The organism is Finegoldia sp. (genome assembly GCF_046991905.1).
Lineage (GTDB): Bacteria > Bacillota > Clostridia > Tissierellales > Peptoniphilaceae > Finegoldia.
On the sequence record NZ_JBKWZF010000004.1, the window covers coordinates 56,546 to 108,446 of the forward strand.

The window sequence follows — 51,901 nt, forward strand, 5'->3', positions numbered from 1 at the left end:
AATGATGATGGAAAGTTTTTGGATTTATCTAAGGGGCTAACTTTGTTGGATTCTTCAAGTGAAGGTTCGGATATGAAAGCTATCAATCCACACACTTGGCTTTCAGTAAAGAATGCTGAAAAAATGTTGAATACTATTTATGAGAAAGTATCCTCGATTGATCCAGAAAACGAAAATTTCTATAAGAAAAATTTAGAAGATTCTACTGCAAAATTTGATTTGTTGGATAAAAAATTCGAGCAAGAACTTTCTAAGGTAAAGAGCAAGGAGAAGTATTTCGTGGTTTCTCATGCTGCATTTAATTATTTGGCAGATGATTATGGTTTGAAACAAGTTGCTGTGACTGGTATTTCTCCAGAGGATGAACCTACTGCAAAACAACTAAAAACTATAGCTGATTTTGTGAAGGATAAGCATATTTCTACAATATTTTTTGAAGGAAAGGCTACACCAAAAGTTGCAGAGACTTTGGCAAAAAATACCAACACGAAAACATCTACTTTGTACACTATGGAAAATCTCGATGAAAATCAAGTTGCCAAGGGATATTTGAAGCTTATGGAAGAAAATCTAAAATCACTTGTGGAAGCTTTTAATGAGTAGTGATGTAATTTCTGTCAGTGATTTATCTTTTGCATACGACAAAAATCTGATTTTAGATAATGTGAATTTTTCCGTAAAAGAAGGAGATTTTGTCGCAATAGTTGGTGAGAATGGCGCTGGTAAGTCTACTTTGATGAATCTTATTTTGCACAATCTCAATAACTACGATGGAGAGATAAAACTTTTTGGTACTGATATAAAAGAGGATAATCATTTCAGAGATTTGGCATATATTTCCCAAAATTCTGTTTTATCGTATAGGAATTTTCCGACTACGATTGAGGAAGCTGTGAAGATTCATTTGTCTTTTTTGAAGAAAAAGACTGATGCAAGTATATATTTAAAACAAGTGGGGCTTTTCGAACACAGGAAAAAAGCATTGGATGAATTGTCTGGTGGACAACTTCAAAGGCTTGGAATTGTTCTGGCACTTATAAAAGATGCGAAGATTATTTTCTTGGACGAGCCTACAAGTGGTATAGACAAGAAGTTTGCAGATGAATTTTTCCAAAACTTGTCAACTCTCAAAAATCAAAACAAAACTGTTGTTGTGATAACTCATCAGCTTGATTTGGCGAAAAAATACATTGATTATGCTATTAAAATCAAAGATAAAAAGTCAATGATAATTAATAATAACGAGATTAGTCTGTGAGGAGAATATGGATATATTTGAATACGAATTTATGCAACGAGCATTCATCGTTGGAGGGTTGATAGCAATAATACTTCCCTGTATGGGACAGGTCGTTCTATTAAAAAGGCTATCGATGATTGGAGATACGCTTTCTCATTCATCACTTGCAGGACTAACTATTGGACTTGCATTGGGATTCAATCCACTGTTGGCGGCAATCATCGCGTGTGTTTTTGCGGGGCTGTCTATTGAAGTTATCAGAAATAGATTGAAATCATATCAGGAAATATCAACGGTTATAATACTTGCAGCATCCATTGGTCTTGCAGGAATATTTTCATCCATGGTGAAAAACACCAACAGCATCTCATCTTATTTGTTTGGATCAATTGTAACCATAAGTGATGAAGAATTTTATTTGGTAATAGCTGTGTCAGCTTTCGTTTTGATTTCTTATAGCCTATTGTACAAAAGCTTGTACTTGAGTATTTTCGATCAGAAAGCTGCTAGCATATTGGGGATTAATATAAAATTTATAAATTTTTGCGTGACATTTTTGTCGGCAATAGCTATATCAATTTCAGCGAAAACAATAGGCTCACTTATAGTGTCATCACTACTTGTATTACCGAGTATTAGCGCTATGCAATACACCAAAACTTACAAGAACACACTAATCGTTTCAATAATATTTTCGGTTATTTTCGTGTATTTGGGTCTTTTCATATCGTATGCATTAAACCTTAGACCGGGATCTGTAATTGTATTGTTATCAGTCGTTTGGTTGATAATTTCATTAATAATAAAGAGAAAATAGGAGTAAAAATGAAAAATAGTAATAAAAAAATAATATTGGCTGTGGTTTTATGCTCAACCATTTTAAGTTCATGTTCACTTTTTTCTAAACCAGAAAAAAAATCAGAGCAAACAAACAAATCTACAAAAAAAGTTGAACAAACAACTGACAGCAACAAACAATCTACAATAAAAAAAGACAAGACGACAGAAGTGTTAATAGATTCAGAAATCAAAAAAGAAGATATCGCAAAAATCGTAAAACACGGAGACCATTGGCATGTGTTCACAAAAGACGGCAGGGAAAAAATCACATACAAAGACCCTAATAAATTACAAAACACATCTAACTTAGAAATGGTCAGCGTTGTTGGTAAAAGTAGACTCAAAGGCCAAAATGTCGTTGCAATCAAAAAACACGGCGATCACTGGCATGTTTATTTACGAAATGGTGGAGAATATCTAACTTACGAAGACCCATCAGCAATGTTTCCACACATAAAAGTAGGAACATATGTAGGAAGTCACAGTGATCACAGAAAACACAATAACAAAAGAATGGATGCTAGAACAATAGCACACGAAAAACAAAAAATAAAACAAACAATTGAAAAAAATGACGAAAGAGTTATCAAAATTTTAAAACACGGAGACCATTATCACATCTACACATCAAAAGGCAATGAATTCGTGTCATACACAGACCCACGAAGCTTGTATCCAAACGCTGAGTATGGACAGTACGTTGGAACTCATGCCAACAGAAAACAAATGATTGAAAAAATCATCCGTGAAGATAGACAAAAACAAAAAAACAAAGAAACTTCTAAGAAAACTCTTGCCAAACAAAATTCAGACAAGCTAATAAAAGATGAAAAGCTTGTAAAAGTAGAAGACAACAAGAAAAAACACAATATAGTTAAAATTCTAAAACACGGAGATCATTGGCACATCTACACAAAAAATGGCGAAGAATTCATAACTTATGAAGATCCATCTTCCAAATATCCGGATGTAGCAGTTGGGATATATACAGGTAGTCACACACAACAACCACAACAACCAAGAAAAGACAACAAAGACAACACACCACAAGAAAATCTGCCTGAAAATCCAACAGACACACAACAAAACAATAAACCAGACAAAAAAGAACAACCAACAGAAAAAACAAGAGAACAAAAAATACAAGAACTAAAAATAACCAAAGTTTTGGGAAAAGATGGAACAGTAAATGAAATTAACAGATTTGACATCGTAAAAATTTTAAAACACGAAGACCACTATCACATTTACGACTCTAACGGAAACGAAGCAATAACATACACCAACCCACAAGACCTTTATCCAAATGCTTATTTTGGAAATTATGAAGGAAGCCACAATAATTCACAAAACAACAATGAATTCAAATGGCCAGAAAATATCACAAAAATCGTAGACCACAAAGATCATTGGCATTTGTATAGGGGAGATGAAGAAGTTGCAGTAGTTAGAGTAAATCCGAAAGATCACTACCCAAATGCAGAATATATCAAAGATTACATCGATGTGGGAAATGTAGAAGTAGAAGACAAAGATGTATTCAATTATGACGACATAAAAGCTAACAAAGTTGAAGGAATCGAAGCAGTATTAAACGACAATCTACGAAACATGACAGGATATGGAAAATTGACTGATGGAATCGCAATCATGGGAACAGAAGACAAACAAGACAACGTATTTTACTGGCTACATGGAGACCACTACCATGCAATAAGCATAAAAGATTTGGTAAAAATGGAAAAATCTGGAGCATTGAAAGGATTCACAGCAAAAGATGTAGTTGCAACATTGAAATACAAGTTCCAACATCCACAAGAAGATTTGACATACAAATCAGACTTGAATATCGAAGAAATAATAGAATTCTTGAAATCTCACTATAAAATAAACGATGATTCAAGAATATTCTCAATAGGACAAGAAACTGTCGACATTTACACTAATGATACAACAAATAGTTTCCACATAAGCCAATTTGAAAAGAAAGACGGAGAAATAATCTTCAAAGGACAACTTCCTCAAATACCAAGTGACGAAGAACTTGAAAAACAAGAAGAAACAGAAGAAGAAATTGGTGAAAAAGAAACAGAAGAAGAAATTGGTGAAAAAGAAACAGCTGAAGCAACAAATAAAAAAACTGTAGAAGATAAAAAAGCAGAAGAAAAACAACCAGAAGAAAAACAACCAGAAAACAAAGAAAACAAAAAACAAAATCCAGAAGAAAAACAAAATCTTCCTACAGAAAATAAAAAAGAAACAACTGAGACAAACTCAGAAAACATCTAAAAAATCGGCTCTTAGTGAGCCGATTTTTCATATAATTTATTTTGCTTCTTCAAATTTGATGTTATATTCAAAATCTGCTGGATTGTAGTAATCAAGAGCTTTTCCTTCTACTTCTGCGTATGGATATCCGAAGTTATTAAGTGGTTTGTCGTCTTGTTTTGGTTCAAGAGTAAGATCGCGACCAGTAGTTAATGCTACACGAAGTGAATCCATTCCACCCCAATAATAATCAGCAAGTTCTTTTGTTTTTTCATCAGATTTGTCTAGTTTTTGTTTCAAAACAGCTTTCAAAACATCGCCTGGATCTGCTTTTACCCAACCTTGACCTTGAAGGTAGAATTCAGACCAGCAGTGTTGACCTTTAGTTTCATCATCAGATGCTTTCTTGCTCATTCTTACACCGAAGATTTCACGTGCAGGAACGCCAGCTGCTCTACATAAAGCTACGAAAACTGAGTGAATATCAGTACATTTACCTTGTGGCATATCCAATAATTTTTCAACTTCACCAGTACCGCAACCTTTTACAGATTCGTCACGGTTCATATTAGCGATAGTCCAATCGTAAATTGCTTTTACTTTGTCCAAATCAGTAGTCTTACCTTCAGTGATTTTGTCAGCAAGTTCTTTAACTTTACCATCAACAGGCATCATGCTGTTTGGTTGTAAGAATTCTTTAAGTTCGTCTTTTTTAGCTTGGTCTTCTTTTTCAGTAAGTTCTCCTCTTTTGATTTCCTTACGTTCAGCATCAAAAGATAGTGAAACCTTACGGTCAGTTGCTTCATTGTCCCATTCAACATAAAGCATCTTGTTACCTAACTTGTCAGTAGTTTGTTGTTGTTTAGCATGAGCTTCATCCAAATCCACCTTAACGTTAGAAATTTTTTGGTATTCTGAATCTTGTGGAATTGGTAACCACAATTTTACAGATTTGCCTTTATCGTATTTTGACAAATCAACATTTGTTGTCAAAGTTCCTTTTCTTTCTGCGAAGTTTTCTTCCTTCTTTTCTTCTTTTTTGATTTCTACCTTATTAGTGTCTTCCTTTGCAGTTTCTTCCTTCTTAGTTTCAGTAGTTTCTTGTGAGTTATTCTTAGCACATGCTGATAAACTAACCACAAATACCAATAAAAGTAAAATCTTTAATGCTTTTTTCAAAAAAACATCCCCCTTTATATATTTTTACATAAAATTAGGCAATATATGAAATATTGCCCAATTAAATATCTTATTTTGCTGCAGAACCTTCGATTTTATATCCTGCATCCATCCAAGCAACTATTCCACCTGGGTGACGATATACATTTGTAAATCCAGCTTCTTTTGCGATAGTTGCGCCGACATCACTTCTAGCACAACCAACAAAACCACAGTATACAACAACAGTTTTGTTTTTGTCATCGCCCAAAGCTTTCAAGAAAGCTTCTTTTTGTTCTGGTTTTAATTCGTCAGCTTTCATAGGCAATTCAGCATTTACAGCGCCAGGAATTCTGTTTTTGTCGAAAGATTTAGCTGGCATAGTATCCACTATAACCATGTCTTTCTTTTGATCAATCCATGAATTCAAATCTTCTGTAGATACAAGTTCATATCCACCTTTGTTGACAGCTTTTACAAGTTTCATACTTGCAGTTTCAATTTTTTGTTCATTACCGTCTTTTGCAGTTCCAGGACCCTTTGCGGCTCCAGGAGCAGCTTTTTGGCAACCAGTTGCCAACACTAAAATCATGGCAAACAATGTCAAAGCTTTAATGAATTTCTTCATTATGTAATCCCTCCTAAAATATTCTATATATTAATTATATCGTAAAATTTGTATTTCATTTATTGAAATAATTTATAAATAGGCTGTTTTTATGCCAAATTTGTGTCATTTTCTATAAATGACGAAAAAATTGTGCGATATATATTTGTTTTTCAAAAAAAACCCTACAATTTATTATGATATACTATAATTAATTCAATATTTTTATTAATTTATCAATCTCCCAAGGAGGGTTTATGTATATTTTAATTGTTGCCATTGTGCTTTTATTGGCGCTTTTGGCTGTAAAATTTTCAGATAAATTCGGTATTATAGTTGCGAAAATTATCCGTAACAACAAACTTGTAATTCCACGTGGAGATACTGTGATTTGTGCAGATGACACTGTTATAATTGGCGGCAAATCTTATTTTGATCCGACAGGTTACGGTTTGGTTGAAATCACAATCAGCGACAAGAACAACTGGAATGGCAAGAAATTAAAGGATATCGACATGATTGATTCTGAACTTGTGGTTATGATTCAATCAAAGAACGGTGAAATCATCGTTCCTACGGGCAATGTTACGCTTAATGTTGGGGATAAGTTGATTATTCTAAAAGAAACGGTAAGATTGTAAATATTTTGTTAATTGTGAACATTTGATATAAACTCTGATATAATAATAAAATAATTACATTTTAAGGAAGGATTTTATGATAGATTTTTTGATTCAAAAATTTGTTAAAAATTACGAGGACACGCAAAGCTTCACTACGCGTAGATCATACGGGAATTTGAGCAGTGCTGTGGGATTGTTCATTAACTTATTTTTGTTTTCTACTAAATTAATAATAGGATTACTCACTAATTCCATAGCGATAATGGCTGATGCTATCAACAATTTATCGGATTGTTTCAGTATTATTCTGATGGTTCTAAGCTTTAGTATGAGCACGAAACCCGCCGATGAAAAACATCCGTACGGTCATTCACGATTGGAGTACATCTTCTCGTCGTTGATTACGATTTTGGTCATTTACATCGGGGTTAAATTGGTTGTCGCATCATTTAAGAAGATTATTCATCCGGAAATCATCACATTCAACATATATTCGTTGATTGTTCTAATAGTAGCGATTGTGGCGAAGTTTTGGCTTAGCAAATTCTACTACAAAATTTCCAAGAAAATCGACTCTGATTTGTTGATGGCAACATCAGTCGATTCAAAAAGCGACTGTATATCCACATCCATCGTACTTATATCTGTCGTAGTATTCAAATTGACGCACCTTAACATCGACGCATACATCGGACTTTTGGGTGGTGTTATCATCATCAAAAACGGATACGAAATGATAACTGACACTGTGGATAAGCTTTTAGGAACAGGTGCATCTAGAAAATTCGAACGTGAAATCACCGATTTCATCACATCTTATGACGGAATTTACGGTGCACACGATTTGAGAGTTCACGATTACGGTCCAGGTCACATCTTCATAACTGTGGATGTCGAAGTGAACAGCTCCGAAGAATTCATCAAACTTCACTCGTTGGCAGACCAAATCGAGAGAGATTTGATAGAAAAAAAGGGCGTGTATTCGACGATTCACATGGATCCGTTGGCAGTAAACAATCCGAAAGTTCAAAACTTGCACGAAATTGTCGAGAAAATCATCACCGATGTTAACGATAAATGGATATTGAACGATTTTAGGATTTGTCCGAAAAAAGAAGGCGACGAGATGATTTTTGACATCAGAGTAGATATAGATGAGAAAATGGAAGATAAGGAAATAGTCGATATTGTGAAAGGCAAAATCCTATCGCAAATCACTGACTACAAGCCAATCATAGCGATTACAAGAGGATATCAAAGAAGAAACTTTTATTAAAATGAAAAACATTAAACGAATTTACGATCAAAACCCACTCAAATTCATACTTGAAGTCTACGCAGTGTATTTGGTGTGGTTTTTTGCAATGGAAAAAATACCAAATAGAAATTATCACATAGTATATTCGAAACTAGACGACTACATTCCTTTTTATAAACCAGCGATACTTATGTACTCGTCGTGGTTTTTGATGCTAGTGATACCATTTGTATATCTATTAAAGAGAAAATCATACGATAATATGTACGACATAATTATCCCGATGTTTTCTGCGATGTTCATATCACTGATAATTTATGTGATATATCCGACAGCCTTGGATATTAGAGTTACAAACATAACTGGAAATGATGTGTGTGCGTGGTTAATCAGACAAATTCAGAAAATTGATGCGCCAAATAACGTGTGTCCAAGCATCCACGTATCGACAACCGTGATAATAGATAACCAGTTTCGAAAAATATTGAAAAATAACAGCAAACTAAAATTACTGTTCATATTGTGGGATGTGGGAATTTGCATAAGCACAATGCTTGTAAAACAACACAGCATCATCGATGTGATGTGCGGAGTTGTCCTCGCACATGTGATACTTTTCATATTCAACACAAAACAAAACACAGCTTATCACTATTAGTGACAGGCTGTGTTTTTTTGGTTTGTAGAATAATTTATTTGTTTGAAACTGGGAAAACAAATGATAATATCATTAAAATCGCAAACGCGAAAATTGATATAACATTGATTATAACATGCAATAATCTGAGATTTTTGTCGGATATTTGATTTCGTAGCGCCAAATTCAAAATAGCGAACGGAATTAAATACAACAAAACAAAGCCTTGTTGACCGAATCCATCAAAAAATATCAGTCCGATTAATACAATAATTTGTGCCAAATAAGACAAAGGTATTAATAATTTCTTCATAAAATACTCTCTAGTCTTTCAATATAGATTCAGTTATTTTCAAAAATCTCTTCCAAATAAGTGCGAATATCACAAAATTCACTAAGGCTTGGACTGAGTTTGGAAGAATTGTAGCGATTGCAGTCTTGTTTCCGTAAAGAGTAACTGATGTGAAGTAATATCCTACAACCATCACCAATTCACAGATGATTCCTGCAGTTAGGACTGTGGATGTTTTTTGATTGTTGATTTTCTTCAAGAATAATCCCATTAAAAGAGCCATCAAACCTTTGACGATGAATGTAAATGGTGCAAACGCCGCATAACCGAGCAATAAATCCGCCAAGCTTGATCCGAATGCTGCGGCAATCATTCCTATAACTGGTCCGAATGCGACAGTGGATAATAATATAATGAAGTCTCCAAGATTAACATAACCCATCGCAGGTGACACTGGGATTTTGATTACCATTGTGAAAAACGTTGTAAGTGCAATGAAAATCGCTGTTGTTGTGATTTTTTTAGTGTTCATTGATTCCTCCTCATGCATGTATATTATAAAACATTTGTGTGGTGGTTAATAGTAACAAAATCTGAAAAAATTATGGTAACAGATTTGATAATAAAATTTGTTTGAAAAAATATTTTTGGAAAAAAATGTAGGAAATTTGAGGTTTTACACATTATTATTCAATTAAATAATAAAAAAACAATGAACAATAAATGTTATCAGTAATTTGTCCAAATAAAACAACTTAATTTGCAAAATGCGTGGATTATTATCTTTATTTTGATGAAAACGATAGAAGTATATTTATGAAATACGAATTTCAAAATTAGTTTGACATTTACTATTTAGTTAAGTAAAATTATGTTATGAGCAAAAAAGCAAATATTTTGCCGTTTTTGCGGATAAAAAAGTAGGAGGGAAATATGAAACCATATTCTAAAAAGTTTTTAGCTGGTGTGTTATTGTTTTCATTGGTATTACCAAGTGCAACGACATTTGCAACTAATCAAACAGATAGCACTACATACGCTAAGCTTCAAGAACAAGGTGTAAAGGCAGACCAAGAAGTCAAAGTTATCGTAGAAACTAATGACAAGGCTGCCATTCAAAAAGAACCAAACGTAAAAAGCGCGAGATTCTCAAAAGCCGTGAAGGCATCTGAAGCAGAAGTAAAGAAAACTTCAGAAAACATCGAAACTAAGTTGAAGAAAGAAAACGTTAAAGTAAACAAGGAAGAAGAATTTTCTGCAGTTATCACAGGTTTCTCAGCTAAGGTAAAAGCAAAAGACATCGACAAGTTGAGAAAACAACCAGGAGTTAAGAAGGTTACAGCTCAAATGAAGGCTGAAAGACCAAAAGGAGGAGCAACTCCAAACCTTGCAACAGCTCCAAATATGATTAAGGCTAATACTTTGTGGGATCAATACAAATTCTCAGGACAAGGAATGTTAATTAGTATTATAGATACTGGCGTCGATCCATCTCACAAGGATATGAAACTATCTCCTGATATCAAATCAAAATACAGTAGCGAAGGCGAAGTAAACAAAGTTATTAAAGAAAATGGCTTAAAAGGTAAATGGTATAACAGAAAAGTTCCTTATGGATACAACTACGCTGATGAATCAGATGAAATCAGAGACTCAGGAATCGGTGGATACCACGGAATGCACGTAGCTGGTATAGTTGCTGCAAATGGTGATGCAGAAAATGAAGGAGTAAGGGGTGTAGCACCAAATGCACAATTATTAGCGATGAAGGTATTCAGTAACGATGCATTAGTATCTACAGTTTACGAAGAAGTATGGTTGAAAGCGATTGACGACTCCATCAAACTTGGTGCAGACGTATTGAACATGAGTTTGGGAATGGGTTCAGGTTACAGTAGAGATGGAATATCTCCTACAAACGAAGCATTCAACAAAGCAAAAGCTGCAGGCGTTGTGTGTGCAGTTGCAATGGGTAATGACCGTGTTACAAACTGGGGCGGAGATGGTAAGACTAACTTAGCTATTAACCCTGATTTTGGTACTACAGGACACCCTGCAGTTGCGGATCCATCATATGCAGTAGCATCAATGGAAAACACAAACCTTAGAGGAAGAAATGTTTTAGTTGAAGGAACAGACATTGCAATCTCAACAGGTACTGCAGAAGGTGCAGACGAAGATACAACTACAGAATACCGTGAATACGTTCATGTTGGATTAGGAAATACAGAAGAACAATACAATGGACAAGATGTAACTGGTAAAATCGTCCTTGCGGAAAGAGGAGAAGGATCCTTTAATGATAAAGCTCAATTAGCAAAAACAAAAGGTGCAGCTGGTATAGTAATTTACAACTCTCCAGAAGGCAATAACTTGTCATTTATGTCTGGAATGGAAAATAAGGAATTTCCTTCAGTATTCATCAGCTATGAAGCTGGACAACAATTGATAAAATTATTAGAAGAAAAACCACAACAAAAAATCAACATCACAAAAGTACAATCTGTTAAGAATGATAAGAGTGGACAAATGAGTGAATTCTCATCTTGGGGAATTACTCCTGATTTGAGATTAAAACCAGACATCGCTGGTGTTGGTGGACAAATCTACTCAACAATTAACGAAGATAAGTACACTATGATGAGTGGTACATCAATGGCAACTCCACAAGTTGCAGGTGCAAGTGCATTAGTAATGCAAAGATTGTACGATGCCCATATGTTGAAGAGAACTGATGATGGTAAACCAGATCCAAAACAAGAATACTTGACAGTATTGGTAATGATGAACACAGCCACTCCTGTAAAAGACACAGAAGTAAAAGGCGCTTCATTGTATACACCAAAACAACAAGGTGCAGGACTTGTGGACCTTGAAAAAGCAGCTACAACTCACGTAACTGTAACAGCTACTGGTGGAAAAGATACAAAAGAAGACGGCAAATTAGAATTAGGCGAAGTTGGAGATCAATTTAATGCAACATTCAAATTAAAGAACTACTCTAAAAATGACATCACATTTACACCAAAATACATCTCATTAAGAGATGAAGTAAAAGATGGAAGATACACTGAACATTCATCAGTTGCAGAAGAAAAAACATTGCCACAAGTTACAGTAAAAGCTAACAGTGAAGAAACTTACACTGCAACGATATCTACAAAAGGAATTGACAAAAACCAATTCGCACAAGGATATGTAATGTTTGATTCCAAAACTAATCCTACACTTTCAGTTCCTTACACTGGATTTAAGGGCGATTGGTCACAACCACAATTCATCGACAACATGCCTGATTTTAGCAATGAAGTAAACTACAAGCCAATAGTATATCCAGATGGTGGAGTATATAAATCAGGATTTATGAGAAGACAAGAAAAAGGTGGATGGAATTACTGGAATGCTTGGAATGTTGATGGCAAACCAACAGTATTCGTAAACTCCAACAAACAAGAAGGAATGAATGCAGAAGTTTCTCCAGTAATCTCAATCATGAGAAACGCTCTTGATGTAAAATACGACATCTTAGATAAAGATGGTAAAACATTGAGAAATTTATTCATCGACCCAATCCTTCTAAAAGTAAATGGATTGTACAAAGGTGGAGACAGCCAACACAGATTCGAATACGTTCCTGGTGGAGCTGCTTGGGACTTCAAAGACAGGAGAGGAAAACCTGTTGATGAAGGACAATACATCTATCAAATTACAGGCCACGTTGATTACAAAGATGCTAAAGAACAAAAATATCAATACAACATAGTATTAGATAACACAGCACCAACATTAACTTACAAATACGACAAAGTAAACAGAGAAATAACTGTAATTGCAAAAGATAACTTAGCAGGTGTATTTAGCGTAGGATATGAAAACACTACAACTGGTAAATGGTATGAACAACAAGTTCGAGAAGATCATAGATACGATGATATTGGAATAGTAAGAGATTACTCTTATACATTCAAAATAGCTGATGGATTTGACTTGTCTAACCTAAGCATTTACGCTTGGGATAATGCAAGAAATGTTATCGGTAATAAGATTGACACAGGCATAACTTCTAACATCGAAATCAAACCTATAGAATTGAAAGTAAACGATCCAATTCCAGGATTAGATGAAATCAAAAAGCACATCGTTGGATTACCAAAAGATGCTGAAGTTAAAATATTAGACAATAAAGATAATATTAAAGCTACTGACAAACCTGGTGAATTTGGAATAGAAGTATCTGTTAAGATTGGCGATATGGAAACATATTACTGGATTCCAATCATCGTAAAATCTGAAGAAAAGAAAGAAGAACAACCAGCAAAACCAGAACCAGAACAACCAAAAGACACTACAGTTTACAACTTACCTGTAATCAAGGTTGAAAATCCTGATTATTATGCAGCATTTGGTAAACACGAAGACAAAGACAACCCTGATGCATACAAGAAGATCCATATAAAAGGTAATGTAACTAAGATTAAACAATTAAATCATTTGACATTAACTATCACAAAAGATGGTAAGAAGGTTGAAGGAACAGAAGTTCAAGAAATCAAATCTAAAAAAGAAGGAGACAGCAATTTCTCATTCGATCACGAATTAGACATCTCTAACTTAGAAGATGGACGTGTTTACGAATTACAAATCAAAGCTGAAGGTGAAAATGTCAGAGGAGATGGCATCCAAGATACTATCATCAGAAGAATCAGAAAAGACTACGTTGCTCCAACAATTGAATACACTGTTGAACACGAAGACGAAAAAGCTCCAACAGCTAAAATCAAAGTAAAAGGTCATGAAAACATGACTTATTTGGAAATGTATCTTGACGGATCAATGCTTTCAAGAATAGACAAGACTTGGGATACTTTCGAACTTAAAAATGGAGTTGACGGAGAATTCGAAATAGAAGTTCCATTGGAAGTTGGCGAAAACAAATTCCAAATCAAAGCAAACGATGATGCAGGAAATGAAACTATCCAAGAAGTTGGAATCAATAGAAAAGATCCTAACGCAAAAGACCCAGTTGATACAAAAGAATTGTTCAATAACTTATTGAAAGCAAATTCAATAGTATCAGTTCCTGAAAAATACGAAGTAACTCAAGAACAAATAGCTGAACTTAACAAATTAATCGAAGAAGCAAGAACTGCTATTTCTGAACAACAACCACAAGACAAGGTTGATGAAGTTAACAAGAAATTGACAGATGCTTTGGCTAAGATTAAAGAAAAAGAAGTTAAGAAAATTGATAAGAAACAACTTATCGGTCAAAAAGATGACGCACAAAACTTGTTGGACAAGAAAGAAGTTAAATTAACTGACGAACAACAAAAAGCATTACAAGATTTAATTAAAAAAGCTGAAGACTTAACTAAGAAAGAAGATGCAACTCAAGAAGAAGTTGACAAATTAGCCAAAGAAATCAAAGACGAAATAGCAAAGATTCAAGAATCTGGTAAACCAGGCAAAGAAGATCCAGCAAAACCAGAACAACCTGGCAAGGTAGATCCAGCAAAACCAGAACAACCTGGCAAGGTAGATCCAGCAAAACCAGGACAACCTGGCAAGGAAAACCCAACAAAACCAGAAAAACCAGGAAAAGAAGATCCAACAAAACCTGGCAAGGAAAACCCAGCTAACCCAGGAACAACAACACCAAGTGTACCTGGAACAACAACACCAGAAACACAAGCTCAAACACCAAAGGCAACAACAAGAGTTGCAGGAGCTGACAGAATCAACACAGCAGTAGAAGTATCCAAGAAATACTACAACACAGCTGACACAGTAATCGTAGCAAACTACGAACAATTCGCAGACAGCTTATCAGCATCAGCATTATCAAAACAATTAAAAGCACCAATCCTATTAGTTAAAAAAGATCAACTAGATTCAGTAGTAGCACAAGAAATCAAGAGACTCGGTGCTAAGAACGTAATCGTAATAGGTGGAGAAAAATCAATCGACAAAACTAAAAACAGCCTATCACAATACAACGTTAGAACAATAGCAGGAGCAAACCGCTACGAAACAAGTGCAAAAATCGCACAAGAAATAATCAAGCTAACAGGAACTAAAAAAGCTGTAATAGCAAGCGGAGAAGTATTCGCAGACGCATTAACAGTAGCGCCACTAGCAAACAAAAACAACATGCCAATACTACTTGTACAACCAAATAACATACCAAAAGCAACACAAGAAGTATTGAAACAAATTGAAGAAGTAATAATTGTAGGTGGAGAAAAGACAATCTCCAAAGAAGTAGAAAACAAACTACCAAACCCTACAAGAATAGCAGGAGCAAACCGTTACGAAACAGCAAAGAAAATCTACGAATACGGCTTCAAAGACAGAAAAGAAGTTAACATAGCAAACGGAACAAACTTTGCAGACAGTCTAGTAATAGGCTCCATTGACTGCCCAATATTATTAGCAGAATCAAATGAAGTACCAGAAGCTACAAAACAAGCTATCAAAGACTCAAAATTTGAAAAAGTTAATGTATTTGGCGGAGAAAACTCAATAAATGAATCAATAGTAAAAGAATTGATTAAATAGAGTTAAAAAGTCGCACGATAATATCGTGCGATTTTTTTTGGCTAAAATTGGGAAAAAACGCTTTTTTTATGATATATTATTAAATAGGAGTAATATTATGAAAATTTTTAAGAAACTACTATTGGTTTTAGTGGTGATAGTTATGATACCTCAAATCACCACTGCATCCGAAATAGATAAAATAGACAATATAATAAACCCAAATAGAGAACAAAATGATAGCATCAGCAAGAAAATCATGCAAAATTTCAAATCAAACCTATCATTTGCAGTAAAACAAGCGATGGATGAGGATAATGCGATTTTAAAAGTTAATGTGCTGGACAAAAAAAGCAAGCCGATACCAAAAGTTGAAATAATCGTAACTGATTTAAAAACAGGAAAATCACGTGAGAATCAAACAGACGAAAAAGGAGAAGCTCAGTTCTATAAGCTTGCACCATCAGAACATTCTGTGAAGGTAGTGTCTGCTCCGTCGGGATATTTCTTCGATGAACAAAAAGTGTTACTTGAAAACAACACCGATAATTCCAAAACCTTGATTGCCAAGACAAGAGAGGACAAGGACAAGAAATACAAAATCACTTACAGAATTACCGACAAATACGGCGTTGCACTCAAAGAAATAGACGTTAAACTCAAATCCAACTCAAAAGAATACCTCTCCAAGACTGATATGTTTGGGTATGCGTATTTTGAAGTGGAAGACATAGGAAAATACGAAGTCTACGTTGAAAAAATGAGCGAATATTTTGAAAAACATGATAATTTCAAAATCAATGACATTGAGATTAATCCAAATTCAGAAGAATCTATTTATAGTTCACAAATAAACGCACAAATCAAAAAAGAGTTTGAATCAGCACTTATAATCAACGTTAAAAAAGCCGACAAACCACAAGAAAAAGTTCTGGTTTCATTAAAAGATAGAAGAACAGATATGTATGCATTCCAGTACACAAATAAAGAAGGAAAAGTAGTATTCGACAATTTGTTTCCAGGAAATTATTTTGTTACTGTAAATAACGAAGATAGATTGACTGAAAATGGCGTCGGAGGCGTTATCTTAAAAGAAGGGCAAGTCCGTGAATTCGATGTAGTGTTGTCACAAAGTGATTTGTCCAAAAAATCACTTGTGGTAGAAAAGAAAGAACACGTCGATGAAAAACTCCCAGAATCGGGAAATAAAGACGAAAGAATGATGGTGTTGTTCTCGGTTGGAATAATAGTATTGGCGTATTTGTATTTAAACAAACAAAAAAGAGAGAATAATAATTAACCTAAAAAAAGACCTTCACAGGTCTTTTTTTGTATGTTGAATTATTTGTTATCTGGTAAATTATCTTCCCAATCAAAAGGCAAAGGAGGGTATTTGAATTTTTTTCTTTCATTGACATCTAATGACTTATATTTGCCATTTAAATTGTATTCTATTGAATACACCATGATTTCTTTATAATGAGTATAAATATAGTTAATTGAGTATCCTTCAGGATCTTTTAATTTAACTTTGTAATCATAAGAACCTTCCAGATAGTCTTTAAAAGATGTTATCTCTTTTATGTTATCTTTTTTTATCCCTTGAACTTCCATGTATTTGTACAACTTTTTGTATCCGTAATGTCTTTGAACGGGAACAGCTATAATCCATTTTATAGCTACAAAAACTACAAGACATATTAGTAGCATTTTGACTATTGAAAACTTTTTCTTTTTCATTTGTAGTACACCTCTCTTTGATATTATTATACCCCAAAACAAAAAAAAGGTGCGAGATTTCACACCTTACTTAATTACATTTAACACTCCCATTGTAGAAAGCATGACGATGATTCCCGCTGTTATTACTCCCAAAGTTATTGGAAGCATGCTTTTTTTGGGAGTTAATCCCAAGAATGATGCCACCAATGCGCCAGTCCAAGCTCCTGTTCCAGGAAGTGGAATCGCCACCAAAATGTAGAGTCCCAGTCTTCCGTACTTGTCGATTGTCTTGCTTTTTTCTTGTGCTTTTTTGTTAATCCAATCCACAAATGGTTTGAAAGTGTCGATTGTATCCAACCATTGTAGGACTTTTTGTGTCAACAAAATCAAAAATGGTATCGGCAAGATGTTTCCGATAACAGACAAGAAGAACGCTAATGCAGGGTTAATGTTGTTCGCCAATGCGTAAATCATCGACCCTCTGATTTCCAAAACAGGAAGCATGGACAATATGAACATGTAAATTATTTTATTCATACAATCTCCTATTTAAACAAATCGTAGTCCAAATCATCGTAGGATTCGATGTATTGGTCCACTTTTTCATCTATTATATCATAATCATTGACAGTGGATTCGTCAGTTATTCCCACGACTTTAAATCCCATTTTGTCGACCGTATCGATGCAGTACAACGCATCTTCAAATACAATCGTGTTATCCACACTTGAGCCCAATTTTTCCAGTGCATTATTCCAGTATTCTTCTTCGTATTTGTGGTAACCTACGGATTTACAAGTTTGCACGAATTCAAAATAATCCAATATCCCTTGCTTTTCAAGAGCAGGAATTGCCAAGTGGTCTTCTGTGGCTGTTGCAACACACATTTTAATTCCCATTGATTTTAGTTTTTCGAGCATATCCACAACACCCGGTTTCAAATCAAATTCGTTCATATATCCATTTCTAATTGTGTAATATATAAAGTTCAAACCATCGTCTGTGGTTTTTTTGATGTCAAAAGTTTCGTGAATATAATCTATGGATGTCAAAAGTGTTTTAGTTTTGATTTTCTTGATAAAATCATCGTCTGGTGTTATTCCCAAATTTTTCATGTAATCTAGTATAACTCTGTTCCATTTGTACATGGAGTTAATCAAAGTTCCATCCATATCAAAAATTGCGTATTTAATCATAAATTCATCCTTTCATTTATATTTAGATTTTAGTATATGGGGTATGTAAAGTCAATTAAAATCCAGTGTTTTTACGTATTTTACAAATATTTTATTTTTATAAAATTGAAAAATTATTGGGAAAACCATATAATATTATTAGTGATACGAGGAGGAATAATATGGAAAATTTTGACAAAAAACTAAACAATTACGCAAGATTAATTATCGAAAAAGGAATCAATGCAAACGATAGACCACTTGTAATTCGTTGTGCAGTTGAAAGAGCTGACTTTGCAAGACTTTTGGTAAAATACGCTTACGAAAAAGGCTGCAGCGAAGTTATCATGGAATGGAATGACGATGAAATCAACAGAATGTACTACGAAAACGCATCAGAGGAAGCATTGAAGGACTTTCCAGATTTTATCGTTGAAAAATCCAAATACTATTTTGAAAAAAAGGCAGGGGTAATATCTGTATCTTGCCAAGATCCTGAAAATTTGAAGGGCGTGGATGCTGACAGAGTTCAAATGAGATCCAAGGTTTCTGCTGAAAAGATGAAGCCAATTCAAAAATACACAATGAACGACATCAACAGCTGGTGTGTTGTAGCAGCTCCAAGTGTTGGCTGGGCGAAGAGAGTATTCCCAGAACTTTCAGAAGAAGAAGCTGTGGAAAAATTGTGGGATCAAATCTTCAAGGCAACTCGTTCTGACACAGAAGATCCTATCAAAGCGTGGGATGAACATTTGGATACAATGAACAAACACGCAGAGTTTATGAACAAGCATCAATTCGTGAAGCTTCACTACACAAATTCATTGGGAACTGATTTGACAATCGAACTTCCAAAAGGACACGTGTGGATAGCTGCACAATCCACAGATAATTACGGAAATGATTTCGTACCAAACATTCCAACAGAAGAAGTGTTCACAGCACCTCACAAAGACAAGGTAAACGGCGTTGTGTACAGCACTAAGCCTTTGAATTACGGTGGCAACACTATCGACAAGATGAGATTTGAATTTAAAGATGGAAAAGTTGTGGATTTCGATGCAGAAGTTGGCAAGGAAACTTTGAAGAATATGTTTGATACTGATGAAAATGGAAAATATTTGGGAGAAGTGGCACTTGTTCCTTATGAATCACCAATTTCCAAATCAAACGTTACATTCATCAAAACATTGTACGACGAAAATGCATCATGTCACCTTGCATTCGGTCAAGCTTATCCAACTTGCGTAGAAGGAGGAGTAGACATGAATGAAGATGAATTGAAGAAAAATGGAATCAACGATTCATTGATTCACGTCGATTTCATGGTTGGTTCTGAAGATATGAGAATCGTTGGAACTACAGCTGATGGCAAAGAAGTAGAAGTATTTAAGGAAGGAAACTGGGCAATCTAATGGATATACTAAAATATTGCAAAAGAGAAGAAGCAGACCCACAATACATGTGGGATTTATCTGCATTATATAAAACAGAAGAAGAATTCGAAAAAGCAGTGAAGACAATTGATTTGATGGCAGATGATTTCAAGAAAAATTACGAAAACAAACTCAAATCAGCAGACATCATCAAAAATGCCATGGACGATTACAGAGACATCGTGGCTAACATCGATCGCATCGCACACTACGCATCACTTGATGTAGAAGCAGACGGCCACAACGAAAAATCCCAAAAAAGAGCCATGGCTACATTTACAAAAATCGCAGACATCGAAAACAAAATGAGCTTTTTTGAAACAGAACTTGTACAAGTTGACGAACAAACACTTGAAGAAGTGAAAAACGACACCAACAACACAAGATACATCGACGATTTGTTGAAGAAAAAAGAACACATCTTATCCAAAGAAGTGGAAAATGCTATAAGCAAATTCTCACAAACATTCAGCTCATTCTACGAAATCTACAACACAACGAAAATTCACGACATTACATTCCCTGATTTCGAAGTAAATGGCAAAAAATACGAAATGACTTACAATTTGTTCGAAGGAGTTTACGACAACGACCCTGACACAGATTTGAGAAGAAAATCATACGAAGTGTTCTACAACGAACTAGCCAAATACAAAAACACAACAGCTATGATTTATCTATCACATTGCCAAGCAGAAAAGGCAGAAAGTGAACTAAGAGGATACGATTCAGTGATAGATTTCTTGTTAGACAGACAAAACATTTCTCGTGAATTGTACGACAGACAACTAGATGTAATCATGCAAGAACTTCCTAAACACATGAGAAAATACGCCCAAATCATTAAAAAAGAATACGATTTGGACAAAGTTACATTCATGGACTTGAAGCTAGATGTGGAAAACTCATTCTCCAAAAACATTTCAGTAGAAGATGCGAGGAATTTGGTCAAAGACGGATTATCAATCCTAGGTGAAGATTATTCCAAAATGCTAGATCGTGCATTTGACGAAAAATGGATTGATTTCGTAAACACATTCGGAAAATCAACAGGAGCATTCTGCGCATCTCCATTCTTGGCACACCCATACGTGTTGATATCTTGGACTGGCAAACTAACAGAAGCCATCGTATTGTCGCACGAATTGGGACATGCAGGACAATCCTACATCTCACAAAAAACACAAAACGTGTTGGACAACGATCCATCAATGTACTTCGTGGAATCACCATCCACAACAAACGAACTCATCATGAGTAGATACTTGCTAGAAAAAGCAACAACTGACCAAGAAAGAAGATATTTGTGCGGACAAATAATCTCCAGAACCTACTTCCACAACTTCGTCACACACTTCATCGAAGGATACTACCAAAGAGAAGTGTACAAATTAATCGATAAGAAAGAAGGATTCACAGCAGATGATTTGTCAAGAATCTTCAAAGAAACACTACAAAAATTCTGGGGAGAAGACGTTGAAATCAACGAAGGATCAGAATTGACATGGATGAGACAACCTCACTACTACATGGGATTGTATCCATACACTTACTCCGCAGGACTAACAATCGGAACACAAGTATCCAAAATGATTGTAGAAGAAGGAAAACCAGCAGCAGACAGATGGCTTAAAGCATTGGCATTAGGCTCCACAGAAGATTCTGTCGGAATTGCAAAAGCTGCAGGAGTAGACATCACAACAGATAAACCACTCAAAGACACCATCGAATACATCGGCAAAGTAATCGATGACATCGAAAAATACGACAAATAATATAAAATTGGCACCGTTTTGGTGCCAATTTACATAGATAAGAGGCAACAAATGTATATACAATTTAATAATATTAAAAAATCATTCGACGGAAATACTGTACTTGACGTTGAGAATTTGCAAATAGAAAAGGGCGAAATAGTTTCAATTATAGGGAAAAATGGATCCGGTAAAAGCACACTAATTAAGATTTTGTGTGGATTATTGTACCAAGACCAAGGAGAATGTATGGTTGATAATATATCCAACAAAAATTCTAAAATCAGAGAACACACCAAACTTGTGCTCGAAAGTGGTGGAGGATATTACGATTATTTAACAGCCACTGAAAACATTATGTATTTTCTCGGACTAAACCACGTTAATTACAATGAAAATGAAGTGAATAATTTGATGGACAAACTCGATTTTACAGAGTTCAAGGACAAAAAAGTCTCCGAATTATCCCAAGGAAATCGTCAAAAACTTTCGCTCATAGTGACACTTCTAACCAATCCAGACATAATTTGCCTAGATGAACCTACCAATGGATTGGACATCAATAGCATGAATATTCTTTTGAATTTCCTACACAAAATAGCAGTTGAAGACCAAAAGACAGTCATCTTCACAAGTCACGACCTATCATTTATGAAAAACATCAACTCCAGATTAATTCTAATAAATGAAGGGAAAATCGTACTGGATAAACCATCAAAACAGTTGTTTGATTCAAAAGACTTACAAAAAGACATCATTGAAATAGAAAACACCAACAGAAATCTACTAGATAATTTGAAGAAAACGAAATACGAATTTACCGACAATTCAATTATACTGTCAGTTTACGATGAAGATGAGAAGGAATTTCTACTGAAAAACTGTGACATAATAAGCATGAGAAAAGAATCTTTAAATGCAGAAGATGTGTACTTCAGGGTGATTTCAAATGTTTAGTAAATTGTTATTGGAATTTAACAGAGATTTCTCAGAAATCAAAAAATACAAATTCAACGTCATATTTGCAAACATCGCAGTGCTTTTGATGGCACTTTTCATCATAGATGGGCTGTTTGTAAAAGAAAAAGAAATCGTGTTTTTGATGATGATATTGTGGTATTATGCTACTTATGCGATTGAATCACCAACGTTTTTGATACAAAACGAAATAACAGACAGAACACTGATATCAATTGTCCAATCAAAAACGGGGATACTATCTGTAGTTTTGTACAGAAATTTAGTGGAATGTTTGATGAATACGATAAAAGTAATAGTGATATTCACACTGATATTTGTATCAGTAGACTTTGATTATTCGAAATTCAACCACATTCCTATAATAATTTTGGTGATGGTTGTGTCTGTATTCATACTTTATCAATTGGGCACTTTCTTATCAAGCTTCACATTATTATATAAAAGACTTGGAAGTTTTGTGGCATTGGCTGAAACATATATGTTGTTTTTCGGAGATATTACCGTAAAAGTCAACAACAAAGCACTTGTACTTATTAATAAAATGATATTCCCATTTAACAACGCTCGTGAAATCTTCACACAATTACAACTGAATAATGTGAGATATGATTTGATAATACAGCTTTTGATACAAGCTGTTGTATTGTCCGTTTTGGTCAAAATTTCATACGACAAAAACATTCAAACAAGCATGAAAAGAGGTAATTTGTATGGGATATAAATACGGAGAATTACGAAAATACATCGACGAAAACAAAAACTATAAAATCGAATATTTCTCAAAGCTAATATCGGATATTATCATGCTTGCGGGCGTTTCTTTTATGCTAAAATCAACGGACAATTGGAACAACGAATCATTCACATATTTTTTGATATGGTATTTGTTGCAAACAGTGTTATTTGAACTCGTTAAATCCATAGAATTTGAAATCAAAAGCGACGGGCTGATTAATATGATTTCATCTAGAACTAGCATTGTAATGATTTATTTCAAAAGAAGCATCGTTTGGTTAGTAAAAGCTGCGATTTTATTTTCGATTGTAATATTTTTATCGGGAAATGGATTGAATGGGATAATACAATTCAAGCCTAATTTAATACTAGCGATAATCTTTTCATTAATTCTAATGTATGGTGTGTTCTTCTTGTTCATGGCACTTACATTAATTTACGAAAGAGTCGCATCATTTACTGGATTTATCACAACAGCGTTTTTGATATTTGGATACAAACTCACAATAACACAAGAAATCAGAAAAATAATTGTGGGAAATCAAGCGGATATGAAGAAAATTGTGTTGAATTTGATACTTTTATATGTTGTGGCGTATCATTTTATGAAAAAAGCAAGAACGAAATTACAGTATAGGGGATTCTAATGAACGAAAAATTTAAAAGATTTATGGTGGTATGGTTTGGGCAATTTGTGTCGATGCTTGGGTCGGGGATTTCATCATTTGGATTATCGTTGTGGATTTTCATGATGACAAAAAGCGCCACGACTTTTGCGATGACATTTTTAGTTCAAATTTTGCCAGGAATTATATTTGCTCCTTTTGCAGGATCGATGGCAGACAGAAAACAACGAAAACATATTATAGTGTTAACCGATTCGCTCGATGCTGTACTTAAAGTTATACTTATGATTTTACTTGCGACGGGAGGTATGAAAGTGTGGATGGTGTATCCATTGACATTCTTGTCGCAAACTTTGGGTACATTTCAAAATCCTGCATTTAATGCGACAATTCCACTTTTGGTTGAGAAGAAGGATATTCCAAGGGCAAATGGTTTTATGCAACTTATCAGGGCGATTCAAAATATGCTTGCTCCGTTGATTGCAGGTGCGTTATTTCCATTTATAGGACTTACGGGATTGTTTGCGATTGATTTTGTAACTTTCTTCGTCGCTATTTTGACGATTTTACCACAAAAAATCGAGCAAGAAATCGAAGAAGTTAAGGAATCTAACTTCACCAAGACAATTGTTAGTGATTTGAAAATAGCTTTTGAAGTGTTGAAACAAAAGCAAGGATTTATTCAAATAATAGTTGTGTTTTCAATATTGAATTTTGTGGCAAACATAGCTATGGTTTTGGTTGGTCCGTTGGTAATGAGTAATTATGACACAAAAATTTACGGGCTTGTGAATTCTGTGTCGGGAATTGCAATGGTGTTAGGTGGAGTAATTTCTGGCGCAATTCCAAGCGAAAAAAACAAAGTAAGATCGATTTTTTTGAGTCTTATAATTTGTTCAATTGGATTGATAGTAATGGGGATAAATTACAGCTGGATTGTTATTGCTGTGGGATTTTTCTTATTTATGATTCCTACTCCTTATGCTAATGGAACTTTCGGTTCACTGATGCAATTGAAAATAGAGACTAAAATGCTTGGAAGAGTGGGCTCACTGGTAGATTGTCTAATGAAGATTATCACACCTATAGCTATTATTTTGGCTGGATTTTTGGCTGATAATGTGTTCAACCCACTTTTGGTAAAGGGCGGCAAATTATCTGAAACTTTTATCGGGAAGATAATTGGAGTTGGAAATGGCAGAGGAATTGGACTGTTATTTGTAATTTGTGGAACTATTCTTCTTATCATTTGCGTGATGATGCTTTTGAATAAAAACATTAACCAACTTGAAGAACTAAACCCAGATGTAATTAATGATTAGTTTAATGTAATTGGGGTATAAATACTCTGTAAGAAATTTTATAGGGGGTAATATTAATGGCTAAATTAACAGAAACAGTTCAATCTGGAGATTGGAAAGCTGAAAAACACGTTCCAGTTATTCATATTGATAAAAAAGACGACGGATTTAAAGTATGCGCAATCGTAGGTGAAGAAATCGAACACCCAAACACTTTCGAACACCACATTGCATGGATTAAAGTATTCTTCCAACCAGAAGGAGAAAAATTCCCAGTAGAAGTAGCTTCTTACCAAGCAAGTGCTCACGGCGAAGGCGAAGTGTTCACTAAACCACACGCTCACGCTTATGTAAAATCTACTAAACCAGGTAAAGTATTCGCATTAAGTTATTGCAATATCCACGGTTTATGGGAAAGCGCTGAAGAAGTAAAATAGTTTGATATAATGAGAGCTCTTAGCAGAGCTCTTTTTTTGTGTAAACTTTGATAATACGATTTATTGAGTATTAAGTAAATTTTACAAGTTTTTTATATAACTTTTGAATATTTGGGTAATTATATAATAATAAAGAGGAGGTGTTAGATGAAGAGATTAAGGTTAAGGGGAATTTTAATAATTGCGTTTCTTATAATGCTTATGACATCTAAGGTTTCTCTTGCTGATTCTATAGATTCTATCGATACTAATGCTGTGATAGAAAAGGATGGTTCTATTTCTATTACGCAGGTGTGGAAGGCTAATCCAGATTCTGGTACGGAATTTTTTATTCCTATGCAAAATCTAAATCATATGCAGATTGAGGATTTTACGGTTTCCGATGAAAAGGGTCCGTATGAACGTATGAATCCGTGGAATGTGGATTCGAATTTTAGCGAAAAAGCTAGAAAATACGGGATAAATCAGACGTCAGATGGTATTGAATTATGCTTTGGTAAGACTGAGTTTAAGGATAAGACTTACACGATTCGTTATAAATTTAAAAATGCTGTGACATCTTTTAATGATTATGATGGTTTTAATATAAGATTTGTAAATGATCAGATGGATCCTTCGCCTGATAAGGTTAGTTTGAAGATTAGCCTATATGATGGGAAATTAAACAAGGATAATGCTAAGGTGTGGGGATTTGGTTATGATGGTAATGTCAATTTAGAAAATGGCAAGATTGTTGCCAAAGCAAAAAAATTTGATTCATCTAACTATATGAACATTATGTTATCCTTGAATAAGGGAATTATTAGCCCAAATCATACTTCGAACAAGAGCATTGATACTTTGGTTAATAAGGCTTTTGAAGGGTCTGATTATTCGTATGATGATTACAAGAACGGTGGAGTTTACGATAAAGGCGGAACTCCTACAAGCACTATTGATAAAATTTTTGGTGTATTTACTGCTGTAATGGGCGTAATTGGTGTATCTTTAGGAATATTTGCGATAGTTAATCCAAATAGGAACAAGAATATCAAAAATGTCGGCAAAGTTGATAGAAAAAACCCACAATATCACAGGGAGATTCCTTTTGAAAAGAATTTAATGGCAAATTTTTATGCATATAATGGAAAAGAAAATATGGTTGAAAATATTTTGTCTGCAACGCTTTTGGTGTGGTTAAGAGATGGCAATATTGATTTTACAACTTCACATGAAAAGTCAGCCATATTACGCAGAGATATCGAAAAATATAATATACAGATTCTCAAAGAACCTGAGTTCAATAGCGATTACGAACAATTGTTATTTTCAAGTTTACAAGAAGCATCAGGAGATGATGTGACTCTGACTGAAAAAGAATATAAGGATTTTCTGAAGGATGACGATGATTTCCTCGAAAGAGTTATTAAATCTATTGAAAAAGATGGAAATAAGTTTTTATTAGATAATGAATATATTGAAAATTCACGCGGAATGTTCAGAAAATATTCATACACTCAAAAAGGACTTAAGGAGGCAGCGTTAATTCCTGCTTTTGAGAGATTTTTAAAAGATTTTACTCTGATTAATGAGCGTGAACCGATAGAAGTAGCGTTATGGGATGAGGTTTTAATAGGCGCGACGTTGTTTGGAAAGGGCGAAGAGACTTTGAGACAGTTCAAAAAGTTTTATCCAGATTACACGTTCGGAAGTTTCGATAGAGATATTTACACAAGTTATTGGTATCTAAACCACTTTTCAAATAACACTTACAGTAGTGCAATTGCAAACTCACAATCAAGTGCTGGATATGGTGGTGGAGCATCAATTGGCGGCGGTGGCGGATTCTCAGGCGGCGGATCTGGCGGCGGCGGAAGATAAGTTTTAAGGAGGAAATTATGGTAACACTAGGAATATTGATTGCATTAGTTGTGATAATTGCTGTATATTTTATTGCAACTCAGAGAAGTCTTGTAATGACTAAGGAAAATATCGCTAATGCTTTTTCACAAATCAAAGTAAGCCAACAATCAAGATTTGACGCTTTGACAGAACTTGCAAAGGCGACAAAAAGTTATTCCGAATACGAATATAAAACTTTGATGGAAGTTATATCTAAGAGACAATCATCAAACGATGTCAAAGGAATCGAAAATAATGAAGAAATCCTAAGAAATCTGTCGGGAAGAATTAACGCATTAGCAGAAAACTATCCTGATTTAAAGGCTTCAGAAACTTACAAGGAAACAATGCAAAGTATAAATAAATACGAAAACACAGTAAGAACATCGAGAATGGTATTTAATGACACTGTTACTATTTATAACAGAAAAGTTAAACAATTCCCAAGTTCTTTGGTGGCTTCGGTGTTAGGATACAGAGCTGAACAATATCTGGAAATGGACGATTCCAAATCAGATATGCCTAACTTGGAGTATTAGTTGAAAATTTGCCGGACACTTAGTGTCCGGTTTTTTATTTGGCTGAAATTGGATAGTACAAATAAATCTAAAACACAAATTGTGTTATAATACTTGTAAAATATCAAACAAAGGTGGTTAAATGATTGACGGATTTTACGATAGATATATGTACACTCCGATGCCCGAAATGCACAATGAAATGATTCCTGTAACGGTTGGTTGTTCTTATGGTAAATGTATTTATTGTGATTTGAATGTAGGGAAAAAATTCAAGGTTTTTGACATTGAAGATGTGAAAAAATATATACGTGATAGAAAAGATTTTTACGAAGACAAGAGGTTTACTCCGAAAAAGTTCACGTTATTGGAAGGTAATGCTTTGTGTTTGAAGAATGATTATTTGACGGAGATTTTGAAAGAAATCAAAAAGAATTTCCCAAGTATGAAGTACGTGTCGTGTTTTTCCAGAAGTGATGATATTCTCAGAAAAACTGACGATGAATTGTTGGAACTTAAAAATCTGGGGCTTGATCGTATTTGCATTGGGATTGAGTCGGGAAGCGATTGGGTGCTTTCTTATCATAAAAAAGGTGTCACATCACAAGAACAATTGACGGCTCTTCACAGGCTCGATAATTTGGGAATAAAATATTCTGTCTACATTATGCTTGGCCTTGGTGGAGAAGCACATTCATGTGAACATATAATGAAGACTGCAGAGTTTCTGAACAAGGTGAATCCGTTTGAAATTGTTGTTGTGAATTTGGTTTTGTTCAAGAATGCAAAGCTTGTAGAAAACGTGAGAAATCACGATTTCAAAAGAGTGTCCATCAGACAGCAAATCATTGAGGAGATAATGCTTGTGGAAAATTTGAATATAAGATGCATCTACAATGGAACTCACAAGACTAAGGCAGTGGCTGTGACATCTGTAATTCCAGATAAAAAGGATGAAATTATCGCTGTTTTGAAGCAAAGACTAGAAGATGACGACAAGGAAATGAACAAAAAAGAACGTAAAAAATGGGATAGATGGGATGAAGGTTAATGGATACGGAAAAAATCAAAGAACAAACTGGAATAAATAAGGTGATTTTTAAAAAGGAAGTCACTTCAACAAATGATGAAATTCTGAATGAAAAGCAAAACGATACGTTGATGATTGCATTTTTTCAATCGAAGGGTAAGGGACGCTACGGAAGGAAATTCTTCTCGCCTGAAAATGGATTGTATTTTTCGTATTTGTTGAATGAAGAAATGACATTCCAACAATCGCAATTCATCACACCAATTATGGGAATTGCCGTAAGCTATGCAATTGACGAAATTTTCGGCGTGAATACGTCTATAAAATGGGTCAATGATATTCTGCTTGACGGTAAGAAAATCTGTGGCATACTCACAGAATGCAAGGTGGAGAAAAATATCTGCCACGATATTGTGGTTGGTGTCGGAATTAACGTCTACCAAACGGATTTTCCAGAAGATATCAAAGATACGGCTGGATTTATCACAGAGAAAAAAGACTCAGACAAAAGAGAAGAATTGGTCATAAAAATAATGCAGAATTTCCTAGAATTTTGGAGCGAGGATAGGGATAGTTTGGTTGAAAAATATCGAAAGAAAGCCACGTTTATTGGTAATGAAATCAAAGTACACAAAAACGGAGATTATATTCCAGCTACTGCAATGAATATCAATGACGATTTTAGCTTGAATGTAAAATACAACGACGGAACAATTGAAGATTTAAATATAGGAGAGATTTTTTTATAAAATCTCTCTTTTTTTATTGACAAACTAAAAATAAAATGATATTATCATATTAACAAATGAACAAGTATTCATACGTTCATATAAAGGATGTGAGAGGCATAGATAAATTAAACGACGAAAAATGTGAAGTAACGCTAATTCACGAGGATAATGTAAAGAAAGCTATCAATGAGCTTCCAGATGACGAATTGATCGCCGATTTGTCCGATATGTTCAAAATTTTCGGAGATCAGACGAGGGTGAAGATTTTGATGGCGTTGGAAAGTGGAGAGTTGTGCGTGTGCGACATTGCAGCTGTGATGAATATGAGCCAATCTGCAATTAGCCACCAATTGAGAGTGTTGAAACAAAGCAACATTGTGAAGACTAGACGTCAAGGAAAAGTTGTGTATTATTCGATTTCGGATGATCATGTGAAAGAAATCTTCGACATTGCGATAGTACACGTGCAAGAATGACGAGAAATAATTTAGAAAAATAAAAAAAGGAGAAAGTTATGAAAAGAAGATATACATTAGAAAATTTGGGATGTGCAAATTGTGCAGCAAAAATGGAAGAGAAAATCAAGGAATTGGACGGAGTAAATTCTGTTACTGTGAATTTTATCACTACAAAAATGGTATTGGATGTAGAAGATGACAAGTTTGATTCTGTGTTGAATCAAGCAAAGGACATCATCAAATCAATTGAGCCTTACGTTGAAGTAAAATAATGAACAGAGAAATAAAATTAACGATAGCTTCGGCGATATTTTTTGTAATCGGATTTTTTATCAAACAACCATACGCAAGACTTGCGGCTTTCGCTGTGAGTTATCTGATTGTAGGAATTCCAGTAATAAAGTTAGCGTTTTTGAATTTGAAAAACGGTCAGTTATTTGACGAACATTTCCTGATGATGATTGCAACTGTGGGTGCGTTTTTCGTTGGAGAATACGCCGAAGGTGTTGCTGTTATGCTTTTTTATCAAATCGGGGAGATTTTCCAAGACAAGGCCGTTGGGAAATCTCGTGATTCTATCAAGGAATTGATGGACATTGCACCGACTTTTGCGAATTTGAAAACGGAAGATGGTTACGATAAGGTGGATCCTTACGATGTGAATGTGGGAGATATTATCGTAGTCAAACCGGGCGAGAAAGTTCCGTTGGACTGCGTGGTAGTAGATGGAAGCTCTATGGTTGACACGAAGGCGTTGACTGGAGAAAGTGTTCCAATTACTGTCGCAAAAGGCGAGGAACTATTGTCTGGATACATCGTGATGGACAAGGTTTTGAATGCGAAAGTTACGAAGGATTTTGAAAATTCTGCAGTGACGAAGATTTTGGATTTGGTGGAAAATGCATCCAGCCAAAAAAGTAAACAAGAAAAATTCATCACGAAATTTGCAAGAGTATACACTCCTGTTGTAGTATTGGTCGCAGCAGCACTTGCGATATTGATGCCTTTGATATTGAAACAACCTTTCCAAGTGTGGTTGTATCGTGCGTTGACATTCCTTGTAATTTCGTGTCCTTGCGCACTTGTAATCAGCATTCCGTTGAGCTTTTTCTCAGGGATTGGTGCGAGCAGCAAGGCTGGGATTTTGGTTAAAGGAAGTAACTACATCGAAAAGTTAGCAGAAACAGACACTGTTGTTATGGATAAAACTGGAACATTGACACAAGGTGTGTTCAAAGTTGTCGAAGCGAAATCAGTTGGATTTTCAGATGAAGAAATGATGAAATACGTTGCGAGTGCTGAGAAATCATCCAACCATCCAATCGCACAATCGATTATTGATTATTATGGGGACAAAGAATATTTGAACTTGGAATCTGCAGAAAATATCGCAGGCCAAGGGATACAAGCTGTGATAAATGGCAAACATATCCTAGCAGGAAATGCTAAGCTTTTAAAAGATGTTGAATTTGAATCGATTGACACTACAGACACTGTTGTCTACGTTGCAATTGATGGAAAATTTGCGGGATATATTAGAATCGCCGACGAAATCAAACAAGACAGCGCACAAGCAATCGTTGATATGAAAAATGTCGGCATCAAAAAAACATACATGCTAACTGGTGATAATGATTCTGTAGCCAAATCAGTAGCAGAAAATCTCAAAATTGACGAATACAAATCCAAGTTACTTCCACAAGATAAGGTTGAAATTGTAAAAGATTTGATAGAAAAGGGAAGAAAAGTGGCATTCGTAGGAGACGGAATCAACGATGCGCCAGTGCTTGCACTCAGTGATGTCGGAATTTCCATGGGACAAATCGGAAGCGATGCGGCAATTGAAGCGAGCGATGTCGTAATCATGACAGATGAGCTAACGAAAATTGCCCAAGCAATCAAAATCTCAAAGAAAACACTCAAAATCGCAAAACAAAACGCGTATTTTGCAATCGGTGTGAAAATAATCGTGCTAATATTATCGGCACTTGGACTTACAAATATGTGGGCTGCAATCTTTGCAGACGTCGGAGTTACAGTGCTTGCTATTTTGAATTCATTCAGAGCTATGCGAGTTAGTTGAGTAAAATCGAAATCTCATTTATACTAATCGTAAAGGAGATGATAAAATGAAAATCGTAGGGTACGTGTTCTTGGGAATATTTGCTATCGCACTCATTTATGGAATTTATTCAATATCTAAAATATTGGCAATCGCCAAGATTAGAAAAAACGTCAACTCCGAAAAAGTGTGGCAAACTATCTCACAAAATAATCGTCAACCAGTAGCGTTGGATAGGATTTTGATGAGAAAAAACAACAGAAAATTTACCAAAAAAGAAAAAGAAATGATATTAAAAAGAATATCTACTTGTAGAAAATGCATCCTTGTAGGATTATTAGCGTTGATACTAGCAATCGTGTTTATAGCGATAGGGTAATGACAAAAATAGCGTCAGAGTAAAATCTGACGCATTTTTTAATTTAATCAAAAATCAAATAAAATATCGTGATGACCAATATCCAATAAAATAATCATCTCATTATCTTCGTAATACCAAATAATTCTTATATCCATGTTCACGGAAGATTCCCACAAACCATCAGTTCCCTTGATTTTTTTAGTTCTTAATGAAGGATGTGTTGGATTATCTATAAAAAATGAAAGTTTTTTCTTAGTTTGCTTTTTTTCGATATCAGATAATTTTTTGTAGTGCTTTTTAAATGATTTCGTGTAAGTTATTTTATAGCTCATTACTTGTCCAACTCTTCAAAAAGAGAATCAATATTGTCAAAAATAGGTTGGTCGCCATTTTCAATCGAAACTTTTAGTTCTTTAACGGATTTTTTTAAATTTTCAATCACACGTTCTGGATATACAGCTACAGGGACGAAAATAATCTTACCATCTTCTTCCATAACTTCGAATTGATCTCCTTGATTCAAATCAAGAGAATTCACAATATCTTTTGGAATTGTCACTTGCGACTTTGCTTTAAGTTCAACTAACATATTATCACCTCTCAAGTTAGAATTTCCTACTTTCTAACTTAATTGTAATATCTTTTATTTGAACTGTCAATAAAAATAGCGTCAGATTAAAATCTGGCGCATTTTTAATCTAATAAATGTGAGCGTTTCAACACTGGACGTACTGCCATGTACAAAATATTTGCAACGATAACAGTCACAACAGCATTGAAGAAAGTTACACCGGCACTGATTTTCGCCAATGCAGATGCTATTTGTTGTGGTTGACCCAAGACATATAATTTATAAAAATAACCTACAAATGGATCAGCGAACACATTGAACAACATCCCTGCACATGAAGCGATAACAGCCCACTTCAAAATGTATTTGTTGTCGTTAGATTCGTTGATTTTCTTGGATTTGTGAGCGATTGCTCCCACAATCAAACCAATACACAACTTCAACACGAAAGTCTTCGGAGCGACCATTATATACACAGGATCCATGATGTCTGCGATAGTCATTCCGATTGCACCAGCAAGTCCACCGTAAAGACCGCCAAGTAAAAGCGCCGCCAAAACCAAGAACACATTACCAAAATGGATCGATGTGAAATCTCCACCTGGAACTGGCACCTTGATTTGTAAATAAGTGAACGTGATGAAACACAAAGCAGCAAGCACTGCACATTGAACAAGCTTGTGAGTTTTTCTGTCCAAATAAACCCCTCCTCAAAATAATTATAATTAAAGTGTATGGTTAATGTGATAGATTGTCAATTGTTTTCTACACATCAATGTAGTCGCTATACACAGGATACAAGTTGTACTTCGCCAAATCGTGTTCTACTTGGTCGACTGTTCGTGTGTCGTTGATTAAAAATTGTTCGTCGCCTTTATCTTTTTCATCATTACGTCTTCCTATTCCCGTGTCGACGCTTGCGGAGATTTTGGTAGCTCCCATTAATAGTGACAAGTTACGAAACTCGTTAGATTCTCTGGTTGAGATTGTGATTTGGGCGAATGGTAAGAAGATTCTGGTTGCGATTATAAATTGCATCAATTTTGTCTCAGGAACTTCTTTTATGTTCAAATCTTCTTCGTTTTTCGTTGGCCTGATTCGTGGAAATGATATGCTAATTTCTGCGTGTGGGTATTTTTTTTGCAGTAAATTTGCGTGCATTCCCAAACAAAAACAGTCTTCAATTCCATCAGAAAGTCCGAACAATGCCCCGAATCCTACGCCACGAATTCCTCCCATGATTGCACGTTCTTGCGTGTCCAATCGATAAGGAAAGCAAGATTTGTGTCCAGTTGGGTGGTAGAATTTGTAGTTTGTGGGGTTGTATGTTTCTTGGAAAGCTGTGACGAAATCGCAACCTGCTTCGTGGAGTTTCTTGTAATCTTCGACATTTGTAGGATACACTTCAACTCCAACTACACGGAAGTATTTCTTCGCCAATTTTACGGCATCGCATATATAATCCACTGAGGAGTATTTTTGCGATTCACCTGTTAGAATCAAAATGTCTTCGATTTTTTCGCGTCTCATTTGTTTCATTTCAGATTCTATTTCATCCATGGTAAGTTTAGCACGGACGATATCTGATTTCGCCCTGAATCCGCAGTATTTGCAACTGTTTTCGCAATAATTTGCGATGTAAAGTGGGCTGAACAAATACACGTTGTTTCCGAAATATTGTAGTCTTAGTTTTTGTGAGATTTCTCCCAATTCTTCTATAAAATCAATCGCAGCATCGCTTAACATATTGTAATAATCAAAATGGTCCAACGCTTCGTTGTTTTTTATTTTTCCCAAAGTTCTTCTAACATCATCAGCTGTTACATTTACAGATTTTACCTCGGATAATTTTTCGGATAATTTATCGCAAATGTCCGAATGAATGTCTTGCATATTGCTAAAATATTTGAAATCTTCCATTTGTCGCCTACTTGAAGAAATCTCTGAGTGGAGATGATGGGTCAGCGCCTGTTTCCAAAACTCTGCCTGGTTTTGCGATGTGAGCTAGTCTTCCAGCTTTGATTGCTAGTGCGAAAGCTTCTGCCATTTTGTTGATGTCGCCGCTTGTAGCGATGGCAGTGTTCGCCATGATTGCACTTGCGCCCATTTCCATGGCTTCGCATGCTTGTGATGGTTTGCCGATTCCTGCATCCACAATCACTGGCAAATCAATTTCGTTGATGATGATTTGGATGAAATCTTTGGTTGCAAGTCCCTTGTTGGATCCAATTGGAGAGCCTAATGGCATGATGCAACTTGCACCACTCTCTTTCAAATCTCTAGCGAAGTTCAAATCTGGATACATATAAGGCATAACGACGAATCCTTCGTCCGCCAAAACTTTTGTAGCTTTCAACGTTTCAACGTTGTCTGGAAGTAAGTACTTGCTGTCACGCATGATTTCTATTTTCACGAAATTGCCGCAGCCCATTTCACGCGCAAGTCTTGCAATTCTAATCGCTTCGTCGGCGTTTCTCGCTCCAGAAGTGTTCGGAATTATCGTCACATTTTCTGGGATAAAATTCAAAATATTTTTCGTATCGTCTGTATTTGCACGTCTAAGTGCCACAGTAATCATCTCGCAGCCTGCAGATTCCACGCAAGCTTTGATAAGGTTGGGATCGTACTTTCCAGATCCAAGTATAAATCTTGAGTCAAAAGATTTGCCACCCAAAATCAATTTATCTTCCATTATTTTCCTCCAATAACCAATTAAGTGCGATTATAGCTTGTGTGCTTGCCGCCATCATCACGTTTGGATAGTACAAACCGATGTCGGTCTTCGTTTCAAAATCGCCACAAACTACAATGTTGTTCATTTTTTTAATTTTCATATCTAATTTTTTCACGCCGCCAATTCCAGACACCGATATTAGTTTTTTGTCAGTTCCGATAAAATGCTCCAACACCAATGACTTTGCGTATTCGTCATCGAACGCCTCGATTACGATATCGTAGCCGTCGGTCAATTCGTCGATGTTACTTTCAGTAACTTTGATGTTTTCAACAGATATATTTGCAAATGGCAAAAACTCACCGCAAATTTCCTTGAACGCATCGACCTTGTACTTGCCGACATCAGTTGGTCTGTAGATTTGCCTGTTTAAGTTGGAATATTCAACTGTGTCGTAGTCCACGATTTTGATGGTGCCAATGCCTGATTTTGCAAGCAAAAAGCATGAATTGGTGCCCAAACCACCACAGCCAAGGATCAGAATTTTGGATTTTCTGAAAATGTCTGTGTGTTCGGGGATTTGTCTTTTAAAAATCTCCTGCATTTTAACCTCCTCCAACAAATGAAAACACCTCTATTTCGTCGTTATCAGTGACGATAAAATTATCGTAGTCGATTTTTTTGACGAGGTTTTTGTTCACTTCGCAAACTGTCAACTCCACATTGAAGTTCAAATCTTCAAGAACTTTTCTCAAAGAAGAATTTTCTTCGAATGGATATTTGACAGAATTTACAGTAATCATATTTCACCCCCTAAAAAAAATAACACGAAGGAAACCTACACCCGCGGTGGTGTACCCCTTCGTGTTAAACACTCTGTGATTATTATAGCACATTAATTTGAATTTTCAAAAATTTATCCGAGAAATTTGTCACACAAATTTTCAAATTTGCCCAATGATTTGCCCAATCAATTTGATTATTAAAAAAGAATAAAGGGTATACAATTTACAGTAAAACAAAAGGAGGAATGTTATGAAATTATATTACGCACCAGGCACATGCGCTGTTGCTTGCTGGATTGCTTTGGAATGGGCGAAAGCAGATTATGAAGTAGAAAAGGTACAACTTGGAACAGATGAATACAGAAAAATAAATCCGTTGGGAGCAGTTCCAGCACTAGATATTGGAGAGGGAAGGGCGAGAAGCGAATTGGCAGCGATTCTTCGCTACATTTTGAACAAATACCCTGAAAAAGATTTGGGAGCAGATGAAAGCCCTGAAGATAAGTTCCAATTCGATGAAATCATGGCTTTTATGACTGGAGATTTTCATCCAGCATTTGAAGCGTTGTTCGTACCAGCTGGCTTGACAACATCAACTGACGAAGCAGAGATTGATAAAATCAAACAAAAATCATTTGAAACTATCGATAAAATGATGACTCATTTGGACCGTTTGATTGGTGATGGCGATCACGTTTACAAAAATAAGAAAACAGTATTAGATCCTTACGTTTATATTCTTACTCGTTGGAGTGAAATGACTCCAAAATCTTGGAAAGAATATCCAAATATCAAGAGAGTTTCGGAAGCTTTTGAAAAGGACGAAGTTGTACAAGAAATCGTGAAAAAATCTCAACAATAAAGATATTGTATCGGTGTAGATTTTGTCTGCACCGTTTTTTATTTGTCCAAATACAGTGATATAATATATATAATAAGTTTGTATAAAATTGTTTGATGATTAATGTCTGTTGCAATATCAAATCAATAGACTTAATTGTCCATTTTTCGATAGAAATCACATTAATAATTAGGTAACAAGGAGAAATTATGTATTCGAAAGTAAACACGTGTTGTTTGGAAGGGTTGAACGGGTATGTCGTGGAATGCGAGTGCGACCTTGCGAATGGTCTGCGTTCGTTTAACATTGTTGGTCTTCCCGACACTTCTATAAAAGAATCTAAGGAAAGAGTGCGCTCTGCAATTGAAAACACTGGAATCAGATTTCCTGTAAAACGTATCACGATTAATTTGGCACCTGCAAATTTGAGAAAAGAAGGATCTCAGCTAGACCTTGCGATTGCGATGGCTATTTTGCAATCAATGGGAGTTGTGGAAGATTTTTCAGAAAAATGGGCGTTCATCGGAGAACTATCATTGGACGGACGATTGAACCCAGTAAATGGGTCGTTATGCATGGTGTTGTCGCTGAAAGATTTGGGATACGAACGAGTTTACATACCCAAACAAAACGCACAAGAATGCAGTATGGTCAAAGGAATCGAGAAGGTTTGTGTGGAAAGCTTGGATGAAATCATCAGGATTTTGAATGGCGAACAAGAAACTAAAATTCTGGATGATATTGACATCATGCAGCAAGAAATACAATACGACGTTGATTTTTCGGATATAAAAGGACAGAAATTTCTCAAAAGAGCGATGGAAATATCTGCTGCAGGATTTCACAATTTGTTGATGATTGGGCCACCAGGAAGCGGCAAAACAATGTCAGCAATGAGACTTAGCACGATTTTGCCTGACATGAGCTTTGATGAAATAATGGAAACCACGAAAATTTACTCCGTAGCAGGATTATTAGGAGAAAAAAACATCGTAACCACAAGACCATTTCGCTCGCCTCACCACACCGCAAGCCAAGTCAGTTTGATAGGTGGCGGCAGAGTTCCAAAACCAGGGGAAATCAGCCTCGCTCACAACGGAGCATTGTTTCTAGACGAGCTTCCCGAATTTTCCAAATCGACAATAGAAGTGTTGCGTCAACCACTCGAAACGAAAAACATAACCATAACAAGAGTCAACGCGTCCTTGTCATATCCTGCAAATTTCCTATTTGTCGCAGGAATGAATCCGTGTCCGTGTGGATACTTCGGAGATCCTAACCACGAATGCACTTGTTCACAAAATCAAATCGCAAACTATCTGAATAAAGTCAGCCGCCCGATACTCGATCGAATTGACATCCACGTCGAAGTGTCGCCAGTAAAATTAGACGAACTCACAACAGATGAAAAGTGCGACACATCAGAACAAATCAAAAAACGTGTACAAGCAGCACGAGAAATCCAAAAACAACGCTTCGAAAAAGAAAACATCACAACCAACGCACAAATGAACACCCGACAAATTAGAAAATACTGCAAATTAAACGATGAGTTAAACTCCATAATACAGTTGGCATTCGACAAATACAAATTCTCCGCACGATCATTCGATAAAATCCTCAAAATATCACGCACAATCGCTGATTTGGATGGAAAAGAAAACATCGAAGCAAAACATTTGATGGAAGCCATCAGATATAGAACAGTGGATCAGAAATACTGGGGGTAGGGTGTGCAAATGATACCCAAAAGGGCAAAAATGATACCCAAAATGATACCCAAAATGATATCCAAAAACTGTGACCTATTGGATAGTTAGCTATTAAAATAAGCGTATAAATTAAAAAAAAGACCCTAGCTTTTAAATCGCTAGAATCTTAATTTATGTTTACACATTTGATTTAATCGTTAATTCTCCCCTCTTCTCTTTTATAAAAATAGGATCAATAATATTTTAATAGTATTTAAGCTAGTAAAACATTAAAATATATTTCGTAATATTATATAATAAAGCTATAATGAAAATAACAATTGAACTTACAAAAAAATAAGGAGAAAAAATATGATTGAAGTTGAATCTACAGTTGAATTGAATGAAGATGTCAAAGATAAGTTAATTGAATTAGATGAATCTCATTTAGACAAATTAAATCCTTATGGATTAGAAAAGATTGGTGATGAAGAGACATATCCTGAATTAGATAAAATTATCAAGCAATTTCTTGAATATCATAAAGGAAATGCTGATGGTGTTTTTTCATGGGTTAAGGAGCTGAATAAATTAGCTGAAGAAAAAAAAGGGGAAAAGATTCCATACGTTGGTGATTCTGCTAATCAACACTATGGCTTACCAACACATATCAATGGGGATTACAAAAACGGTTTAATTTATCATTGTCTTTTTAATGCTGGTACAAATGGTGTCGAGGATTCTTTAAAAACAACTGATTCCAAAGATGATCCTAATCCTGATAATTGCACATTAGAAGAATATTATAAAATACCAGAAAAGGATGATAAAAAAGGCCCAAAAGACATTAATGAATTAATCTCTAAAGATAAAGAACTAAATGATAAGATTAGAAATATTAGAAATAATGTTATAGGCCCAGATTCTATATTAACAAAAGAGTTGATAAACGAAAGAAAAGGTGCAGAAAGAGGTTATTACAGTGAAAAATACTATAAAGAAATATTAAAAAAAAACGAAGATTTTTATCTTAACCCTAAGAAAAATGAAGAGGAAATTGCTAAAAGAACCAATAATTTGGTAAATATAGAGTTGTATCCTCTAAGGTCTAAAAATAAAAAAGGGGCTGGATATAAAATTAATAAATTTTCTTTATTTGGTGCTTATATTATACTTTACAGAATCGGAAAGTATTTAAATGAAGTTGATTCAATGAATGATATTCAAAAACCTAGGTTTATATTTAGAAGTTTCACAGAATGGGAAGAATGTATTAAAGCTGCTATAAGAAATTATTTTAACTTTGATGATGATAACGACAAAACAGATGAATTATTTGAGTATCTTTATGATAACTTCTTCTTAGAATTCTCAAGCCCTAATGCTGGTAGTGTTAGTAGTGTTAATGTAGTGAAAAAAGTAAGAATTGGTAATGAAAGATTTGATAAAATGACAGATTGTCTATCAGATCCAGAAAAGTGAAAATAGTGTTAAATAATCAGTTAAACATGTGACTTTTAATTAGAAACCAAGTTAAGATTCTAGCAAATATAGCTAGAATCTTTTTGTTATTTTATTAATTATAAGTACATCTTTGAAAAATCAACTAAACTTGGTTGATTTACTGGTATAATGTAGTTAGATATGGATTCGAAGTGATAAAAAATGAATTCTTAATTATTTAGACAGATTTTAAAAATAAAAAATGAAAATGAGGTGTTAATGGATACAAACAATAATAATATTGACAATCAAAAAGGAAATTCACTAGAAAAATTTGATGTAGACACTTATATGTTTAACATTGAAAAATATTTGCCAGATTTAAACGATGATGATTTTTATGCTTTGGGGTCTTCTATCTTGAAAGGTTCAAAAATTAATCTTGATACAAATATTAAAATTAGACCCCACATAGAAGATGTTAGTAGAAATCTTATAACAACAAAAATAGATTTAAAACAATTTAATAAAAATTTTAATGACCACTAACTATTTTTAAATGATTCAGCTTCTGTATTACATGATGTTAGAAAAATTAGAGCATCAGATATTAAAATAAGGCCTAATTTCAAAAATATTGATTTATATTCTAATGCTAAGCTATCTTTTAGTTTAATAAATCATGAAAATATAAAACCATATATTGAAAAATATATTAAGGCAACATTGATGTCAAATGAAACAAGAATTTCCGAATACACGAAAGATTTATCAAATTCACTTGTAACATCAGAACAAATAAAAAAACGAGTCGAAGCTGCACGAGAAATCCAAAAACAACGCTTCAAAAACGAAAAAATCACGACCAATTCACAAATGAACACCCGACAAATTAGAAAATACTGCAAATTAAACGACGAACTAAACTCCATCATATAATTGGCATTCGACAAATACAAATTCTCCGCCAGATCATTTGACAAAATACTCAAAATATCACGCACAATTGCAGACCTAGACGGAAAAGAAAACATCGAAGCCAAGCATTTGATGGAAGCCATCAGATATAGGACAGTGGATCAGAAATACTGGGGGGTAGTGGTGACCGCATGTTGCACGTGTGCATGCACAAGATAATGCACAAAAAGATGCACATGCACAAGGCGATGCACACAAAATGACATCGAAAGAAAGACGTCAAGAAATAATAAAAATACTCGAAGAAAACCCAGAGATATCAACATTGGAACTATCAAAAATATTCTCGGTTTCAAGAAGTACAATAAGCAGAGACCTGAGAAAGTTGCAACGTGTTGCACAGGGCGATGCACAAGATAATGCACAAAATGATACCCAAAATGATACTCAAAATATCACGCACAATCACAGACCTAGACGGATAAGAAAACATCGAAGCCAAACATTTGATGGAAGCCATCAGATATAGGACAGTGGATCAGAAATACTGGGGGTAGTGGGGGCAGACATATATTTATAAATATTTAATGATACTATAAATTTTAAAAACATAAAGGGGGAAAAAATTTACGAAGAATTCAAAGTGCCATTAGGTGCAACGTGGATAGTTAAAGATGATTCTATTATTATCAAGAAAGAGGAAATACCTTTTTCTGATATTAATTATTTAAATGAGGTATTTAAAGCAAATAAACTTGTAAATGGTGTTTATGAACTTGGCGTTAAAGGGAAAAAATATAACTTAGTTTTTACAAATAAAGATAAGGAAAGAGCATTAGATACATTGAATTTTCTTAGAGAAAAGATTAATTGTCTAGCTGAAAATAGGGCAAACTATGAAATAAATGATTGTGATAATACGTTGCTAACTGCAAAAGGAATGTATTCTTACGCAAAGGAAAATGGATTCGGAACAGGATTTACAAAAGGGCTTGGTGAAAAACATTTTGCAGTATTAGAGAAGAATTTACTAAAGGATGAGATTCCAGTTATGACGTTTATAGGACTTCATAATTATACTGGTGGAACAAATCATGATGGTAATTTTGCTTATGCATTAACAAATAAAAGATTAATAATAGGTCAATGGAAACTTATTGGTGAAAATTTTCAATCAATAAAAATTGAGAATATTAATGATGTTACATTTACAAGTGGTATCTTATTTGGGGTTCTTACAATTGACTCATTAAAAGAAACATTAAACGTAGCTCTTGATAAAATTTCTGCACAAAGAATAAATGAAGCTTTTCACGAAGAATTTGATAAGTTTAGCAGGACAAAGAATGAAGCAAATATCGTAAACAATCAGAATACTAACTCAGTGGCTGATGAAATCAGAAAATACAAACAACTATTAGACGAGGAAATAATAACAGAAGAAGAATTTCAAAGTTTAAAAAAGAAATTGCTAGGAATTTAATATATAGGACAGTGGATCAGAAATACTGGGGGTAGGGCTGCAAAATCAAAAATTTGAACACTAATTTATTATGTGCTCATTAAACAAGGAGAGAAGATGAAAATACAACTGGAAAGATTTACCGATAAGCACAAAGAAAAGATATGGAGAGATGGATTTTACGAAAAATTACCAGAGTGGGCGAAGTTCAATGGACCATATTTTGAAGATTATGTTCATTATGAAAGCTTAGAATCATTTGAAAAATCTGGTATTTGGAAATATCTTCAACAACCCAATTGCAGAGCTATATTAGTAGACGGTGTTGTCGTTGGAATGGTATCTCAAAATTGGATTGACGAGAAAACTAGATGGATGGAAATAGGAATTGTGATTTACAACGAAAATTACTGGAACCAATCCATAGGAACGAAAGCTCTCAAATTGTGGACGGCTGAAGTGTTCAATGATAATCCAGAAATCGAACATCTAGGACTGACTACTTTCAGCGGCAATCCACGAATGATGAAGGCTGCAGAAAAAATTGGATTCACACAAGAAGCAAGAATCAGGAAAGTTCGATATTGGAACGGCACATACTATGATAGTATGAAATACGGCGTTACACGAGACGAATGGGAAAAATTATCGCAGAAATAAAAAATAATGTAAATCAAAAAACTTAAAAATATTTTTACACACAAAAATCTCCCGAAACACTCGGGAGATTTTCACATTATATCATTAAATTTTAAAATCTTTGTGAAGCCTTAGTATTTCGACAAGCATACCATCACGATATTTTGCGAGTGATTCGTGAGTGTTGCCTATGTCCGCCGGTCTGTTTTTGATTGCTTCGTGAACTCCGTCGACTGTTTTCTTCTTGATGTCGTCTGTGAATTTCGTCCATGTAGCAGCATCTTCTAGCCAAGTTTCCATTGAAGGGCCGATATGGTCGAGTAAACCTTGAAGTCCGTGTTCACCGCCGCCTAGTTCAAATATTTGTCCTGGACCCATAATTGCCCATCTAATTGCAGGGCCAAATGTCAACGCAGTTTCGCAATCTTCCATGCTAACGACTCCCTTGTCAACCAAATCCATCATTTCACGAAGCACCACGGCTTGAAGCCTGTTTGCTATAAAACCTGGAACTTCATTTCTGATGATAATAGGTTTCTTGCCCAATCTAGTAAATAATTCACGAAGATCGTTCGCAGTTTCTGGGTCGGATTTTTCTCCTTGTGAAATCTCAATCAGTGGAATCAAATGAGGTGGGTTGTAAGGGTGCGCTCCGAAAATTCTTTCGGGATGTTCGGCATCTTCTGCGATTTTAGTGACTAGTAGTCCCGATGTTGCTGAACACAAAACGGCGTCAGGTTTTGCGTATTTTTCAAAAACCTTCACGAATTCCTTCTTCACGTCGTAATTTTCTGGAATACACTCTTCCACAATATCTGCAAATTCAATCGCTTCTTGTTCGTTCGTAGTATAACTGATTCTTGATAAAATCGTTTCCTTATTTTCGCTAACGACTTTTTTCTCAATCAATTCGTCTACGTATTTTTCGATTATCTTCTTAGTCTTTGCTTCACTTTCCAAGCTTCTGTTGTAACTTACAACATCCATCTTGCCCATAGCAAAAAGCAAAGTAAAAGATGAACCAATCACGCCACCGCCAATTACACAGGTTTTTTCGAATTTTCTAGCCATAAAATCCTCCTTTTGTTAACTTAGATATTTACAATACTTTCACTACATATATACCCAAACAAAGTCCACAAAACACAAAAAGAGTAGCTTGCATAAGCTACTCCCATAATTACTTTGCTATTTTCAAATTATATAATTTCACAAACATCCACACAATTCCAACTGCTAGAATAATGTGACCGATGCCAGAAGTTCCGTCGATTGCCGCACGAATAATCACGTCCGTTCCTTCACGAACCACTTCGTAAATTCCAATCACAACCATATTTACCACAGTGAACACAAGTCCTGTAAGATACATTTCATAAGGTTTCTTCAAAGCTTTTACATCGTTCATATCTTTTGCCAATAAATACACCAATAAACTAACCACAAATCCCAAAACCAAAGTATGAACGTGGATTTTGCCAAGATGAGTTACATCTGTAAAAGCGTAGAACTTCGTAAATTCACGGTAGAACACGCCGCCAATTAAACCCATAACCAAAAGCGTAATAGAATTTGCGAACAAATTATTAACACGGAATTCACTCACAAAATGTTTGAAACCAAACCACACAATCAAGAAATACGCCACAGTTTTAGGCATCATCAAAGCACCAATAGCAGGAACTGTTTTGCTGAACAAAACAACAGGAATGTAGAATAAGAATGATAAGAAAATCAAAAGCCACATGTGCTTAAACGCATCAACATCTTTCTTCTTGTATGACCACACAATCAACAGAATTCCCATAATCAAGAAAGGAATATTCCTGTAAATTCCAAACATATAATTGCCATCTGCGCTTCCCCAATTATTTTGTGGCAATAACACAAGAATAATCCTCAAAGCAGCTAAACCATAAATCATCCATTTCTTAGAATTGTCCGTATCGTTACTTTGCATGCGGTAATAATGATAATAAAGCACGTAGAAAATCGTCATCGTAATGCTCGTTACAAATTGACCCCATGATAATGCAGCTGCATGCGCCTCAAAACCTCCTGGACTCAAATGGGAAATCACCCTTGGAAGCAAATGGAAGCCATCTCCCAAGCCCAAAACAATCGCCATAGCGCCGAACAATTTTGCGCCCTTAGTTTTTTCTAACAACAACCTAACACCAAGAGCCACCATAACCGACAAATAAATTACATCAAATAAACTCTCAAATATTTTCATTCTCAACACCTCGTTTCAGCCAGTTAATATGCAAATTATATTTTTCAATGAAAACATCCCTGGACCATTCTTCCTTAAAATTTCTCTCAATCAAACCGTGAACAATAGCCTTCATAAAATAAATAAGCTCATGATCAATACTACTCTTATCATTGTGAAAAATCGCGTAATATTCCTTCTTCTTAGCCTTCCAGCCATCCTCCAGCTCGCTATTCCAATACAAATACCTAAACTTGTACAAATTATACTCGCCATCTTCAAAAATCACATCGCACACCTCATCTCCAAACGCATCCAATGCCACGGACACATCGTTGTTGTTCTTCTTCAACACAGACATGAAAAGCAAATGCACATCCTTCGTTTCCTTATCCAAAATGTAAAAATAACTATCCATCAAATCATCAAAATATTGGTAGAAACTCCCACGTGCAATCGACAACCTCTCCACAATATTTTTCACATTACAATCCTTGTAAGGCTTCGTGGAGAACTCATCCTTCAAGACCTCATCAATCAAATTTTTCTTATCTTCACTCAAATTATAAAAAGTTTGCTTAGGCATATAATCACTCCTCAAATAAAATGACACTTTGTCATAATTAAATTATATGTGACACAGTGTCATAGGTCAAGATTTTTTTCACATAACATCAAACGATTCAACATAGATGAAACAGTACTAATCAATGGCGCCGCAACATACGCACAATACGCCATCGATTTTCTAAACCAACAATAAAAATTTAACAAAAAAACCAACTATAAACATCGCTCATATTACATTTCCTCCAGGAATCGAGGATTTGATTCTCCAACAAAATCAAACCAGCAAGCATTGCTTGCTTAATAATGAGAGTTGGTTGACATAACCAGTGCGGCTACGGCTACGCTGGTTTTTTATTGGGGGGAATGGGAATAGCATGTAAAAGATTCAGATGATAATAAAAATTTATCATAGAGAAAAAAGAGAATTAAATGGCAAATGACAAGGATTTTCGAATATAAAGAAAATAGGATAGGCACAGTGTGATATTTATCGGCAGTCTCCTTACGATGTATGGAGCAATAGATAGAAAATAGTTTCTTATAGTCCGTTGACTAATACACAACAAAAAATATAGGATAGAAATGAAAAGATGGTGAGAAGGTGGTGTTCTATTTGCTAAAAAAATTTGGGGAAAGAGTAAAAGATTTGAGAAAAAAGAGAGGGCTAAGTCAGGAAAAATTTGCATTACAAATTAACATGGATAGAACTTATTTAGCTTCTGTAGAAGCTGGGAATAGAAATATTTCATTAAGGAATATTAGCAAAATTGCAAAAGGATTTGGAATACCTATATCGGAGTTATTTGAAGGAGTAGAAAATGAGTAAAGGTAAGAAAAAATACATAATAAATGAAGATGAATTAATTATTAATCAAGATGAGAAAATATATGTGAATGATATGAATGATGAAATTGAAATAATTAAAAAAAATGAAGATATTAGTAAAAATAAAGAGAAAAATAAAGAAGAAGAGGGACTAATAGATAGCGACTTTGATGAACAAGAAATTGAAAATCTGGAAATAGTTGATGATGATAATTTAAATATATCTGATAAAACAGAAGATTTAAATGAAATGGAGATAATTGTCAAAGATATTGTCTTTGCGGAATTTTCAAGGCTAGTCGATACTATAGAGGATGATTTTGTTGTTAATTATAATAAGAAAAGATACAATTTTTTACTATCACAACTTGACGAGCTTGTTACTGCCACTATGGTGTTTGTAAGTAGCTTTGAATCAAAAAGTGGTAATGCAATAGAGAGGGTAGCGGAGAGGGTAGCAAGAGTAAGATATGGAGAAGAAAATGTACCTTCAATTATCAACCCTAGAGGTATAGAACACGATATTCAAGCGGAAGATGTAATTGGTCAGATTATTGTAACTGACATAGACTTAGATCATGGAACCTTGAAAGGAGAAATTGCAAAATTCAGAGCTAGTAACGTCGCGCGTGGAAGAGGGAAAAATAGAAAAACAAGTGGGGTTACACAAGAAAGCATAAAAGAATTAATAACATTGGGCAAGAAATATAAAATAGATGAAATAAAAATTAAACCAGTAGACTTGGCATTCTATGATGGTGAAAGTTGGAACATTCTAGAATTAAAAGCTGGAGGTGATTTAGATAGTTCAAATGCACCGTCAAATGTAGAAAAACTACTTTCAATTTATACAGGAGTTAATGTAGAAAATGCAAAAGTATATTTTGCAGCTCTTTATAATAAAAACGGAGAAGGCAATACATGGACAGGGGCGGTAAAAAAACATATGGCTTACCCAGAGATGTTCTTAATAGGAAAAAAATTATGGAATAAAATTTTGCCAAAAGGAATAAGTTATGAAAGATTTACAGAACTTTACAAAATTGCTTTAGAAGAAATAGATTTAAATGAAAGAATTAAGTCTATGATTAGGAGCGCTGTGAAATGAGGTATGGGAAAATAATTAATGATGATTGCATAAGGCATATACAGTCATTACCAGATCACTCTATAGATTTAATCTTAACAGATCCTCCATACAATATAGCACAATATTCAAGAGGAAATATTAAGTTGCCGAACAGATCAGAAGTCAATAATGACTTGGGTTCATGGGATCATAGGGAAATTAATCCGCTTGAATTTGTAAATGAATTCAAAAGAGTGCTTAAACCAAAAGGTAATATTTTTATATTTACCAGCTATAATCTAATAGGTAAATGGCATGAAGCATTTGATAATGAATTTGATACATTTCAATATTTTATCTGGCATAAGACAAATCCGATGCCAAAAATATATAAAAATGGATTTTTAAATAGTTGTGAAATGGTTATTTGTTTGTGGAATAAAGGACATAAATGGAACTTTATTAATCAAAGAGAAATGCATAATTTTTTTGAATGCCCGATATGTATGGGGAGTGAACGACTAAAAAATCCAAAACATCCTGCACAGAAACCTTTGAAACTAATTAAACATTTGATAAGTATTGGAAGTTATGAGGGAGATGTTATTTATGACCCTTTTATGGGTGTAGGAACAACCTGTGTAGCTGCGAATGAAACAAATAGAAAGTTTATAGGAGTAGAGATAGATAAAGATTTTTTTTATGCGGCAGAAAAAAGAATTAAAACTAGTATAAAAAAGTTAGAGTATGAAAGAGGAAAATTATAGATAATTTTCTACTGTCAAGTATAACCCTCCTGATTAGTTTGTTGTATTGTAATCGGGAGGGTTAGACATAAGAATATAAAAATGTAAACGAAATTAAAAGTTTTTAATTATTAAATGCGTTACACTTCTTTCGTTTCGGCTCCTAACATTATATGAATATTTTTTTTTAAAAGATAAAATTTCGAAATCTGATTTATATAAATCATATATGAAATCTGTGTTCTTGATTATTAAAATAAATTTCGAAGGAATATTTTTTAAATAATTACATAATCGTATTTGATCTTCTAGCTCAAATGAATTGCCCTCATAGTCAGAAAAGTCTGTATCATATGGAGGATCTAAAAAAATAAAGTCATCAGTAGTTAGATTAATCCTGTCTAAAAATTTTTCGAAATCCAAATTATATATTTTTGTATTTTTAAATATATTTTTCGTTTTTACATTAAAAAGAGAATCTATTTTATTAATAAATTGCTTCCTGTTATAACTCATACCTCCATAGGGAATATTAAATTCACCTTTTTTGTTATATCTGAACATCGAACCATAACAGTATTCTCTAATAAAATAAAAATTTGCAATCTCAAATGGCTTTGTTGTATCAATTTTGTTTAAGTTTATGTCGTTGAATATATTCCTAAAATACAAATAAAATCCGCTCGTAAATCCTGTTATTAAATTTTCTAATAAATCAATATCACTAAATTTTCTTTTTAAAGTATTTTGTTTTGTTCTATCAAACTTATCTAATACACTTGTTATAATTGCTTCTGAATAATCATCTAAATCTAGGATTATATTTTCTGAAGTTTCTGATTTAGATAGTATAAATTTGATAGTATCAATTGATTTAGTATCATCATCGTTGTAATAAGATTCAAGAATTTCATTACTATATAAATCGCACGTATAAATTAAAGACTGAAATGAACTATCGTACTTTAGCAATGTTTCTTTAAATTCTTCATTTTGTTCTTTAACAAGTTCATAGAACGACATTAATGATGAAGAAATATCATTTATTATAGCGTTAGAGGGCATTAATTCAAAAAAAACTGCTCCGCCTCCAAAGAAAGGTTCAATATATCTAGTATATTTTGGTATAAAGCTCTTAATTTTATTGAATTCCCTGGATTTTCCACCTGGCCATTTTATTATTGGTTTCAAAATAAATCACCTCCCTAAGATATTATTTAATATAGCATAAATGTTACTTAAAGTCAACAATGTGTTGTCTTATAAGATTATTTAAATTGAGTATTCAACTTCACAAATTCATGTATAATCATATTTAAATTATGTTAATTTGCATGACCTTCTATAGAGACGATTGATTAAATTTGTAACCAATGCCGCGGACATGGCATCACTATCTTCATACGTCTGATAAGTTGAATTTGTGCAGTAGCTGGATTACATTTGAACAAATAGATAATAATTATATCACATGTCATTTGCTATTGTAATTCCTTGTAAAATTTATTCTAATTTTTATATAAGAACTTTTATGTTTATTGTACATTGATATAATCTCGATTTTACAAAAAGGTAGGTTGCAATGGAAGAATTTGGATTCTGATTTTTAATTTTAGATGAATACGAAAGTAGTCATTCTCAATTGCATTCATTAAATAATTTATTAACTTAATAAGCTAGAGTTAATAGCAACAATAGTATTATAATAGAAATACAAAAAAATGAAAATTGCACTGGAACTAATACCTACCAAATAGAGAATAGTAAGCATATAGCATTTAAATTAACTATGAGGCAAAAAAAGAAGGGAAGTTTTTAGCAGCATTCAAGAAAGATTAATGTAATTATGAATTATAAGAAAAATTACTATGAAAAGGAAAAATCTCTTCTATCGACATTCATAAAATGTTCAATTTGTATCTGTATTATATTATGTAGTCAACTAGAAAGAAGAAACCGATAAACAACACAAAACTTTTAAAAAATTGATGGAGAACGAAATAGACTCAGTATTCTTTGCAAGGAAAGAAGTGTTGTGCATAATATTGAAGTAGCAATGGTAGTGTGTACTCATTTTGTTTAAAAATAATATTGTTTTTAGATCGATTTTATTACAACTAATAGATGATGTATAATTACAGCAGGGGTGCTGTAATGAATGAGTCATTTTTTGAGGTGATTTCAAAAGAATTTTGTGGAGATTTTGAAGATAGCTTATATGAATACAAAACTGGTCCTGCTTTAGTAAATTTTTTTAACTCGAATTTTGGATACAATGATCAGTATAATAGTAGTTTTCCAACTAGATGGATCTACGCTAGTGAAAGAATCAAAAATTTATATAATAATGGTAAAATGAAATTATTCTTCTCTTATATAATGTCCGTTGAGTTTAATATTCAGGAAAAACAAAAAACAACTGTTGAAGTAGTTACATTTATCGAAAAATTAAAGGACCATTGGAATAGGAAATTAAGGCCATTTAAATACCAATTAATTCAAGTAGGAGATTCGTTTGAGTTGACACATCTTGACGAAGATCTTGAATTAATTGGTGAAGGTGGATTTGCTAATGTATATCTTCAAAAATCTACTGGTCTAGTTATTAAAAAATTAAAAAGAGAAAATCTTCTTGAAGAAAATAGCAAACATAGATTCAAAAGAGAATTTGAGATTACTAAAAGTTTATCTGACATAGAAGGGATTATTAATGTATATGATTTTAATGAGTCTGAATATTTTTATGTTATGGAAAAGTGCGATTCAACTTTATATGATTTTTT

Annotated in this window: 53 protein-coding genes and 1 pseudogene (1 of these 54 only partly in view); 36 read left to right on the forward strand and 18 right to left on the reverse strand. The window is 34.3% G+C overall.

The features are described from left to right. The 4 genes in view from ACLUJM_RS03180 to ACLUJM_RS03195 are tightly spaced (at most 8 nt apart) and all read left to right on the forward strand, a layout consistent with a single transcriptional unit that may run on beyond the window. A protein-coding gene (locus ACLUJM_RS03180; protein WP_294685461.1) for a metal ABC transporter substrate-binding protein crosses the window boundary here: on the forward strand, window positions 1-603 show its 3' portion. It extends 342 nt beyond the left edge of the window; 603 of the gene's 945 nt are visible here — the last part of the coding sequence; the start codon falls outside the window, past its left edge; its stop codon occupies window positions 601-603. Beyond that, window positions 596-1,258 carry a metal ABC transporter ATP-binding protein gene (locus ACLUJM_RS03185; RefSeq protein ID WP_002835915.1) on the forward strand — a complete coding sequence of 221 codons (663 nt, stop codon included), beginning with the start codon at window positions 596-598 and terminating at the stop codon, window positions 1,256-1,258. Before ACLUJM_RS03180 ends, ACLUJM_RS03185 begins: the two co-directional genes overlap by 8 nt. Window positions 1,259-1,265: 7 nt before the next feature. Beyond that, the gene (locus tag ACLUJM_RS03190; protein ID WP_002837808.1) at window positions 1,266-2,057 is read left to right on the forward strand and encodes a metal ABC transporter permease; all 792 of its coding nucleotides are present in this window, start codon (window positions 1,266-1,268) and stop codon (window positions 2,055-2,057) included. Between the two features lie 8 nt (window positions 2,058-2,065). Continuing rightward, entirely contained in the window at window positions 2,066-4,369 is a 2,304-nt protein-coding gene (locus ACLUJM_RS03195) for a hypothetical protein (RefSeq protein WP_412412123.1), read from the forward strand. Window positions 4,370-4,405: 36 nt separating this feature from the next. On the opposite strand, the gene ACLUJM_RS03200 is transcribed toward ACLUJM_RS03195, so the two are convergent. Both ACLUJM_RS03200 and ACLUJM_RS03205 read right to left on the reverse strand, forming a co-directional pair. Next, on the reverse strand, window positions 4,406-5,527 hold the full coding sequence (locus ACLUJM_RS03200) for a transglutaminase-like domain-containing protein (protein ID WP_412412124.1): 1,122 nt from the start codon (window positions 5,525-5,527) through the stop codon (window positions 4,406-4,408). Window positions 5,528-5,597: 70 nt separating this feature from the next. Further along, entirely contained in the window at window positions 5,598-6,134 is a 537-nt protein-coding gene (locus ACLUJM_RS03205; protein ID WP_316072185.1) for a rhodanese-like domain-containing protein, read from the reverse strand. A gap of 236 nt (window positions 6,135-6,370) precedes the next feature. Between ACLUJM_RS03205 and ACLUJM_RS03210 the strand changes: the two genes are divergently transcribed. From ACLUJM_RS03210 to ACLUJM_RS03220, 3 genes are all read left to right on the forward strand, one after another. Beyond that, window positions 6,371-6,754 carry a TrkA C-terminal domain-containing protein gene (locus ACLUJM_RS03210; RefSeq protein ID WP_412412125.1) on the forward strand — a complete coding sequence of 128 codons (384 nt, stop codon included), beginning with the start codon at window positions 6,371-6,373 and terminating at the stop codon, window positions 6,752-6,754. 76 nt (window positions 6,755-6,830) lie between these two features. Then, window positions 6,831-8,012 carry a cation diffusion facilitator family transporter gene (locus tag ACLUJM_RS03215; protein WP_412412126.1) on the forward strand — a complete coding sequence of 394 codons (1,182 nt, stop codon included), beginning with the start codon at window positions 6,831-6,833 and terminating at the stop codon, window positions 8,010-8,012. A 1-nt stretch (window position 8,013) separates the two neighbouring features. Next, on the forward strand, window positions 8,014-8,652 hold the full coding sequence (locus ACLUJM_RS03220) for a phosphatase PAP2 family protein (RefSeq protein WP_412412127.1): 639 nt from the start codon (window positions 8,014-8,016) through the stop codon (window positions 8,650-8,652). 34 nt (window positions 8,653-8,686) lie between these two features. On the opposite strand, the gene ACLUJM_RS03225 is transcribed toward ACLUJM_RS03220, so the two are convergent. Both ACLUJM_RS03225 and ACLUJM_RS03230 read right to left on the reverse strand, forming a co-directional pair. Continuing rightward, window positions 8,687-8,944 (reverse strand): hypothetical protein, encoded by a 258-nt coding sequence (locus ACLUJM_RS03225; RefSeq protein ID WP_094204999.1) that lies wholly within the window; start codon window positions 8,942-8,944, stop codon window positions 8,687-8,689. 10 nt (window positions 8,945-8,954) lie between these two features. Next, a complete protein-coding gene (locus ACLUJM_RS03230) occupies window positions 8,955-9,455 on the reverse strand; it encodes an ECF transporter S component (RefSeq protein WP_412412128.1) in 501 nt (166 codons plus the stop codon). 401 nt (window positions 9,456-9,856) lie between these two features. On the opposite strand from ACLUJM_RS03230, the gene ACLUJM_RS03235 reads away from it, so the two are divergent. Both ACLUJM_RS03235 and ACLUJM_RS03240 read left to right on the forward strand, forming a co-directional pair. Beyond that, window positions 9,857-15,481, forward strand: coding sequence for a cell wall-binding repeat-containing protein (locus tag ACLUJM_RS03235; protein ID WP_412412129.1), 5,625 nt, complete (start codon window positions 9,857-9,859; stop codon window positions 15,479-15,481). A gap of 97 nt (window positions 15,482-15,578) precedes the next feature. Further along, window positions 15,579-16,760 (forward strand): collagen binding domain-containing protein, encoded by a 1,182-nt coding sequence (locus tag ACLUJM_RS03240; RefSeq protein WP_412412130.1) that lies wholly within the window; start codon window positions 15,579-15,581, stop codon window positions 16,758-16,760. 41 nt (window positions 16,761-16,801) lie between these two features. Here the strand turns inward: ACLUJM_RS03240 and ACLUJM_RS03245 are convergent, their stop codons facing one another. From ACLUJM_RS03245 to ACLUJM_RS03255, 3 genes are all read right to left on the reverse strand, one after another. Next, window positions 16,802-17,200 (reverse strand): DUF3139 domain-containing protein, encoded by a 399-nt coding sequence (locus ACLUJM_RS03245; RefSeq protein WP_102164649.1) that lies wholly within the window; start codon window positions 17,198-17,200, stop codon window positions 16,802-16,804. A gap of 66 nt (window positions 17,201-17,266) precedes the next feature. After that, window positions 17,267-17,719: a COG2426 family protein gene (locus ACLUJM_RS03250; protein ID WP_002835895.1), complete on the reverse strand. Its 453-nt coding sequence runs from the start codon at window positions 17,717-17,719 to the stop codon at window positions 17,267-17,269. Window positions 17,720-17,727: 8 nt separating this feature from the next. Next, window positions 17,728-18,378, reverse strand: a complete 651-nt coding sequence (locus tag ACLUJM_RS03255; protein WP_412412132.1) for an HAD family hydrolase — start codon at window positions 18,376-18,378, stop codon at window positions 17,728-17,730. Between the two features lie 161 nt (window positions 18,379-18,539). On the opposite strand from ACLUJM_RS03255, the gene ACLUJM_RS03260 reads away from it, so the two are divergent. From ACLUJM_RS03260 to ACLUJM_RS03330, 15 genes are all read left to right on the forward strand, one after another. Continuing rightward, window positions 18,540-19,772, forward strand: coding sequence for an aminopeptidase (locus ACLUJM_RS03260; RefSeq protein ID WP_412412133.1), 1,233 nt, complete (start codon window positions 18,540-18,542; stop codon window positions 19,770-19,772). Continuing rightward, window positions 19,772-21,568: an oligoendopeptidase F gene (gene pepF / locus ACLUJM_RS03265; RefSeq protein WP_102164652.1), complete on the forward strand. Its 1,797-nt coding sequence runs from the start codon at window positions 19,772-19,774 to the stop codon at window positions 21,566-21,568. The genes ACLUJM_RS03260 and pepF overlap by 1 nt, the downstream gene beginning before the upstream one ends. Before the next feature lie 51 nt (window positions 21,569-21,619). Next, complete coding sequence (locus ACLUJM_RS03270) at window positions 21,620-22,504, forward strand: ABC transporter ATP-binding protein (RefSeq protein ID WP_035109362.1); 885 nt, start codon at window positions 21,620-21,622, stop codon at window positions 22,502-22,504. After that, window positions 22,497-23,249, forward strand: coding sequence for an antibiotic ABC transporter permease (locus ACLUJM_RS03275; protein ID WP_154255037.1), 753 nt, complete (start codon window positions 22,497-22,499; stop codon window positions 23,247-23,249). Before ACLUJM_RS03270 ends, ACLUJM_RS03275 begins: the two co-directional genes overlap by 8 nt. Then, window positions 23,239-23,910 (forward strand): antibiotic ABC transporter permease, encoded by a 672-nt coding sequence (locus ACLUJM_RS03280; RefSeq protein ID WP_294685440.1) that lies wholly within the window; start codon window positions 23,239-23,241, stop codon window positions 23,908-23,910. The genes ACLUJM_RS03275 and ACLUJM_RS03280 overlap by 11 nt, the downstream gene beginning before the upstream one ends. After that, the gene (locus tag ACLUJM_RS03285) at window positions 23,910-25,211 is read left to right on the forward strand and encodes an MFS transporter (protein ID WP_316095279.1); all 1,302 of its coding nucleotides are present in this window, start codon (window positions 23,910-23,912) and stop codon (window positions 25,209-25,211) included. Before ACLUJM_RS03280 ends, ACLUJM_RS03285 begins: the two co-directional genes overlap by 1 nt. Before the next feature lie 56 nt (window positions 25,212-25,267). Continuing rightward, on the forward strand, window positions 25,268-25,627 hold the full coding sequence (locus ACLUJM_RS03290) for a desulfoferrodoxin family protein (protein WP_102164657.1): 360 nt from the start codon (window positions 25,268-25,270) through the stop codon (window positions 25,625-25,627). Between the two features lie 147 nt (window positions 25,628-25,774). Next, the gene (locus ACLUJM_RS03295) at window positions 25,775-27,487 is read left to right on the forward strand and encodes a DUF2207 family protein (protein ID WP_412412135.1); all 1,713 of its coding nucleotides are present in this window, start codon (window positions 25,775-25,777) and stop codon (window positions 27,485-27,487) included. Window positions 27,488-27,504: 17 nt separating this feature from the next. Next, window positions 27,505-28,047: a LemA family protein gene (locus ACLUJM_RS03300; RefSeq protein WP_102164660.1), complete on the forward strand. Its 543-nt coding sequence runs from the start codon at window positions 27,505-27,507 to the stop codon at window positions 28,045-28,047. A gap of 121 nt (window positions 28,048-28,168) precedes the next feature. Beyond that, entirely contained in the window at window positions 28,169-29,077 is a 909-nt protein-coding gene (locus tag ACLUJM_RS03305) for a radical SAM protein (protein WP_412412136.1), read from the forward strand. Then, on the forward strand, window positions 29,077-29,805 hold the full coding sequence (locus tag ACLUJM_RS03310; RefSeq protein WP_102164662.1) for a biotin--[acetyl-CoA-carboxylase] ligase: 729 nt from the start codon (window positions 29,077-29,079) through the stop codon (window positions 29,803-29,805). Before ACLUJM_RS03305 ends, ACLUJM_RS03310 begins: the two co-directional genes overlap by 1 nt. Window positions 29,806-29,861: 56 nt before the next feature. Continuing rightward, window positions 29,862-30,263 (forward strand): ArsR/SmtB family transcription factor, encoded by a 402-nt coding sequence (locus ACLUJM_RS03315; protein ID WP_094209289.1) that lies wholly within the window; start codon window positions 29,862-29,864, stop codon window positions 30,261-30,263. Between the two features lie 38 nt (window positions 30,264-30,301). Then, on the forward strand, window positions 30,302-30,517 hold the full coding sequence (locus ACLUJM_RS03320) for a cation transporter (RefSeq protein ID WP_094224112.1): 216 nt from the start codon (window positions 30,302-30,304) through the stop codon (window positions 30,515-30,517). Next, window positions 30,517-32,328 (forward strand): heavy metal translocating P-type ATPase, encoded by a 1,812-nt coding sequence (locus ACLUJM_RS03325; protein ID WP_412412138.1) that lies wholly within the window; start codon window positions 30,517-30,519, stop codon window positions 32,326-32,328. The genes ACLUJM_RS03320 and ACLUJM_RS03325 overlap by 1 nt, the downstream gene beginning before the upstream one ends. Window positions 32,329-32,374: 46 nt before the next feature. Then, the gene (locus ACLUJM_RS03330) at window positions 32,375-32,686 is read left to right on the forward strand and encodes a hypothetical protein (protein WP_002835878.1); all 312 of its coding nucleotides are present in this window, start codon (window positions 32,375-32,377) and stop codon (window positions 32,684-32,686) included. A gap of 47 nt (window positions 32,687-32,733) precedes the next feature. On the opposite strand, the gene ACLUJM_RS03335 is transcribed toward ACLUJM_RS03330, so the two are convergent. The 7 genes from ACLUJM_RS03335 to thiS all read right to left on the reverse strand — a co-directional run bounded on the left by ACLUJM_RS03335 (window position 32,734) and on the right by thiS (window position 36,716). Further along, window positions 32,734-33,000: a type II toxin-antitoxin system YafQ family toxin gene (locus tag ACLUJM_RS03335; protein WP_094207915.1), complete on the reverse strand. Its 267-nt coding sequence runs from the start codon at window positions 32,998-33,000 to the stop codon at window positions 32,734-32,736. Then, window positions 33,000-33,257, reverse strand: a complete 258-nt coding sequence (locus ACLUJM_RS03340; RefSeq protein ID WP_094203161.1) for an AbrB/MazE/SpoVT family DNA-binding domain-containing protein — start codon at window positions 33,255-33,257, stop codon at window positions 33,000-33,002. Before ACLUJM_RS03340 ends, ACLUJM_RS03335 begins: the two co-directional genes overlap by 1 nt. 104 nt (window positions 33,258-33,361) lie before the next feature. Further along, window positions 33,362-33,937, reverse strand: a complete 576-nt coding sequence (locus ACLUJM_RS03345; protein WP_094206621.1) for an ECF transporter S component — start codon at window positions 33,935-33,937, stop codon at window positions 33,362-33,364. A 67-nt stretch (window positions 33,938-34,004) separates the two neighbouring features. Then, a complete protein-coding gene (thiH, locus tag ACLUJM_RS03350) occupies window positions 34,005-35,159 on the reverse strand; it encodes a 2-iminoacetate synthase ThiH (protein WP_412412140.1) in 1,155 nt (384 codons plus the stop codon). 7 nt (window positions 35,160-35,166) lie between these two features. Then, on the reverse strand, window positions 35,167-35,931 hold the full coding sequence (locus ACLUJM_RS03355) for a thiazole synthase (RefSeq protein WP_278731915.1): 765 nt from the start codon (window positions 35,929-35,931) through the stop codon (window positions 35,167-35,169). Further along, window positions 35,921-36,517: a sulfur carrier protein ThiS adenylyltransferase ThiF gene (gene thiF / locus ACLUJM_RS03360; RefSeq protein WP_154255021.1), complete on the reverse strand. Its 597-nt coding sequence runs from the start codon at window positions 36,515-36,517 to the stop codon at window positions 35,921-35,923. The genes ACLUJM_RS03355 and thiF overlap by 11 nt, the downstream gene beginning before the upstream one ends. A gap of 1 nt (window position 36,518) precedes the next feature. Next, window positions 36,519-36,716 (reverse strand): sulfur carrier protein ThiS, encoded by a 198-nt coding sequence (gene thiS, locus ACLUJM_RS03365; RefSeq protein ID WP_002835868.1) that lies wholly within the window; start codon window positions 36,714-36,716, stop codon window positions 36,519-36,521. A 232-nt stretch (window positions 36,717-36,948) separates the two neighbouring features. Between thiS and ACLUJM_RS03370 the strand changes: the two genes are divergently transcribed. The 8 genes and pseudogenes from ACLUJM_RS03370 to ACLUJM_RS03405 all read left to right on the forward strand — a co-directional run bounded on the left by ACLUJM_RS03370 (window position 36,949) and on the right by ACLUJM_RS03405 (window position 43,713). Beyond that, complete coding sequence (locus tag ACLUJM_RS03370; protein WP_412412141.1) at window positions 36,949-37,560, forward strand: glutathione S-transferase family protein; 612 nt, start codon at window positions 36,949-36,951, stop codon at window positions 37,558-37,560. 188 nt (window positions 37,561-37,748) lie between these two features. After that, on the forward strand, window positions 37,749-39,269 hold the full coding sequence (locus ACLUJM_RS03375) for a YifB family Mg chelatase-like AAA ATPase (protein WP_156849568.1): 1,521 nt from the start codon (window positions 37,749-37,751) through the stop codon (window positions 39,267-39,269). Window positions 39,270-39,602: 333 nt separating this feature from the next. After that, window positions 39,603-40,712, forward strand: a complete 1,110-nt coding sequence (locus tag ACLUJM_RS03380; RefSeq protein ID WP_412412142.1) for a hypothetical protein — start codon at window positions 39,603-39,605, stop codon at window positions 40,710-40,712. Window positions 40,713-40,952: 240 nt separating this feature from the next. Beyond that, window positions 40,953-41,222: a hypothetical protein gene (locus tag ACLUJM_RS03385; RefSeq protein ID WP_412412143.1), complete on the forward strand. Its 270-nt coding sequence runs from the start codon at window positions 40,953-40,955 to the stop codon at window positions 41,220-41,222. 180 nt (window positions 41,223-41,402) lie between these two features. After that, window positions 41,403-41,810: pseudogene (locus ACLUJM_RS03390) on the forward strand (hypothetical protein). Then, window positions 41,794-42,120 (forward strand): HTH domain-containing protein, encoded by a 327-nt coding sequence (locus ACLUJM_RS03395; RefSeq protein WP_412412144.1) that lies wholly within the window; start codon window positions 41,794-41,796, stop codon window positions 42,118-42,120. Before ACLUJM_RS03390 ends, ACLUJM_RS03395 begins: the two are co-directional and overlap by 17 nt. A gap of 114 nt (window positions 42,121-42,234) precedes the next feature. Continuing rightward, a complete protein-coding gene (locus ACLUJM_RS03400; RefSeq protein ID WP_412412145.1) occupies window positions 42,235-43,074 on the forward strand; it encodes a PH domain-containing protein in 840 nt (279 codons plus the stop codon). A gap of 96 nt (window positions 43,075-43,170) precedes the next feature. Next, window positions 43,171-43,713 (forward strand): GNAT family N-acetyltransferase, encoded by a 543-nt coding sequence (locus ACLUJM_RS03405; protein WP_412412146.1) that lies wholly within the window; start codon window positions 43,171-43,173, stop codon window positions 43,711-43,713. An 84-nt stretch (window positions 43,714-43,797) separates the two neighbouring features. Here the strand turns inward: ACLUJM_RS03405 and ACLUJM_RS03410 are convergent, their stop codons facing one another. From ACLUJM_RS03410 to ACLUJM_RS03420, 3 genes are all read right to left on the reverse strand, one after another. Then, complete coding sequence (locus ACLUJM_RS03410) at window positions 43,798-44,763, reverse strand: 3-hydroxyacyl-CoA dehydrogenase family protein (protein WP_412412147.1); 966 nt, start codon at window positions 44,761-44,763, stop codon at window positions 43,798-43,800. 109 nt (window positions 44,764-44,872) lie between these two features. Then, the gene (locus tag ACLUJM_RS03415; RefSeq protein WP_412412149.1) at window positions 44,873-45,928 is read right to left on the reverse strand and encodes a DUF2871 domain-containing protein; all 1,056 of its coding nucleotides are present in this window, start codon (window positions 45,926-45,928) and stop codon (window positions 44,873-44,875) included. Continuing rightward, window positions 45,915-46,493: a TetR/AcrR family transcriptional regulator gene (locus tag ACLUJM_RS03420; RefSeq protein ID WP_412412150.1), complete on the reverse strand. Its 579-nt coding sequence runs from the start codon at window positions 46,491-46,493 to the stop codon at window positions 45,915-45,917. Before ACLUJM_RS03420 ends, ACLUJM_RS03415 begins: the two co-directional genes overlap by 14 nt. A 597-nt stretch (window positions 46,494-47,090) precedes the next feature. Between ACLUJM_RS03420 and ACLUJM_RS03425 the strand changes: the two genes are divergently transcribed. From ACLUJM_RS03425 to ACLUJM_RS03435, 3 genes are read left to right on the forward strand one after another with little or no spacing between them, the layout of a single operon-like run. After that, window positions 47,091-47,303 carry a helix-turn-helix domain-containing protein gene (locus ACLUJM_RS03425; RefSeq protein WP_412412151.1) on the forward strand — a complete coding sequence of 71 codons (213 nt, stop codon included), beginning with the start codon at window positions 47,091-47,093 and terminating at the stop codon, window positions 47,301-47,303. Further along, complete coding sequence (locus ACLUJM_RS03430) at window positions 47,296-48,411, forward strand: hypothetical protein (protein WP_412412152.1); 1,116 nt, start codon at window positions 47,296-47,298, stop codon at window positions 48,409-48,411. The genes ACLUJM_RS03425 and ACLUJM_RS03430 overlap by 8 nt, the downstream gene beginning before the upstream one ends. After that, on the forward strand, window positions 48,408-49,139 hold the full coding sequence (locus tag ACLUJM_RS03435) for a DNA-methyltransferase (protein WP_412412154.1): 732 nt from the start codon (window positions 48,408-48,410) through the stop codon (window positions 49,137-49,139). The genes ACLUJM_RS03430 and ACLUJM_RS03435 overlap by 4 nt, the downstream gene beginning before the upstream one ends. Before the next feature lie 93 nt (window positions 49,140-49,232). Here the strand turns inward: ACLUJM_RS03435 and ACLUJM_RS03440 are convergent, their stop codons facing one another. Then, window positions 49,233-50,309, reverse strand: a complete 1,077-nt coding sequence (locus ACLUJM_RS03440; RefSeq protein ID WP_412412155.1) for a DNA adenine methylase — start codon at window positions 50,307-50,309, stop codon at window positions 49,233-49,235. 963 nt (window positions 50,310-51,272) lie between these two features. Between ACLUJM_RS03440 and ACLUJM_RS03445 the strand changes: the two genes are divergently transcribed. Beyond that, window positions 51,273-51,901 (forward strand): hypothetical protein (locus tag ACLUJM_RS03445; RefSeq protein WP_412412156.1); only part of this gene is annotated, 629 nt, incomplete at its 3' end.

Coding starts and splice junctions, on each gene's coding strand:
- ACLUJM_RS03185 (WP_002835915.1), top strand. CDS start 596: ATGAGTAGTGATGTAATTTCTGTCAGTGATTTATCTTTTGCATACGAC.
- ACLUJM_RS03190 (WP_002837808.1), top strand. CDS start 1,266: ATGGATATATTTGAATACGAATTTATGCAACGAGCATTCATCGTTGGA.
- ACLUJM_RS03195 (WP_412412123.1), top strand. CDS start 2,066: ATGAAAAATAGTAATAAAAAAATAATATTGGCTGTGGTTTTATGCTCA.
- ACLUJM_RS03205 (WP_316072185.1), bottom strand. CDS start 6,134: ATGAAGAAATTCATTAAAGCTTTGACATTGTTTGCCATGATTTTAGTG.
- ACLUJM_RS03210 (WP_412412125.1), top strand. CDS start 6,371: ATGTATATTTTAATTGTTGCCATTGTGCTTTTATTGGCGCTTTTGGCT.
- ACLUJM_RS03215 (WP_412412126.1), top strand. CDS start 6,831: ATGATAGATTTTTTGATTCAAAAATTTGTTAAAAATTACGAGGACACG.
- ACLUJM_RS03220 (WP_412412127.1), top strand. CDS start 8,014: ATGAAAAACATTAAACGAATTTACGATCAAAACCCACTCAAATTCATA.
- ACLUJM_RS03225 (WP_094204999.1), bottom strand. CDS start 8,944: ATGAAGAAATTATTAATACCTTTGTCTTATTTGGCACAAATTATTGTA.
- ACLUJM_RS03230 (WP_412412128.1), bottom strand. CDS start 9,455: ATGAACACTAAAAAAATCACAACAACAGCGATTTTCATTGCACTTACA.
- ACLUJM_RS03235 (WP_412412129.1), top strand. CDS start 9,857: ATGAAACCATATTCTAAAAAGTTTTTAGCTGGTGTGTTATTGTTTTCA.
- ACLUJM_RS03240 (WP_412412130.1), top strand. CDS start 15,579: ATGAAAATTTTTAAGAAACTACTATTGGTTTTAGTGGTGATAGTTATG.
- ACLUJM_RS03245 (WP_102164649.1), bottom strand. CDS start 17,200: ATGAAAAAGAAAAAGTTTTCAATAGTCAAAATGCTACTAATATGTCTT.
- ACLUJM_RS03250 (WP_002835895.1), bottom strand. CDS start 17,719: ATGAATAAAATAATTTACATGTTCATATTGTCCATGCTTCCTGTTTTG.
- ACLUJM_RS03255 (WP_412412132.1), bottom strand. CDS start 18,378: ATGATTAAATACGCAATTTTTGATATGGATGGAACTTTGATTAACTCC.
- ACLUJM_RS03260 (WP_412412133.1), top strand. CDS start 18,540: ATGGAAAATTTTGACAAAAAACTAAACAATTACGCAAGATTAATTATC.
- pepF (WP_102164652.1), top strand. CDS start 19,772: ATGGATATACTAAAATATTGCAAAAGAGAAGAAGCAGACCCACAATAC.
- ACLUJM_RS03270 (WP_035109362.1), top strand. CDS start 21,620: ATGTATATACAATTTAATAATATTAAAAAATCATTCGACGGAAATACT.
- ACLUJM_RS03275 (WP_154255037.1), top strand. CDS start 22,497: ATGTTTAGTAAATTGTTATTGGAATTTAACAGAGATTTCTCAGAAATC.
- ACLUJM_RS03280 (WP_294685440.1), top strand. CDS start 23,239: ATGGGATATAAATACGGAGAATTACGAAAATACATCGACGAAAACAAA.
- ACLUJM_RS03285 (WP_316095279.1), top strand. CDS start 23,910: ATGAACGAAAAATTTAAAAGATTTATGGTGGTATGGTTTGGGCAATTT.
- ACLUJM_RS03290 (WP_102164657.1), top strand. CDS start 25,268: ATGGCTAAATTAACAGAAACAGTTCAATCTGGAGATTGGAAAGCTGAA.
- ACLUJM_RS03295 (WP_412412135.1), top strand. CDS start 25,775: ATGAAGAGATTAAGGTTAAGGGGAATTTTAATAATTGCGTTTCTTATA.
- ACLUJM_RS03300 (WP_102164660.1), top strand. CDS start 27,505: ATGGTAACACTAGGAATATTGATTGCATTAGTTGTGATAATTGCTGTA.
- ACLUJM_RS03305 (WP_412412136.1), top strand. CDS start 28,169: ATGATTGACGGATTTTACGATAGATATATGTACACTCCGATGCCCGAA.
- ACLUJM_RS03310 (WP_102164662.1), top strand. CDS start 29,077: ATGGATACGGAAAAAATCAAAGAACAAACTGGAATAAATAAGGTGATT.
- ACLUJM_RS03315 (WP_094209289.1), top strand. CDS start 29,862: ATGAACAAGTATTCATACGTTCATATAAAGGATGTGAGAGGCATAGAT.
- ACLUJM_RS03320 (WP_094224112.1), top strand. CDS start 30,302: ATGAAAAGAAGATATACATTAGAAAATTTGGGATGTGCAAATTGTGCA.
- ACLUJM_RS03325 (WP_412412138.1), top strand. CDS start 30,517: ATGAACAGAGAAATAAAATTAACGATAGCTTCGGCGATATTTTTTGTA.
- ACLUJM_RS03330 (WP_002835878.1), top strand. CDS start 32,375: ATGAAAATCGTAGGGTACGTGTTCTTGGGAATATTTGCTATCGCACTC.
- ACLUJM_RS03335 (WP_094207915.1), bottom strand. CDS start 33,000: ATGAGCTATAAAATAACTTACACGAAATCATTTAAAAAGCACTACAAA.
- ACLUJM_RS03340 (WP_094203161.1), bottom strand. CDS start 33,257: ATGTTAGTTGAACTTAAAGCAAAGTCGCAAGTGACAATTCCAAAAGAT.
- thiH (WP_412412140.1), bottom strand. CDS start 35,159: ATGGAAGATTTCAAATATTTTAGCAATATGCAAGACATTCATTCGGAC.
- ACLUJM_RS03355 (WP_278731915.1), bottom strand. CDS start 35,931: ATGGAAGATAAATTGATTTTGGGTGGCAAATCTTTTGACTCAAGATTT.
- thiF (WP_154255021.1), bottom strand. CDS start 36,517: ATGCAGGAGATTTTTAAAAGACAAATCCCCGAACACACAGACATTTTC.
- thiS (WP_002835868.1), bottom strand. CDS start 36,716: ATGATTACTGTAAATTCTGTCAAATATCCATTCGAAGAAAATTCTTCT.
- ACLUJM_RS03370 (WP_412412141.1), top strand. CDS start 36,949: ATGAAATTATATTACGCACCAGGCACATGCGCTGTTGCTTGCTGGATT.
- ACLUJM_RS03375 (WP_156849568.1), top strand. CDS start 37,749: ATGTATTCGAAAGTAAACACGTGTTGTTTGGAAGGGTTGAACGGGTAT.
- ACLUJM_RS03380 (WP_412412142.1), top strand. CDS start 39,603: ATGATTGAAGTTGAATCTACAGTTGAATTGAATGAAGATGTCAAAGAT.
- ACLUJM_RS03385 (WP_412412143.1), top strand. CDS start 40,953: ATGGATACAAACAATAATAATATTGACAATCAAAAAGGAAATTCACTA.
- ACLUJM_RS03405 (WP_412412146.1), top strand. CDS start 43,171: ATGAAAATACAACTGGAAAGATTTACCGATAAGCACAAAGAAAAGATA.
- ACLUJM_RS03410 (WP_412412147.1), bottom strand. CDS start 44,763: ATGGCTAGAAAATTCGAAAAAACCTGTGTAATTGGCGGTGGCGTGATT.
- ACLUJM_RS03415 (WP_412412149.1), bottom strand. CDS start 45,928: ATGAAAATATTTGAGAGTTTATTTGATGTAATTTATTTGTCGGTTATG.
- ACLUJM_RS03420 (WP_412412150.1), bottom strand. CDS start 46,493: ATGCCTAAGCAAACTTTTTATAATTTGAGTGAAGATAAGAAAAATTTG.
- ACLUJM_RS03430 (WP_412412152.1), top strand. CDS start 47,296: ATGAGTAAAGGTAAGAAAAAATACATAATAAATGAAGATGAATTAATT.
- ACLUJM_RS03435 (WP_412412154.1), top strand. CDS start 48,408: ATGAGGTATGGGAAAATAATTAATGATGATTGCATAAGGCATATACAG.